Here is a 56,360-nt window from a genome sequence, read left to right as displayed (position 1 = left end):
CTCGGCGACACCATCGGCGTCGGCACGCCGGGCAAGGCGCGGGCGATGTTCAAGGCGGTGGCCTCGGAGGTGCCGACCGCGGCCTTGGCCGTGCACTTCCACGACACCTATGGCCAGGCCCTGTCGAACATCCTGGCCTGCCTGGAAGAAGGCGTGGCCGTGGTCGACTCGGCGGTCTCCGGCACCGGCGGCTGCCCCTACGCCAAGGGCGCCAGCGGCAACGTCGCCAGCGAAGACGTGGTCTACATGCTGCACGGGCTCGGCATCGAGACCGGCGTCGATCTCGACGCACTGGCCGAAACCGGGCGCTGGTTGGCCGGCCTGCTCGGCCGCGAAACCGGCAGCAAGGTCGGCAAGGCCCTCGCCGCGTGAAGCCCGGCGCGCCCGCGGACGCTCCGCTTCCATCGGCGCAAGCCTCGGTGGCGGACACGCTGGCGGCGCTCGAACGCGCCTTGGACGACCCCGCCCTCGACCAGGGCTTGCGCCGCGTGCTCGGCGATGCCGCCGAGGCTTTGCGCCGTGGCGGCAGCGGACACGAGGCCGCCGGGGCCGATCACGCCTGCCTGTACCGCGCCGCCTTCGATGCGATTCCCGACCTGGTCACCGTGCTCGACGAAGAGGGCACGGTGATCGAGATCAATCGCCACGGCACCCAGGAACACCGGCGCATCCGCGACGAGATCCTCGGCCAGCCGATCCATATCCTCAATCCGGAACTGCCGCGCGATCACCTGATCCCGGTGTGGGAAACGCTCAACCGCGGCCAGAGCTACATCATCGAGGTCACCAACAAACGCGGCGACGGCACCCGCTTTCCGGTGGAGGTGCATTCGGCCGGCTTCATCCACCAGGGCCAGCGCCGCATCATCGCCATCGCCCGCGACCTCAGCAATCGCCAGGAAGCCGAGCTGCGTTTCCGCGAGTTGGTCGAGCTGATCGATCGCGGCGTGATCGTGCAGGACGACAATCTGCGCATCGTCTATGCCAACAGCGCGGCGATGCGCCTGCTGTCGCTGCACAGCGGCGAAAGCATCGCCGACGAACTGCGCTCCGGGCAGTGGATGGTGATCGACGAGCGCGGCCACGAACTCAGCCGGGACCAGTATCCGTCCACTGTCGCCCTGTCGACCGGCCGCATCGTCGAAAGCACCGTGCTCGGCCTGTATCACCGCGACCGCCGCGAACTGATCTGGCTGTCGGTGACCGCGGTGCCGCGCTTCCCGGCCGGCGGCGACCGCCCGCACCAGGTGTTCGCGCTGTTCTCCAACGTCACCGCGCTCAAGCGCGACAGCGCCCTGTTCGACCGCGCCCAGGCGCTGGCGCACATCGGCGGCTGGGAATGGGACTCGGGCCGCGACCGTCTGTACCTGACCGACGAGGCCACCCACATCCTCGGTTACGACACGCCGCTGATCTCGATCGAGGAACTGCTCAACTGCCTGCGCCCGCTCGACCGCCACCGCCTGCGCAACGGACTCGAACGCAGCCTCGGCAACGGCCGCGGCCTGGACCTGGAAGTGCAAGGCCTGCGCCCGGACGGCAGCAGCTTCTGGGTGCGCGTGATCGGCGATGCCGGCACCGGCGAGCCGATCGGCCAGGTCATCACCGGCACCCTGCAGGACATCACCGAACGCAAGCTCGAAGAGGAGCACTTGCGCATCCAGGCGCGCAGCGATCCGCTGACCGGCCTGCTCAACCGCGACGCCGTGCAGGCCGAACTCGAACAACGTCTCGATACCTTCCCGCAGTCGCCGATCGCCGTGCTCTACATCGATCTGGACCGCTTCAAGGTCGTCAACGACGTGCTCGGCCATGCCGCCGGCGACCGCCTGCTGGCCTCGGCGGCGCGACGCATCCGCCAGGCCGTGGGCGAGCGCGCACAGATCGCCCGCTTCGGCGGCGACGAATTCCTGGTGGTCTGCTCGCTCGACGGCGAACCGCAGCGCGCCGAGCGCATCGCCGATTCGATCCTGGAAACCTTCGGCGACAGCTTCCGCGTCGACGGCGAAGAATTCAGCATCACCGCGAGCATCGGCATCGCCCAGTCGCCGCTCGACGGCCGTACCGCCCAGCAGCTGATCCAGAGCGCCGACGTCGCCATGTACGACAGCAAGCGCCGCGGCCGCAACAGCTGGCAGGCCTTCACCCCGGAACTGGCCGAACAACAACTGCACCGCCTGCAACTGGAAACCCATCTGCGGCGCGCCGTGCACAACGACGAATTGCACCTGGTCTATCAACCGCAGGTCGATCTCAGCGACGGCAGCGTGATCGCGGTCGAAGCCCTGATCCGCTGGCGCAACCGCTCGCTCGGCGAGATGCGCCCGGACCGTTTCATCGGCCACGCCGAAACCACCGGCGACATCGTCGGCATCGGCGGCTGGGTGCTGCACGAGGCCTGCCGGCAACTGCGCGAGTGGCGCGACCAGGGCCTGCGCATCGAGCGCGTCGCGGTCAACGTGTCCTATCGCCAGTTCCTCGGCGACGACCTCGCCAACAGCGTCACCGAGGCCCTGTCCGAGTACGGCCTGTCCGGCAGCGCGCTGGAACTGGAATTCACCGAGCGCGTACTGATCGAGGACGCGCCCGACACCGTGCGCACCTTCGCCCGCCTGCGCGAACTCGGCGTGAGCCTGTCGATCGACGATTTCGGCGAAGGCTACAGCGCCCTCAACTACCTGCGCCGGCTGCCGATCCACGGCCTCAAGCTGAGCCAGTTGTTCGTCCAGGGCGTGCCCGACAACCAGTCCGACGTCGCCGTGTGCCAGGCCGTCACCGGCATCGCCCGCAGCCTCGGCCTCGGCCTGGTCGCCGAAGGCATCGAAACCGAACGCCAGCGCGCCTTCCTGCGCGAGCTCGGGGTCGCCATCGGCCAAGGCTTTTTGTTCGCCCCGGGGCTGGCCCCGAACGACCTGCGCGATTACTGCCTCGGCCGGATGCGGAGTTGAGGCGCGACGGAGCGACGCTCAAGGCCTCGCCTCAGCGTCCTCCTCGCAGGGATCATAGATATCCAAAGACAGTTCGATGCCTCTTTGGCATAGCGCAAGCAATGCCTTGGGCGACAGACAGAGGCCGTCGTTGCTGCTGCGCATGAATATGCCGCAAAACAAATCAGGCTCGTAGCGCGCCAGCGATCGCCAGACGCTCGGATCGGCGGACAATTGGTCGAGAATTTCGAACACTTGCGCCTCCAGGTCCTCCGGCTCCCGCTCTGTAGCCCTGAGTCTCCAACTGCCGGTCTTGGCGATCCGCACGCCGCCGGTCACGCGACCCACCAAGGTTTCCCCTTTGCGCTCTGCGGCAGTCGCTTCCGCTCCGAGCAGTGCGCTGATCTGCTCTGGAACCAGATCGTCGCCGAACAGGCGCAACGTCGCGAACGAGTGATCCAAAGCGCCCACCGACTCTCCTTTAATCCGTATCTCGATATGTTCGTGCACGACTAAGACCGCCCAGCGCCACGGCTGCACTGGCCGAGCATCGCTCGCCGCGGCTATTCAACCGAGCCAGCCTTCCTCGGTGAGCAATGCCATGATTTGCGGCAACGTGTACTTTTGCCAGGGGATGGTTCCTTCGGCGTCCTGCGGGCGAAGATACTCGCCACTGTCGAAGGCGTGATACACCCGGAGCACCACGCCGTGCATGTCGGGGCCGACGCAAGCGGCCAGATCATTGATGACACAGTCGGCGTCGGCATAGGACAGCTCGCCTTTGGCGAACTCGCAAGCGACGAAGCGCGCAAAACGATCATGAAACTCTTCCGGCGGCACACCGTGCTGGGTGCAGAACTCGGATACGACCGCCGGAGTGAGCGTGTTATAGGGCGCGCGGGCCACACTCAACGATACCAATGCCCTCAAGCCTTCTTCCATGAAACAGGCCTCTGCCTTTAGCCGCGCACTGCGGCCTCTGGGCAAGCCCCGATGCTTCGGCCGGCGCGGCGGATGAAGCCAATATGTTGCCAGACAGCGGCGACCGTGGCCTATCCAACCTGTGCGGGGTAAATCGAAATGGTTCACCCGGCAGACAAGGCCCGCCGAGCCAGCGCGCATAAACGCAATCCCTGCAGCAACACGGACAAGGGGGCTGTGCCCGCCGCGGGCTCCGCCGCTTCCCTGAGCCCCTCGGCTAGCAGCTCCGCCCGCCGACATCTTCGCAAGCGCCCCGACTTGAGCGAGGATGCAGCCAATCCCGTCGAGAGCTCTACCCGCATGACCTTGCCGCCTGGTGTCGTAGTGCGTCCGATCCTGCCCCGCGACGATGCCGCGCTGGCGGCGATCGCCCGCCAGGTGCAGGCGGAGTTCGGCGCCGGCTCGGTCAGCGACCCGGAAGTGGACGCCATGCAGCGGGTCTACAGCCGGCCGCGCAGCGCGTATTTCGTGGTCGAACGCGACGGCAAACTCGGCGGCGGCGCCGGCATCGCGCCCTTGCTCGGCGGCGACGACGGGGTCTGCGAGTTGCGCAAGTTCTACCTGCTGCCGTCGGTGCGCGGGCTGGGCCTGGGCCAGGCGCTGCTGGACAAATGCCTGCTGACCGCCCGCGGCTTCGGCTACGGCCAGTGCTATGCCGAGATGCTGGACCGGATGAGCGAGGCCCAGCGGTTGCTGCAGGGCAACAGTTTCCAGCTGCTGGAAGCACCGATGGGCTATGGCGAACTGCCCGGCAGCCATACCTGGTATCTGCGCTCGGTTTAGGCCTGCTGCGGCGACGGTAGCCCGCCTTCGCGGGAACGACTTCAAATGGATGGGGGCCAGCCCCTCCAGTTGTCATCCCCGCGAAGGCGGGGATCCAGAGGCTTCAGAGCGACACCTAGGTAAAGCCCTGAGTATTCGGCTCCGCCGAAGTAAAGCCGAGCCCGCCTTCGCGGGAACGACGATAGATGGGCCGCGAGACGCCCCTGCCAGCCGTCGTTCCAGAGAAGCAGGGTGAATGGATGCACCCATCCCTCAACGCCAAGGCGTCTTGTACCCCGCGAGGCCACAGGGACTGCAGCGCCCTGCCCCGACGCCGGCCCGGTTGGTCCTTTAGAATGGCGCCCTTTCCGCCTTCAGGACCGCTCATGCAACTCGACAACGTCCGCGCCGTGATTACCGGCGGCGTTTCCGGCCTCGGCCTGGCCGTGGCCCAGCACCTGGTCGCCCGCGGCGGCAAGGTCGCCCTGTTCGACGTCAACGACGACAAGGGCGCGCAGGCCGTCGCCGAACTGGGCGCCGACAAGGCCCGCTATTTCCGCACCGACGTCACCGACGAAGCCGGCGTGGCCGCCAACCTCGGCGCCGCCAAGGAGTTTCTCGGCGGCCTGAACGCGACGATCAACTGCGCCGGCATCCTCGGCGCCGGCCGCGTGCTCGGCAAGGACGCGCCGATGGCGCTGTCGCAGTTCCAGACCACGGTCATGGTCAACCTGGTGGGCAGCTTCAACGTCGCCAAGGCCGCGGCCAATCTGATGCAGCACAACGAAGCCGGCGACGACGGCGAGCGCGGCGTGATCGTCAACACCGCTTCGGTGGCCGCCTACGAGGGCCAGATCGGCCAGGCCGCGTACTCGGCCTCGAAGGCCGGCGTGGTCGGCATGACCCTGCCGATGGCGCGCGAGTTCTCGCGCTTCGGCATCCGCGTCATGACCGTCGCCCCAGGCATCTTCTGGACGCCGATGGTCGACGGCATGCCCGACTCGGTGCAGCAGTCGCTCAGCGCTTCGATCCCGTTCCCCTCGCGCCTGGGCCGTCCGGAGGAGTTCGCCGACCTGGTTGCCTACATTCTCGGCAACCGCTATCTCAACGGCGAAACCATCCGCCTCGACGGCGCGACACGGTTGGCGCCGAAGTAAGCCGGGAATCGGGAATGGAGAATCGGGAATCGCAAAGCGGTTCCCTCTCTAGTTTCCGTTCGCTGGCTTCCGCTCTCACGATTCCCCATTCCCCATTCCCGATTCCCGATTCCCCATTCCCCATTCCCCATTCCCCATTCCCCATTCCCGGCCCAAAACCATGAAAGCCTACGACGTAAAAAAAGGTAACGTAATCGAGCACAACAACACCGTGTACCAGGTGCGCGACATCGAACGCAGCTCGCCGCAGGGCCGCGGCGGCAACGTCAAGTTCCGCTTCACCATGTACTCGGTTCCGGGCGGCACCAAGTTCGACCTGAGCGTCGGCGGCGACGACGAGCTCAAGGAAGTCGAACTGACCCGCCGCCAGGTCACCTATTCGTACAAGGACGGCGACGCCTTCGTGTTCCTCGACGACGAGGACTACACGCCGTACACGCTCGATGCCGACGTGGTCGGCGACGACGCCGGCTACATCGTCGACGACCTCAGCGGCTGCTACGTGCAGATCATCGACGATCAGCCGGTGGCGCTGCAGTTGCCCGCCAGCGTTGCTCTGGAAGTGATCGAGACCCCGCCGGAACTCAAGGGCGGCACCGCGACCAAGCGTCCGAAGCCGGCCAAGCTGCAGACCGGCATCGAGATCATGGTTCCGGAATACATCGGCAACGGCGAACGCGTGCTGGTCAACACCGCCACTGGCGAGTTCGCCGGCCGCGCCGACTGATCGTGGCGCAAGCGTCCGACTATCGTTTCGCAGCGGCGACCGACGCGGATCTTCCGCGTCTGTTGCCGGTGCTGCGCGAGTTTTACGAAGTCGAACACCTGCCCTGGAACGAGGCCGCGCTGCGTCGCGCACTCGCGACGCTGGTGGCCGATGCGAGCGCCGGCCACCTGCGTTTGATCCAATGCGATGGCGAAATCGCCGGCTATTTCGTCTTGGGTTTCTGTTTCAGCCTCGAATTCGGCGGCCGCTACGGCCTGCTCGACGAGTTGTTCGTGCTGCCCGCGCACCGCGGCGGCGGCCTGGCCAAGCGGGCGTTGGCCGAGATCGAAGCGCTATGCCGGGCCGAGGGCCTCGACGCGTTGCGGCTCGAGGTCAACGACGACAATGCCCATGCGCGCGGCATTTACGAACGCGCCGGCTACGCGGCGCATCCGCGCCGACTGATGACCAAGTGGTTGCACGACTGAACAGTCCCTAGCGCAGATCCGGTGCAGGAAGCCAAAGGCTCTACGGAGTAGGAGCGGCGCGAGCCGCGACCGCGACAACGCAACTGCGACGAAACATCCCTTGAGACGTGGGTCGCGACTTACCTCGCTCCTACAGGAAGCCACCGACTTCAACGGGTAGGAGCGGCGCGAGCCGCGACCGCGAAACCCCGGCCGCGACGAAACCCTCCACGCACCGTGGGTCGCGGCTTATGACCGAAAGAAGTCCAGCAGGACATCGCTCCCACCCTTGGATCGCCGGCTTTTGCAAATGCGGCGCGAACCGCGAAAGCGAAAGCAAGCCTCAACGAATCTTTCGGTTGATGCGATCTCTGCCCGCGCTCACATAAATCGCCGCCCGATCGCAGGCCCGCGCTTGCGAAAACGTGACCCCGCCCGCTGGCGCGACGCTGCCACGAACCTGCAATCTGTAGCGCTCAGGCTTATCTTTTCCTGCGGCTATACGCCGCCACGCCCAGCACCGGAGCCAGGCCTTGACCGCATCCACCCGTCGCGACTTCCTCAAACTCGCCGGCGCCTCCGCCGCGCTGGGCCTGCTGCCTCCCTCGATCCGCGCCGCCCTGGCCACGCCGGCCGCGCGCGTCAGCGGCACGATCCAGGACGTGCAGCACGTGGTGATCCTGATGCAGGAAAACCGCTCCTTCGATCACTACCTCGGCGCGCTGCGCGGGGTGCGCGGCTTCGACGATCCGCGCCCGATTCCGCTGCCCGGCGGCAAGACGGTCTGGCAGCAGCCGAAGTCGACGACCAACGCGCAGGCAGTGCTGCCGTTCCATCTCGACACCCGCAACACCGCCGCGCATTGCATGGCCGACATCGACCACAGTTGGAAGGGCTCGCACACGCGCTGGAAGGACTACAACGCCTGGGTCGCGACCAAGGGCCCGATGTGCATGGGCCACTTCACCCGCGAGGACCTGCCGTTCTACTACGCGCTGGCCGATGCGTTCACGGTGTGCGACGCCTATTACTGCTCGCACCACGGCCCGACCAATCCGAACCGCATGCATCTGTTCGCCGGCACCAGCGGCATGACCGTCGGCGATTTCGGCCCGCAAGCGGTCAACAACGCCGACGACGGCAACTGGACCGCCGACATGGCGCTGGACAAACCGACCTTCGTCGGCCATCGCTGGACGACGTATGCCGAGCGCCTGCAGAACGCCGGCATCGCCTGGCGCGTGTACCAGGAACACGACAACTACGGCGACAACTCGCTCCCCTACTTCGCCAACTTCCGCAAGCTCGATCGCCAGTCCGAACTGTACAAGCGCGGCCGCGCCTGGGCGCCGGGTTCGACCGCCGAGAACGCCAAGGCCTCGCGCGGCGAATACCTGATCGCCGATTTCGCCAAGGACGTGCGCGAAGGCACCTTGCCGGCGGTGTCGTGGATCGTGCCGCCATACATCATGAGCGAGCACCCGGAAGCCACCCCGGCCTACGGCGAGTCGCTGACCGCGCGCCTGCTCGAAGCCCTGGTCGCCAATCCCGAGGTCTGGTCCAAGACCGTCTTCATCATCAACTACGACGAGAACGGCGGCTTCTTCGACCACGTGCCGCCGCCGCTGCCGGCGATCACCTCCAGCCTCGGCAAGAGCACCGTCGACACCGCAACCGAGAACTACAACGGCGTGCCGGTCGGCCTGGGCGTGCGCGTGCCGATGTTCGTGATCTCGCCGTGGAGCAAGGGCGGCTGGGTCAATTCGCAGGTGTTCGACCACACCTCGGTGCTGCGCTTCCTGGAGGCGCGCTTCGGCATCGCCGAGCCGAACATCAGCGCCTGGCGGCGCACGGTGGCCGGCGACCTCAGTACCGCCTTCGACTTCGCCAATCCGAATGCGCAGTGGCCGGCCCTGCCCGACACCGACGGCGCCATGTCCGGCGCCGATGCCAGTTGCAAACTGGCGACGCCTAAGCCGCCCGCGCAAGCGCGGATGCCGCGCCAGGAGCGCGGCCAGCGGCCCGCGCGCGCGCTGCCGTACGAGTTACGCGTCGACGGCCGCATCGAAGCGAGCAGCGGACGTTACTGGCTGGACTTCGGCAACGACGGCGTCGCCGGCGCTTGCTACAACGTGTACGCCGGCAATCGCAGCGACGGCCCGTGGTATTACACGCTCGACCCGGGCACGCAGTTGTCGGACTACTGGAGCGCCAAGCAGTACACCAAGGGCATCTACGACCTTTCGGCCTATGGCCCGAACGGTTTCCTGCGCGTGTTCCGCGGCGACCTGCTCAAGGCGACTGCGGCGCAGGGCGCGGACCCGGAAGTTTCGGTCCGCCACGACGCGATCGGCGAGATGCTGACGCTCGAATTCGTCAATCGCGGCCGCGCCGCCTGCCGTCTGAGCCTGCGCGCGAACCGTTACAGCGACGCACCGGCGCGCCATTACGATCTGGCGCCGGGTGCGACCCTGCGCGACCACTGGCCGCTCGCCACGAGCAAGCGCTGGTACGACTTCAGCATCACCTCCGATTCGGATGCCGGTTGGCTGCGCCGCATCGCCGGGCATGCCGAAAACGGCACGGCAGGCGTGAGCGATCCGGCGATCGGGGTTTGAGTCTGCGTTTCGCGTCCTGAGGCCGCTGTCCTTAGAGGCGCGGGGGCGAGACCGGCTGCAATTCCCAGTTACGGCGCTACCCGACCCTCACGGTCGCGGCTTGCGCCGCTCCTACCCGGTGGAGCGGCGCTGTTTCTGGGTAGGAGCGACGCAAGTCGCGACCGCGGGACGCGCAGAGGTAACAAGGCCGTCGTCATTCGTCGAAGCGACGTGCTTTCGCCAGGGTAGGAGCGGCGCAAGCCGCGACATCGTTGTGACGGTCTTGCGGCGCATCGCTTAAACGAGCCAGATCAAGATGAAGATCAAACCCAAAGCTTCCGCCACTAAAGCGGCGGGTTACTTTCTTTTGTCATAAGCAACAAAAGAAAGGTAACCAAAGAAGAATGCTTTTTCTTTGAATCACAAGCCCGCACGAGCGATGCATTCGCAGGGATCTACATACGGGACATCCCTGTCCCGATGAAAAACGGCGCGCATCCCTGCGCGCCGCCCTGCGGGTCTTCGGTTACCTTCGCGAGTGCGCGGCGGCGCACAGCCAATGCCAATGCCGAAGCCGAAGCCGAAGCCGAAGCCGAAGGCAGCAATAGGGACCAGAGTACGGCGCCGTCATCCTCTGTAGGAGCGGCGTGAGCCGCGACCGCGGGACGCGCGGAAACAACAATGCCGATGCCATCCGTCGAAGCGGCGTGCTTTCGCCGGGGTAGGAGCGGCGCAAGCCGCGACCGCGAATCTGCGGGTGCCGGCGCGGGTGATCGAGTGCTACGCGGTCGCGACTTGCGTCGCTCCTACCCCGCGAGATTTCACGGCTTCGATCGGGGACGTCGGCAATGCAACCTCTACCCGTCCCTTGGTCGCGGCTTACGCCGCTCCTACAGCGGCGGGTACGGTCAAAGGCGACGCCTCGCGGATGCGGCCGCCCAGTTCTGTATCGGCCGGCGCCGCCGGGGGGGGGGCCATGGCGGCGACGATCTCAGCCACGCTCCAACCACTTGCGCGCCATGCGCCGCATCGACTCGTCGCTGCCCGGGTCGTCGAGCAATTCGGCGATCTCGCGCCAGGCCAGGTCCAGCGATTCCTCGCTGATCACGTAGTCCTCGTTGTCGCTCGCGCGCACGACGTAACGCAGGTCGTAGTGCCAATGCCCCGGCACGTCGCGGCGTTCCGGGATCCAATGCCGGTCCAGATCGAACAGCCCGGGCTCGAGGCTGAGCCCGGTCAGGCCGGACTCCTCCTCGGCTTCGCGCAGGGCCACCTGGGCCAGGTCGCGGTCGCCGTCGGCATGGCCGCCGAGCTGCAGCCAGCGCTCCAGCTTGCGGTGGTGGGTCAGCAAAACCCGGCGCCCGGGGCGGTCGATCAGCCACGCACCGCCGGTGAAATGGCCGGCCAGGCGCTCGCGCTCGAAGGGGTCGCCCGGCGCCAGGGCGCCGTCCGGGGCGGTGCCGCGGCCCTGGGCCTCGTCGAGCAAGGCTAGAAACGCCAGCGTATGTTCGGCTTCCTGCGGCCAACGTCGGCCATATTCGATGAGATTGGAACGCAGATCTTCGATGGCGTCGGAATGTTTCGCAGGCATGCGGAGTGGACACTGGGCGCGCGACCGGGGGCGCGATTATGCGGGCAAAGGCCGTGACCGTGTGCGCTTGCCGCCCATTTCCACCCTGGGTTAAGGTGGCCCGCCGCTCCACTGAGGGAGGCGGTCATCGTCGTCGCCAGAACGACGGGTAGAGATCACTTCTTACGAGAGAGAGGGGAGTTCGATGTCGAGAGGCCTGTTCATCACCAAACCGGTGGCGCCGTCCGGCCACGTGGATGCCGGCGAGCCCGTAGAGGGCAGCCTCGAAGGCGAGGCAACGCTGAAGCGATCGTTGACCGCCACCCAACTGGTGATGCTAGGCATCGGCGCCGTGATCGGCGCCGGCATCTTCGTCCTCTCCGGTCACGCCGCGGCCGAACACGCCGGCCCGGCCATCGTGCTCAGCTTCATCGTCGCCGGATTCGCCTGCGCCCTCGCCGGCCTGTGCTACGCCGAGTTCTCGGCGATGATGCCGGTCTCCGGCAGCGCCTATTCGTATTCCTACGCCACCCTGGGCGAATTCGTCGCCTGGTTCATCGGCTGGAACCTGGTCCTCGAATACCTGTTCGCAGCCTCGACCGTCGCGGTCGGCTGGTCGGGCTATCTCAACAGCCTGCTGACCACCTTCGGCATGGGCCTGCCGGCCTCGCTCGCGGCCGCGCCGCTCAACGTCGTCGACGGCAGCATCGTCTACACCGGCGGCCTGATCAATCTGCCGGCAGTGGCGATCGTCGCCGCGCTCAGCGGCCTGTGCTACGTCGGCATCACCCAGTCGGCCTTCATCAACTCGATCATCGTCGCGATCAAGGTCGTGGTGATCACCCTGTTCGTGGTCTTCGCCGCCAAGTACATCAATCCCGACAACTGGGTGCCGTTCATCCCGGAAAGCCAGGGCCCCGGCAAGTACGGCTACGACGGCATCATCCGCGGCGCCTCGGTGGTGTTCTTCGCCTATATCGGTTTCGACGCGGTCTCCACCGCCGCCGGCGAAGCCAAGAACCCGCAGCGCGACATGCCGATCGGCATCCTCGGCTCGCTGGTCATCTGCACCATCATCTACATCATCGTGTCCGGCGTGCTGACCGGCCTGCTGCCCTACCACATGCTGAGCACCCCCAAGCCGGTCGCGACCGCGCTGGAAGCCTACCCGGCACTGGGCTGGCTCAAGCTCGCCGTCGAGATCGGCGCCATCGCCGGCCTGAGCTCGGTGATCCTGGTCATGCTGATGGGCCAGCCGCGCATCTTCTACTCGATGGCGAAGGACGGCCTGCTGCCGAAGTTCTTCGCCAAGGTGCATCCGAAGTTCCAGACACCCTACGTCGGCACCATCATCGTCGGCGCGTTCGCCTGTCTGCTGGCCGGCTTCCTGCCGATCGGCCTGCTCGGCGAGCTGGTGTCGATGGGCACCCTGCTGGCCTTCGCGACCGTCTGCGTCGGCGTGCTGATCCTGCGCAGCACCCGCCCGGACCTGCCGCGCCCGTTCCGGGTGCCGCTGGCCGTGGTGGTCTGCCCGCTCGGCGCGGTCGCCTGCCTGTACCTGTTCTGGAAGCCGTTCTCCGAGCATTGGCACCTGATGACCGGCTGGACCGCGATCGGCATGCTGATCTACTTCGGCTACGGCTACCGCAACAGCAAGCTGCGCAAGGCCGCCAACGCCGCCTGACCCGCACGCAGTCATCGAGGCCGGCGGAACTTCCGCCGGCCTTTTTCCTTTCACGTAACGCGCATCGCACCAGCGATCGGATTCGAGTCACCAGGCCCGGCGGCGTTTGATCGCCATCCCCGCGAAGGCGGGGATCCAGCGACTTCAAAGGTTCTCGCAGACAAGGCCCTGGATTCCCGCGTGCGCGGGAACGACGAGCGGAAGGTCGCTGCACGGCCGCAAGCAGCACCAGGAAGAAACACATGCTGGGACAACTCTGGGCGACCAAACATCCGCATGCCGCCCATACCGACGCCGAAGGCCTGAGCCTGCATCGCACGCTCGGGCCCTGGGGCCTGACCGCGCTCGGCATCGGCGCGGTGATCGGCGGCGGCATCTTCGTGATCACCGGCAAGGCCGCGGCCGAACACGCCGGCCCGGCGATCATGCTGTCGTTCGTGCTCGCCGCGATCTGCTGCACCTTCTGCGCCCTGGCCTATGCCGAGTTCGCGGCGATGGTGCCGGTCTCGGGCAGCGCCTACACCTACACCTACGCCACCCTGGGCGAGCTCGCGGCCTGGTTCATCGGCTGGATGCTGATATTGGAATACGGTGTGTCCGCGTCGGCGGTCGCGGTCAGTTGGACCGGCTATTTCCTCAGTCTATTGGAACATTTCGACATCACCCTGCCCGCCGCGCTGGTGCAGGCGCCGCTCGACGCCAAGCTGCGTCCGACCGGCGCGATCGCCAACCTGCCGGCGGCGGCGATCGTGCTGCTGCTGACCTGGCTGTGCTACGTCGGCATCCGCAAATCCTCGGCCATGAACATGGCGATGGTGTTGCTGAAGTCGGGCCTGATCATCCTGGTGATCGTGGTCGGCTGGAAGTACGTCGACCCGACCCTGTGGCAGCCGTTCATTCCCGAATCGCAGGGGCCCGGCAAATACGGCTGGGAAGGCGTGCTGCGCGGCGCCTCCATGGTCTTCTTCGCCTACATCGGCTTCGAGGCGGTGTCGGTGGCCGCGCAGGAATCGCACAAGCCGCAGAAGGACATGCCGATCGGCATGCTGGCCTCGCTGGCGATCTGCACCGTGCTCTACATCGGCATGGCCGCGGTCATGACCGGCCTGGCGCCGTACAACCTGCTCGGCACCGACGAGCCGGTGGTCACCGCCATCGCCGGCCATCCGGAGCTGAACTGGCTGCGCCTGGTGGTCGAGATCGGCGCCCTGGTCGGCCTGTCCTCGGTGGTGCTGGTGATGATCATCGGCCAGCCGCGCATCTTCATGATCATGGCCCGCGACGGCCTGCTGCCGCCGGTGTTCACCAAGATCCACCCCAAGTACCGCACCCCGCACGTCAACACGGTGATTACCGGTATCGGCATCGCCCTGCTCGCCGCGCTGTTCCCGCTCGACATCCTCGGCGACATGACCTCGATGGGCACCCTGATCGCCTTCGCCTCGGTCTGCGCCGGCGTGCTGATCCTGCGCCGCACCCAGCCGGATCTGCCGCGCCCGTTCCGGATCCCGTTCGCCTGGGCGATCTGCCTGGCCGGCATCATCAGCTGCCTGGTGCTGCTGTCGACCATGACCGCGCATAACTGGATGCTGATGGGGGTCTGGACCGGCATCGGTTTCGCCATCTACTTCGCCTACAGCTTCCGCCACAGCCGGATGCGCAAGAGCAGCTGAACGGCCGACCCAGAGACCCATCGCGGCCCCGCGGCAACGCTGTGTTGCCGCCAGGGCCGGCAATCCCACGGCGACCGGAGCGATCCGGTCGCCGTTTGTTTGTAAACTGCGACCATGAACAGCTCTCTGCCCTACGACCCCCAACGCCTGTCGCACTGTGCCGGCGAGATCATCGTCAACGTGCGCGAACTGGCGCTGCGCGGCTGGACCCCGGCCACGAGCAGCAACTTTTCCAGCCGCATCGACGCCCAGCACGTCGCCATCACCGTCTCCGGCCGCGACAAGGGCCGCCTGACCGAAGGCGACATCATGGTGGTCGACCTCGATGGCCAGCCGGTCGCGACCAGCCACCGTCCCTCGGCCGAGACCCTGCTGCACACCCAGTTGTACAAGCGCTATCCGCAGGTCGGCTGCGTCCTGCACACGCATTCGCAGACCCAGACCGTGGCCTCGCGCCTGTACGCCGGCATCGGCCACGTCCACCTGGAAGGCTACGAGCTGCTCAAGGCCTTTTCCGGCACCACCACCCACGAAACCGCCCTGGACCTGCCGGTGTATCCGAACACCCAGGACATGCCGACCCTGGCCGCCCAGGTCGACGCCACCCTCGACAGCCAGCCAATGTGGGGCTATCTGATCGACGGCCACGGCCTGTATGCCTGGGGCCGCGACATGGCCGAAGCCCGGCGCCATCTGGAGGCGTTCGAATTCCTGCTGGGATGCGAACTGGAACTGAGGAGGCTGCAGCGATGAGTCGCCTGCGCATTTTCGTCGAGGACCAACCCGACACCCCGCAACTGAGCACCTCCGACCAGGGCGAGATCGCGCGCGAGCTCGCCAAAATCGGCGTCGGCTTCGAGCAATGGCAGGCCGCGCAGCCGGTCAAGCCGGGCGATTCGCCCGAGACCATCATGGCCGCCTACCGCAGCGACATCGACCGCATCGTCGCCGAGCGCGGCTTCAAGACCGTCGACGTGGTCAGCATCGCCCCGGACAACCCGCAGCGCGACACCATGCGCAGCAAGTTCCTCGACGAGCATTACCACAAGGAAGACGAAGTGCGTTTCTTCGTCGCCGGCTCGGGCTTGTTCACTCTGCATGTCGAGCCGAAGGTCTACGAGATCAAGTGCGAACAGGGCGACCTGATCTCGGTGCCCGACAGCACCCTGCACTGGTTCGACATGGGCCCGCAGCCGAGCTTCGTCGCGATCCGCTTCTTCACCGAGCCGGACGGCTGGGTCGGCTATTTCACCGGCACTGATCTGGCGCAGCAGTTTCCGCGCTACGAGAAGGGCCAGGCGGGTTGAGACGAGGAGTGAGCGCAGAGGAGTGAGGAGTGAGCGGGTTGCGCTCGGACCTGATTCGCCTCGCTCGTTCGTCGCCGCCCGCTGGCGCTCATGCCGCGCCGTAATTCTCAACACCCCTTATTCACTTCTCTCCGCTCACGACTAGCCCTATGCCCATCCGCGCCATCCTCACCGACATCGAAGGCACCACCAGCAGCATTTCCTTCGTCAAGGACGTGCTGTTCCCGTACGCGCGCCGCGCCCTGCCGGGCTTCGTCGCCGCACGCGGGCGCGAGCCGGCGGTGCGCAAATGGCTGGATGCGGTCGCGCTGGAAAACGGCGGCGTGTGCCAGGACTCGGTCGTGGTCGAAGTGCTGCAGGGCTGGATCGACCAGGACCGCAAGCACACCGCGCTCAAGGCCCTGCAGGGCATGATCTGGGCCGACGGCTACAAGAGCGCCGACTTCACCTCGCACATGTACCCGGACGCCGCACCGGCGCTGCGCCAGTGGAAGGACCAGGGCCAACGCCTGTACGTCTATTCCTCCGGCAGCGTGCCGGCGCAGCGTCTGTTGTTCGGCCACAGCGACGCCGGCGACCTGACCGAGTTGTTCTCGGGCTGGTTCGACACCGAAGTCGGCGGCAAGCGCGAGCGCGACAGTTATGCGCGCATCGCCGAATCGATCGGGCTGCCCGCGCGCGAGATCCTGTTCCTGTCCGACGTGGTCGAAGAACTCGACGCCGCGCGCGAGGCCGGCCTGGCCACGGTGCTGATCGACCGCCTCGACGACTATCCGCAACCGCGCGAAGGCGAAGCCACCCACGGCCACACCCGCGCGGTGTCGTTCGCGCAGGTCGAGGTCTGACGACAGGTGACGGTTTCGCCGTCGCTTGAATCGCGGGTCGCGGCTCGCGCCGCTCCTACCCCTTGCGATGCCGCTCCTGGGTAAGAGCGCCGCAAGCCGCGACCGCAAACCGACCACAACGGTCGAATCCACGGCCGCTCGCCACAGCGACACGCTGCGATGACCGCAATTCCCGATCGCTACAACCGGCTCAGATGCCGGATCCGCACTTCATCGCGCTCCACGCCGCGTTCGCTGGCGACCTGGCTGCGGATACGCTCGACCAATTCGGCCGGGTCGAAACCTTCCGCATCCGGCGGCGCGTAATCCAGGGTGGTCTCGCCGCGGATGCAGAAACGGCCGCCGACCAGGATCTCGTAATCGGCGAAATAGAAATGATGCTCCGACGCTGAGCTCATGAGCGTGGCTCAGGTGCCGACGTGAATGTCGTTGCCGCTTTCGGCGCAGCCCAGGTGCTCCAGGGCGATCGACAGGGCCAAGGTATAGCTTTGCGCGGCGTAACCGTGGACCAGGCGCAGACGCGGACCGCATTGCGGCACGATCGACGGCTCCAGGGCGTGCATGTCATCGTCGTGGACCTCGATGTACGGCATCGGCAACCGCGCCAGCGCGTCGCGCAAGGCCCCGCTCGCCGGCAGGCAGGCGCCGGGGTCGAGCAACAGCAGCTCGGTATTCGCTGCGCGCATCGCCTGCAGGCATTCGACCAACTCGTCTTCGCTGCGGCAGCTGCGCAGCGCGAGCGCCTTGCCGGCGATGGCGGCGCGCTCGACCAGGGTCGCGCGCACCGCGCCGGCCAGAGCCGGAGCCATCGGATCAACCTCGGACACACCGCCTTGCGGGCCGCGCAGGATCAGGATCGACACGTCGGTACTCACGGCGCACTCGGAGCGGCGCGCCTGCGAAGCACTGTAGAAACGACAGGCGTAAAGACGCCATTCGCTGCGCGGGGTGGAGCGTAAAACCGGCGTCAATTCGCGACGGGCTCGCGGCGTACGGATCGGTGGTTCATAGGTCGGCGAAGCTTGCGTCGCAGCGGATGGTTCGCGGTCGCGGCTCGCGCCGCTCCTACCCCTTTGCTGCGCTGCTCTTGGGTAGGAGCGGCGCGAGCCGCGACCACGCAGCTGCAAGATCGCGGCGAAACGCATGCGCAGATGCGCTCCATGCGCGAACACCATCGCCAACGGCGCGACGCGCGCGCCCATCACCCGTGAATCTTTTCCCCGCGCGCCAGCATCGCCACCAACTTCTCGATCCGGCTCGCGCGCGTCTCCGGCTTCTTCGCCGTCTGCACGCGCCACAGCACCGCGTAGCGATTGGTCTTGTCGAGCTGCTCGAAGAACGTGCCCGCCTTGGGCTGCCTGGCCAGCGCCTTGGCCAGGTCCTCGGGCACCTCGATCTTGCTGGCCGAATCGTAGGCCGCGTCCCAGCGGCCGTCGGCCTTGGCCGCCTCGACCTCGCGCAACCCGCCGGCCGCCATGCGCCCTTCGGCGATCAGGCGCTCGGCCTTGCCGATGTTGATCTTCGACCACAGGCCTTTGGGCCGGCGCGGGCTGAAGCGCTGCAGGAAGAAGCAGGCGTCGAAGCTGCGCTTGAGCCCGTCGATCCAGCCGTGGCACAGGGCCACGTCGAGCGCCTGTTCGTAGTTCACCGTGACCACGTCCTGGCCTTTCTTGGCGATCTTCAGCCAGACGCCGGTCGCCTCGGGATGGGCGAGCAACCATTGCTCGAAGGCGGCAGCGTCGTCGAAGACGATGATGGGCGATTCGTCGAGTGCGGCCATGGCCTCAGTCCTGTGCGGTGTCGAGCAAACGATAGGAGGCGGACAGGCGCTGCTCGCCCTGCCAGGGGTCGAACACGCGTACGTCGACCTGGTGCTCGCCGGCGGCGGCATCGGTCGGCAGCGGCGCGTTCCACAAATGCGCCGACGGGGTCGCGATGGCGGCGCGGTCGTAGCCGCGCAGGCGACCGGCCTCGTCGTCGCGCGCGTTCTCGGCCAGCAGCGTCGGGTCGGGCTGTTCGACGCGGCGCATCGGCTTCCACTCGCCTTCGTCGATGCGGTACTCGACCCGGCTGTCCGCGCGGCCCATGTAGACGTTGGCGAACACTCCGCGGATCGGATACGAACCGCGCCGCAACACCTTCGGCAGGTACAGGCGCAGGTAGGGGTTCGCGGCCTTGTCGCCGCCGCTCTGCCGCGCCGGGAACCAGCGCAGGCCATAGCCGGCGTCGGCGCGCACCGACAAGCGCGCATAACCGTTCGGGGTGCCGTCGCTCATGGTCGTGTCGGGGATGCCTTGGGCATCCTTGACGCCGGACCAGAACGCGCCGCAGGCGGCGCCGACGTTGTATTCGTGCAGCGGTTTCGCACCCTGCCAACCGTCGGTTGCATCGTGGAAGACATGGCGCTGGGTGTGGCTGTGGCCGCTGAGCACCAGCACGTTCGGGAAATCCTTCAGCAGCGCGAACAAACGCTCGCGATCGGCCGAGCGAAAAGTCTCGCGGCCCGGCGCGGCATCGAACAAGGGGATGTGCATGGCGAGCACCAGCAGGCGCTGCTTAGACGCGCTGGCCAGATAACTTTCGAGAAAGGCGAACTGGTCCGGACGCAGGCCGCCGATGTAGTCGGTTTTACCGCCCGGCTGATAGACCACGTCGTCGAACACGACGAAATTCGCCTGCGCTTCTTCCCAGGCGAAAGTGTCCGGCCCGTAGACGTGGCGGAAACTCAGCAGCGAGTCCTCGTCGCGGGTCGCGTCGAAATCCAGGTCGTGGTTGCCCGGCGCGTGCAGCCACGGCACCTCGAGGCTGGCGGTGACCGCATTGAGCTGCGGATACAGCGACAGATCGTCGTGAGTGATGTCGCCCAGGCTCAGGCCAAGGTCGGCGACGCGCGAACCGGCGCGACCGGCAAGCAGGGGCTCGACGATGTCGCGGCGGTAGTAATCGACGTCGGTCGCGGTCTTGGTCTGCGGATCGGCGAAGACCAGTACATCGAGATCGCCGGACGCTTTGCGACGCTCAGGGATCAGGCCGTAGTCGCGGCAGTTCGCCGTCGCGGGCATACCGCCGTATTTGAGCGCCGGCCCCGCTTGCAGCCGCACATTGAGCCAATAATCCGGTAGGCCGCTGGAGCGGTTCGCCAGCCGATAACCGGCCGGCTTGATCAGGAACTGACTGCGGTTGTCGCGCAACGGCAGCCGGTAGCGGCCCTGCGCATCGCTGACGACGATGCGCTCGCCGTCGGAGACGCGCTGCCCTTGCAGCCCGCGCTCGCCGGCATCGCGACGACCGTTGCCGTTGCGGTCCTCGAACACGCTGCCGCCGTCGCAGGGCGCCGCCTGGGCCAACGCCGCGGCGGGAACGGTCAAGGCGAACAGCAAGGCAACGACGGACGCGGATGGACGCATGGAGGGCTCCGGTATGAGCGCTCATTATGCGTCGATCCCCGCCCCGGACCGAGGCAGGCGGCACGGTGTGGGATGGGGGCGAGAACCGCATGGCATCCGCCGATACGGTGCGGCGCGGCTTGCGCCGCTCTTACATGGGGCTGCGGCCGGATACGGCGCGAGATTGAGACCACGCGGCCGCGGCTTGCGCCGCTCCTACCCAAGAGCGGGTGCGAAACCACCAACCGTTGCCGTTGCCGTTGCCGTTGCCGTTGCCGTTGCCGTTGCCGTTGCCGAGATTTTGATCTGCTTTGCCGCTTTACCGGTCAAGTGGAGACCCGGAGGGTGGCGCACAGGACGTGCGCCGTTTTTCGATAGGACAAGGATGTCCTATCGAAAAATCCCGACGCGAGCATCGCACTCGTGGCCTGTGCCCTTGCAAGGAGAGCCCTTTTCTTTGGTTACCTTTGACCGAAGGGAATCCAGACGGACTTTTGGGCTTAGCAAAAGAAAGTAACCCGCACCCTTTAGGGGGCGGAAGCTCCGCACTTGCTTTTGGCTTTCATACAAACAAGATCAAACGCCAAGAGCTTCCGCCACTAAAGCGGCGGGTTACTTTCTTTTGTCTAAAGCAACAAAAGAAAGGTAACCAAAGAAAAATGCTTTGTTTTGAATCACCAGCCCGCACGAGCGGTGCCTCCGCAGGGATTTTTCATACGGGACATCCTTGTCCCGATGAAAAACGGCCCGCATCCCTGCGGGCCGCCCTCCGGGTCTTCCATTGCCTTCGCGAGTGCAAAGCTACGCACAGCAACAGCAACAGCGGCAACGGCTTCGCAGCGCCGCGGGCTCCGGGGTAGGAGCGGCGCAAGCCGCGACCACGACAATGATGAGTCTGCGCCGGCGCATGAAAGAGGTCGCGGCTTACGCCGCTCCTACAGGGACTATGCCAATAACGCCGCGAGATTAAGGAGGCGCGGTCGCGGCTTGTGACCGAAGGAAATCCAGCAGGACGCCGCTCCTACCCTGGGAACAGATCGTGCGAGGCCGACAGCAACAGCCTAATCGCCCTGCGAACCCCGATGCGGTTTACCGTGCCTCTCGCGCAACACCGCCACCGCATCGCTCAGCGACAGCCCACGCGCACGCAACAGCACCTGCAGGTGGAACAGCAGGTCGGCGGCTTCGCCGCATAACGCGGCATCGTCCTGAACCACCGCGGCCAGCGCGGTCTCGACGCCTTCTTCGCCGACTTTCTGGGCGATCGAGCGCACGCCCTTCTCGAACAGCTTGGTGGTGTAGCTGCCGGCGGGGCGCTCGCGCGCGCGCTCGGCGATCAGCCCATCGAGCTCGCCGAGAAAGGCCGCGGCGTCGCCGGGCGCGCTCGGGAAGCAGCTGTCGCGGCCGAGGTGACAGGTCGGGCCGTGCGGACGCGCGCGCACCAGCAAGGTGTCGCGGTCGCAATCGGTTTCGATCGAGACCAGGTCGAGGTAATGCCCTGAGCTTTCGCCCTTGGTCCACAGCCGCTGCTTGCTGCGGCTGAAGAAGGTCACATGGCCGCTGTCGAGGGTGGCCTGCAGGGCGGCGCGATCCATGTAGCCGAGCATCAGCACGCGCAGGTTGGCCGCGTCCTGGATCACCGCCGGCAGCAGGCCGTCCTGCTTGTCCCAGGCCAGGGCGTCGATCTGCTCCGTGCTCAGCGTCGCGGACGCCGTGGTGGAGGAATTAGTGGAGCTGTCTGACTGGGACACCCTGCTCTCGCAATGCTGCTTTCAAGGCCGGAATGCGGATGCTGCCGGAATGGAACACGCTCGCGGCCAGGGCCGCGTCGACGTCGGCCTGCAGGAACACCGCGCCGAAATGCTCGATCGCGCCGGCGCCGCCGGAAGCCACCAGCGGCACCTCGCAGATCGCCCGCACCGCGGCGAGCTGTTCCAGATCGTAACCGCTGCGCACGCCGTCGCTGCCCATGCAATTGAGCACGATCTCGCCGGCGCCCCGCTGCTGGGCCTCGACCACCCAGTCCAGGGTGCGCCGGGCCAGGGCCTGGGTGCGCGAGGGGTCGCCGGTGTACTGGCGCACGCGCCATTCGCCGTCGGGGTCGCGCAGGCTGTCGATGCCGACCACCACGCATTGCACGCCGAACTCCTCGGCGATCTCGCCGATCAGCTCGGGACGCTCCAGCGCCGGGGTGTTGATCGAGATCTTGTCGGCGCCGGCGTTGAGCACGCCGCGCGCGTCGGCGACCGAGCGGATGCCGCCGGCGACGCAGAACGGAATGTCGATGGCGCGCGAGACGCGTTCGACCCAGTCGCGGTCGACGCTGCGGCCCTGCGGGCTGGCGGTGATGTCGTAGAACACCAACTCGTCGGCGCCCTCGTCGCGATAGCGCAAGGCCAGCTCGACGATGTCGCCCATGTCGACGTGGTCGCGGAAACGCACGCCCTTGACCACGCGCCCGTCGCGCACGTCCAGGCAGGGCACGATGCGCCGGCTCAGCCCGTTCAGCATCGGCGCACCTGGCGCAGAGCATCCGTCAACTCGAAACGGCCTTCGATCAGGGCTTTGCCGAGCACCGCGCCGGCGCAGCCGACGCCGTCGGCGGCGACGATGTCGGCGATGTCGCGGATGCCGCCCGAGGCCTGCAATTGCACGTACGGAGCGACCTCGTGGATGTGCCGGTACAGGTCGAGGTTGGGCCCGGCCAGGGTGCCGTCGCGGGAGACGTCGGTGCACAGCAGGTGGCGCAGGCCGGCTTGGGCGTAGCGCTCGAGCAGAGGTTCCAGGCGCATGCCGCTGTCCTCGGTCCAGCCGGCCACCGGCAGTTCCCAGTCGCCTGCGCTGTTCTGGCGCACGTCCAGGGCGATGGTGATGCGGTCGGCGCCGAAGCGCTTGAGCCAGCCGATCACCAGCTCGGGCTCCTTGATCGCCAGCGAACCGACCACGACGCGGTCGGCGCCGGCGTCGAGGATGGCCTCGACATCGGCCTCGCTGCGCACCCCGCCGCCGGTCTGCACGCGCATCCAGCTGGAGGTGGTGATCGCGCGCAACAACGGCGCCAGGGTGTAGCCGCCGTAGCGGGCAGCGTCGAGGTCGATCAGGTGCAGCCACTTGGCGCCGGCCTCGGCGTAACGCGTGGCCAGGGCCAGGGGCTCGGTTTCGTAACGGGTTTCCTGGGCGTAATCGCCCTGGTGCAGGCGGACGACCCGACCGTCGCGAACGTCGATCGCGGGATAAAGCGTGCTGTTGCCCATGTTCACGCCTCCAGCGCCAGGAAATTAGCGAGCAGGCGCGAGCCGACGGCGGCCGAGCGCTCGGGGTGGAACTGGGCGCCGTAACAGCGCCCGCGCCCGGCGACCGCGGTGAAGCTGCGGCCGTAACTGGTGCTGGCCAAGGTGTCCGAGGTCAGCGGCGCGGCGTAGCTGTGAACGAAATAGGCTTGGTCGCGCTCGCCGATGCCGGTCAACAATCCCGGGGCGCCGGTGGGCGTTTCGCATTTGTCGAGGAAATTCCAGCCCATATGAGGCACACGTACTCCTGGTCCTGGTTGCAGCCTGGTGATCCGGCCCGGAAGGAGTCCGAGGCACTCGACCTCGCCCTCCTCCGAGGACTCGTACAGCAGCTGCATGCCCAGGCAGATCCCGAGCAACGGCTGCTGCAAGCGGCGGATCGGATCGACCAGGCCCCGTTCCCGCAACCGCGCCATCGCGGGGGCTGCTGCGCCCACGCCCGGCAGGATCACGCGATCGGCGGAGGCGATCGTTGCGGGGTCGGCGCTCAGGATCGAACGCGCACCCAGCCGCTCCAATGCATAACGCACCGAGCCGATGTTCCCCCCACCCGAATCGACGACTACAACCCAAGACATCACAAGACCCCTTTGGTACTCGGCAGTTCGCGACCTTCGCGACGGATCGCCTGGCGCAGCGCGCGCGCCACGGATTTGAAGCAGGCCTCAACTTTGTGGTGATCGTTATCACCTTCTACGTTCAGATTCAGGTTCAGCCCGGCGGTTTCGCACAGCGAACGGAAGAAATGCGCGACCAGTTCGGTCGGGAAATCGCCCACCCGCTCGCGCGCGAAGCTGCCGGAGAAGACGAAATACGGGCGGCCGGAGAAATCCAGCGCCGCACGCGCCAGAGTTTCGTCCATCGGCAAGACGACGGTGTGTCGGCCTAATGTGCTTTCTTGAAGTGTGCTTTCTTGAAGCGCGCTTTCTGCAAATGTGCTTTTTTCGGATACAGCTTCCTGAAGCGCGCCCTCTTCGACCGAGCCCTCCGTGCCGCCGCCCGCCGCAGTATCGAAGCCATAGCGGCCGATGCCGCGCTTGTCGCCGAGCGCTTCGCGCAGCGCCTGTCCCAGCGCCAGCGCACTATCTTCGATGGTGTGGTGCTCGTCGATGTGCAGGTCGCCTTCGCAGCGCAGTTCCAGGGCGAAACCGCCGTGCTTGCCGATCTGTTCGAGCATGTGGTCGAAGAAGCCCAGGCCGGTGCCGACCTTGGGCTCGGCGACGCGGTCCAGGTCGACCGCGACCGAGATCCGGGTCTCGCGGGTATTGCGCTGCACCCGCGCGGTGCGCGGGCAGTCGGCCAGGGTGTGGGCGATGCCGGCCCAATCCCACTCGCCGCCGAACTGCTCGGTGCGCAACTGGAACGCGCGGATGCCGAGGTTGGCGGCGAAGCCGTTGTCGGTTTCGCGGTCGCCGACCATCGCCGAGCGCGACCAGTCGATACTGCGATCCTTCAGCAACGGCAGGGCCAGGCCGATGCCGGGCTTGCGGGTGGGCAGGTTCTCGGCCGGAAAACTGGTATCGATGAGCACCTCGCGGAAGACGATGCCCTGGCTCTCGAACACCTGCATCATCAGCTGGTGCGGGCCGTCGAAACTCCAGCGCGGATACGCCTCGGTGCCGAGGCCGTCCTGGTTGGTGACCATGACGAACTGATAGCCGGCGTCGCGCAGCTTCAGCATCGCCGGGATCACCCCGCGCACGAAACGCAGCTTGGCATAGCTGTCGATCTGGAAATCGGCCGGCTCCTCGATCAAGGTGCCGTCGCGATCGACGAACAGGATCGGCGTCAGCGCGCTCATGCCGCCACTCCGCGCATCTGCGCATTACGCGTCAGCACTTCGATCACCGCCGCGTTCTGCTCCGGCGTGCCCAGGCTGATGCGCAGGGCGTTGCCGAGCTGCGGCGCGGCGCGCATGTCGCGCACCACCACGCCGGCATCGAGCAGGCCGTCGAACGCGGCCTGCGCGTCATCGAAACGGACGAGCAGGAAATTGGCCTGCGAGGGATAGACCTGGAGCACGCCGGGCAAGGCCTGCAGGGCCGCGAACAGGCGTTCGCGCTCGCCGATCGCGGTGACCACGCGGGCCTTGGTGGTGTTGCGCGGCACCTCGGCCAGCGCGCGCAGGGCCAGGTTCACGCACGGCGTGGGCAGCGGATACGGCGCCTGGCAACGCTGCAGCGCGGCGATCAGCTCGGCGTCGGCGATCACGCTGCCGATGCGCGCCGCGGCCAGGGCATGCGCCTTCGACAAGGTCCGCAGCACCGCGATATTGCGGCGCGCAGCGAGCAGGCTCACCGCCGAAGCGCCGTCGGCGAATTCGAGATAAGCCTCGTCGACCACGACCAGGGCGCGGCCGCGCAAACGCAAGGCCAGCGCATCGATCTCGGCCAACGGCAACAAAGTGCCGGAGGGGTTGCCGGGCGAGCACAGGAACACCAGTTTGGCGTTGTCGCGTTCGGCCGCTTCGGCGACCGCGGCGAAATCGCAGGCGAAACCGGCCGGCGTGTCGCGCAAGGCGACTTCGACCGTACGCGTGCCGTGCAGGCGCGCGTTGACCGCGTACATGCCGAAGGTCGGCGGGGTGAGCACGATGGCGTCGCCGCCGGGGCGGCACAGCGCGCGCACCAGCAGATCGATCGCCTCGTCGCTGCCGCGGCCGGCCAGCAGTTGCTGCGGCTCGCAGCCGTACAGCCCGGCCAGCGTCTCGCGCAGGCGCTGCGGCTGCGGGTCCGGATAACGGCGCACCGAGCCTTCACCATCGGCCACGCTCGGCCAGGCTGCTTCGTTGGCGTTGAGCCAGACCCGGCCGCTGCGCTTCTCGCTGCGCGCCGAGCTGTAGCCGGCGAAATCGCGCAGGTCCTCGCGCAACAGGTTCAGGGGGTTGTCGTCGTTCATGTCGATCGGACTCGATTCGTTCTTGGCGTTCATGCCGCTGCCGCCCGCAAACGCAAGGCCACCGCCTCGCGGTGCGCGTCCAACCCTTCGGCCGAAGCCAGCTCGACCGCGCAGGGGCCGATCGCCAGCAGGCCGCGCGGCTGCACTTCCTGCACGGTGATCGCGACCTGGAAACTGGCGACGCTGACGCCGCTGGCATAACGCGCGGCCCCGCTGGTCGGCAGGACGTGGTTGGTGCCGCTGCAGTAGTCGCCCAGCGCTTCCGGCGCCCAGTCGCCGAGGAACACCGAACCGGCCGCCTCGACTTCGGGCAGCCACTCGCGCGCATCGCGCAGGGCCAGGATCAAATGTTCGGGCGCATAACGATTGCTGACTTCGAGCGCGCGCTCGATCGAATCGACCCGGATCGAACGCGAGGACTGCAGCGCGGCGCGAGCGGTGTCGGCGCGCGACAGCTTGGCCAGCTGCGTTTCGAGTTCGAGGTCGACCGCATCGAGCAAGGCCTCGTCGTCGCTCACCAGCAGCACCTGCGAGTCCGGGCCGTGTTCGGCTTGCGACAACAGATCGGCGGCGACGAAATCGGCGCGCGCGCCGGCATCGGCGATCACCAGCACTTCCGAGGGCCCGGCCGGCAGGTCGATCGCCGCCCCGCCCTCGATCAGCGCGACCTGGCGCTTGGCTTCGGTGACGTAGGCGTTGCCGGGGCCGAACAGCTTGTCGCACTTGCCGATGCTCTCGGTGCCGAAGGCCATCGCCGCGATCGCCTGGGCGCCGCCGACCTTGAACACCCGGGTTACCCCGCATCGGCGCGCGGCGTACAGCACCGCCGGGTCGGCGCTGCCGTCGCGGCGCGGCGGCGTGCACAGGGCGATCTCGCGGCAACCGGCCAGGTCCGCCGGCACCGCCAACATCAGTGCGGTGGACGGCAGCGGCGCCGAGCCGGCCGGCACGTACAGGCCGACCCGGCGGATCGGCCGCAGGATGCGTTCGCAGCGCACGCCCTCGGCGGTGTCGATCGCGTACGGCTCGGTCATGCCGGCGTCGTGGAAGATCGCGATGCGTTCGGCGGCCTCGTCGATCGCCGTGCGCAAGGCCGGGCTCAACGAGGCTTCGGCGGCGTCGAACTCGGCGGCACCGACGGCGAAGCGCTCGGGTGCGCCGCCGTCGAAACGTTCGCCATACAGGCGCAGAGCGGCATCGCCGTCGCGCCGTACCGCTTCGACGATCTCGGCCACCGCGGCCGCGGTCGAGGCCCGGGTCTGTTGCGCCGGACGGCGCAGCGCCTGTTCGCGCGCGGCTTCGTCGAGCGCGTTCCAGTCGAGGCGTTGCATCTTCGCGCTCATGCCAGCATGCCCTCGACCGGTACCACCATCAGGCCGCGCGCACCGGCGCGCTTGAGTTCTTCCAGCCGCTGCCAGGTCACCGCGCCGTGGCACAGCGCCTGCAGGGCCACGCCGTCGCCGTTGTCCAGGCTCATCACCGTCGGCGGCTCGGCATCGGGCAACAGCGGCAGCAATTCGTCGAGCAGATTGCGCGGCGCCTGGAACATCAGCAGCTTGCTGTTGCGCACGCGCAGCGCGCCGTCGAGACGGCGCAGCAGCAGATCGGCCAGTTCGCCGCGCACGTCGTCGAAGCCGCCGGCCGGGCCGGCCAGCACCGCCTCGCTTTCGATCAGGGTCTGCACCGGCTTGAGCTGGTTGGCCGACAAGGTGGCGCCGCTCGAGACCAGATCGCAGATCGCCTCGGCCTGGCCCAGGCGCGGGGCGATTTCGACCGAGCCCGACAGCAACACGACCTGGGCGTCGACGCCCTCGCCGGCCAGCCACTGCGACAGCAGCGCCGGATAGCTGGTGGCGATGCGCTTGCCCGCCAGTTGCTGCGGGCCTTCCCAGTGCCAGGCCTCGGGCACGGCGAGCGCCAGACGGCAGCCGCCGAAACCGAGCGCGCGCCATTCGCGGAACGCCGATTCGCGGCCGTTGCTGCGGCGGTCGCCGTCCTGTTCGAGCAGGACGTTGCGGCCGACCACGCCGAGGTCGCAGACGCCGTCGGCGATCAGGCCGGGGATGTCGTCGTCGCGCACCAGCAACAGGTCGACCGGCAGGGTTTCGCCGTAGCAGAACAGGCGGTCGCGGCTCTCGCGCCAGCTCAGCCCGCAGGCGGCCAGCAGCGCGCGCGCCGGCTCGGCGAGACGGCCGGATTTCTGGATCGCGATGCGCAAGCGGTCACGCGCGGCGGCGCTGGCGGGAGGGCTCATGAACGGGTCTCGGAAGGGGGACGGTCGATGCGGGAACGAAGCGGCAGGCCGAGGGCGGCGCATGCCGGAAGGGATGGCGAAGATCAGCGATGTCGCGCCGCGCGCCGGTGCAGGGCCGCGCCGTAACCGCCGGTGCCGCGTTCGAGCACGCGGGCGACGCGCCCGATGGTGGTCACGCTGACCTGGGTGCGGTCGTGGATCTCGCGATACGGCACGCCTTCGTTGAGCAAGGGCACCACCCGCCAGCGGTCGCTCATCGCCTCCAGCTCGGCCGGCGTGCACAGGTCCTCAAGGAAGGCGCGCACCTGTTCGGCGCTGCGCAGACCGGCCAGGGCCACCGCCAGGTCGGCGATCGCGTCTTCGGTCTGCTCGGTGTCGTTGGCGCGGCGTTTCATTGCGGAGAACTCATTGGGCGGCCGGATCGCCGTGGGGCGGACGGTCGGGACGATGGCCGGAGATTGAACGCATTAATGTACTAACGCGTTAATACATTATCGATCGAACCGGCCGTCGTCAAGCCGGCCTGTCGCGGCAACGGATTGCGTTAAGACTCAGATGCGCCCGATCCCACGCCCCCGCCCGGGTGGGCCGCCGCGAAGATCGCTGTCCCCCGACGCCCCGCCACCGCGACGCAAAGGCCTGTGTCCGCCACCGCCACGGAAGATGAATACGAACCCTGCCCTCGCTGCCGTACCGAGTCGCCCCGCCTCGCCCCAGCGCCACTGGGCCGGGTGGGCCCTGCTCTGCCTGCTCGCCGCGGCGCTGCTCGCGCCGGCCTCGGCGCACACCGTGCTGAACCTCGAACGCAGCACCCGCGAGGTCGAACTCGCGCCGTTCACCGCCTACTATCACGACACCGACGGCCGCCTCGATCTCGACGGCGCGCGACGCGCGCTCGCCGACAAACGCTATAAGCCATTGCCGAACGGCAACGGCTCGTTCGGCTTCCAGCCCGGCGCCTACTGGTTCCACATCGCCGCGGTGAACCGCAACGCCGAGGTGCCGCGCTGGCTGCTGGTGCAGCAGTTCGCGCTCAGCGACCGCCTCGACGTCTACACCCGCGCGCGCGACGGCGCCTCGACCCACCAAGTCGGCGGCGACAGCCAGTTGTTCGCCTCGCGCGCGATCCGCTACCGCCATCCGAATTTCTGGATCGATCTGCCGGCCGACCAACCCGTCGACATCTTCGTGCGCGTACGCAGCGACAGCTCGATGCAAGTGCCGCTGACCCTGTACACGCCGAACGCCTTCACCGAACTCGCGCGCGACGCCCAGTTCGGCATCGGCATCTACTACGGCATCCTGGTCGCGTTGTTCTTCTACAACCTGGTGCTGTGGCTGAGCCTGCGCGACTCCAGCTACTTCTGGTACCTGTTCCATATCTGCGCGTTCGGTCTGGTGCTGCTGACCCTCAACGGCCTCGGCTTCGAGTACCTGTGGCCGCGTTCGCCCTGGCTCGCCGACCACTCGGTGCCCTTGTCGATCTGCCTGGCGCAGATCGGCATGCAGCAATTCGCCCGCAACTTCCTCAGCCTGCACCGGCGCTGGCGCCTGGGCGATTACGTCGGCCTGGGCATGATCGCGTTCTTCGTCCTGCTCGGCATCGCCGCGACCCAGCTGCCCTATCGCATCGCCACCCCGATCGCTTCGGCGGCGGTGTTCGTCAGCATCGCCTGGATCGCGGTCGAAGGCATCGTGGTGATGCGCCGCGGCTACAAGCCGGCGCGGCTGTTCCTGCTGGCGTGGTCGGCGTTCCTGTTCGGCACCGGCATGTTCGCGGCGATCGCCTTCGACCTGTTGCCGAAGATGTTCATCACCGAGTACGGCGTGCAGATCGGCTCAGCCCTGGAAATGCTGCTGTTGTCGGTCGCCCTGGGCTATCGCTACGCCTCGCTGCGCAACGAGAACGAACGCATCGTGCGCGAGGCCAAGGAGCAGCTCGAACACAAGGTCGAACAGCGCACCACCGAGCTGCGCAGCACCCTGGCCCTGCTCGAGGATGCCCATGCGCGCCTGCGCGAAACCAGCCAACGCGACGGCCTGACCGGCCTGCACAATCGCAGTCATTTCCGCGAGGCCTTCGAGGCCTTGCTGCACCGCTCGCGGCGCCAGCACCGGCCGCTGGTGCTGATGATGATCGACCTCGATCACTTCAAGCAGATCAACGACCACCACGGCCATCTGGTCGGCGACGAGTGCCTGCGTTGGGCGGCGGGCTTGATCGCGCAGATTCTGATCCCGCACCACGCCCTGCTCGCCCGTTTCGGCGGCGAGGAATTCGTCGCCGTGCTGCCCGACCACGACCTCGACGCCGGCGCGCGCGTCGCCGAGGCGTTGCGCCTGCGCCTGAGCTCGCAGCCCTGCCCCAGCCGCAGCCACGACATCCCGGTCACCGCCAGCATCGGCGTGTACGAGATCACCCCGGACTCGGACATGGGCGTGGAAGCGGCGCTGCAGTTCGCCGACCAGGCCTTGTACCTGGCCAAGGCCGAGGGCCGCGATTGCGTGCGGGTGTGGGGGGCGGCGGTGCAGGCTTGATGCAGGCCGTCGCTGCGCGTTGGAGAGGCGGGCTCAGCCGATCGGGCGGTACATCACGTCCGAACGCAAAGCGTATTTGACGCCTTCGAGCACCGCGGCGCCTTCGTGCCAGGTGTCGTGCACGAACAGCAGGCCGGCACCGGTCTTCGGCACCACCTTGAACTGGCGGAAGTCGGTGTCGCCGCCGACGAAATCGTCGTTGAGATAGACCAGCAAGGTGAGCTTGCTCGACAGGCCGTCCTCGCCCCAGGGGCCGTCCTTGTGCATGCGGAAACGCTGGCCCGGCGAATATTTGTAGAAGCGTAACGCCCGCGGCAAACCGACGGCACGTTCGCCGTCGAGCATGGGCAGGTCGAGCGCGGACAGCCGCTGCCATAGCCGTTCGACCCAGGCCGGCGACTCGAACACCACGCGCTCGTTATTGCGCACGTGCTGCAGGCTTTTCTGTTCGCCCGACGGGGTGCGCACGCCGGCGGATTCGAAGCCGCGGTCTTCGGCGAGTGCGACCAGTTGCTCGCACTCGGACGGAATAAGCAAATCTTCGACGCTGAAGACGCGGTCGTTGTGGAAGATCGTCTGCATCCTGGGCTCCTGCCGGGGAACAACGATGCGGTGAGCGATTCGGTGAGCGGGCGGAGCGCCCCCGCCTCAACCCCTCTCCCGCTGGCGGGAGAGGGGCTTTGACGCAGGTGTCGCTTAGCTTTGCACCGCAGCGCGCGCCGCGGCGATCAGGGTGCCTTCGTGGACCAGTTGCACCGCGGTGGCGACTTCGCCGTCGAGCGCGCGGTCGCGGTCGAGGAAGGCGATGGCTTCGCGCAGCTTGGCGTGCGCCGCGGCGACCGCCTTGCCCGGCCGGAACTCCTCGGCGGCGGCCAGCTCGGCGCGCAGGCCTTCGACCTCGGCGAGGAAGCCGGGGTGATCGGCGCTGTCGCCGACCGGGCCGCCGGACACCTTGGCCGCGAGGGTCTTGGCGTCGGCGCGGTCGGCCAAATCGCGGGCGGCGTTGATCATGTCGCGACGCAGGTCCAGCGCCTGGGCGGCGGTGTACAGCTCCAGCGCGAGCACCTTGCCGAGGTCTTCGGTCATCGACAGCACGTGACGGGCTTCGTTGGCGCCCATCGACACATGGTCCTCGGCGTTGGCGCTGGTCGGGATCGAATACACCGAGGCCGGATGCGCGCGGCTGGCGAGATCGTTGACGATGGCCGCGGCGGTGTACTGCACGATCATGTGGCCCGATTCGGTCGCGTCCTCGTTGCCGATCAAAAAGCCCGGCAGGCCGTCGTTGGTGGCCGGGTCGACCAGTTTGTTGAGGCGGCGCTCGGAAATGCTGGCGAGCACCGGGATCGCGGCCTTGACGTAGCTCATCACCAGGGCCAACGGCATGCCGTGGAAATGGCCGGCCGAGATCACCTGCTGCTCGACGTGCTCGGCCTGCGCATCCGGGAACACGATCGGGTTGTCGGTCAGCGAATTGAGCTCGACTTCGAGCACACGCGCGGCCTGGGCGATGGCGTCGCGCACCGCGCCGTGCACCTGCGGGATGCAGCGCAGCGAATAGCTGTCCTGCGGCTGATGTTTCTTGCCGCCGCGGAACGGACGGAAGCGGGTGTAGAACTTCTCGCGGCCGTGGCGCTGGCTGAAAGGCACCCAATCCCAACCGATGTCGAAGCTGAGCTGCTGCGCCTGTTCGGTATCCCAGCTTTGCGGCAGCCAGGGACGGAAGCGCGGCACCAGGTGATACGGAATGTCGGCGAGGGTCGAGCCTTCGAGCAAGCGGCGCAGGTTGGCCGCGACTTCGACCTGGCCCGGGTGCGGGCGCAGGTCGTGCACGGCCTCGGCGAACGCGCCGAGACGGCCGGCGAAGGCGTCGATGGTCATCGCCGCGGCGAGGTCGGCGGTGTCGAGCAGGTCTTCGAGGCGGGCCAGCGCCAGCACGCCGCAGGCGAGCATCTGCGCGGTGCCGTTGTTGAGCGCCAGGCCTTCCTTGTAGGACAGCTTGACCGGGGTCAGGCCGGCGAGCTGCAGCGCTTCTGCGCCCGGCATGCGCCGGCCGTCGTAGAAGGCTTCGCCGCCGCCGAGCAAGACGATGGCCAGATGCGACAACGGCGCCAGATCGCCGCTGGCGCCGACCGAGCCGAGCTGCGGCACCACCGGCACGATGCCGGCGTTGAGCATCGCCGCGAGCGCCTGCAGGGTCTGCACGCGGATGCCGGAGTGGCCGCGCATCAGGGTGTTGATGCGGATGCACAGCATCGCGCGCACGATCTCCGGCGCGAACGGGTCGCCCACGCAGACCGCATGGGTGACGATCAGGTTGCGCTGCAGCTCTTCGTGCAGGGTCTCTTCGTTGCGCTTGGCGCCCGGCAACTGGTCGCGCAGATGGTGCGCACCGAGCAGACGGTCGGCGTTGCTGCCGAAACCGGTGGAAACGCCGTAGATCGGTTCTTCGCGGCGCACCTGTTCGGCCAGGAAGTCGGCCGCGCGGGCCACCGCCGGCAACTGCGCCGCGGCCAGTTCGACCTGGGCGCCGTAAGCCACGGCCACGAGTTGCGAACGCGTCAGCGAACGGCCATCGAGTTGGATCTTGTTCAAGTTGTAACCTCGCCTCGCACCCTGGCGATCATCTGAACGGCTTGGTTTACGCCGCGAGCGGCGCAGCCCGGCCGAGCGTACTCGGGAGTCGGTGCGTCAATGAAACGATGGGAACCGCGACCGCATCATTGCGTCGCGGCATGGAATCGGCCCGCATCCGCGCCGGATCGCGATCCGGTGCGGGACGAACCAGAGAATCGGCCGCGAACGCGAACCCACGCGCCCGCCGCCGCAGACCCGCCGTGCAGACGGCCGCCGCGCGGATCGTTCGATCCGCCACGCCGGCACGGCCTGCACGGGCCGGGATCACTTCATGACCCGCGACTGCTCCAGTTCGACCCGCAGCGTGCGCGCCAGCTCGGCGCGCGACACCTCGAACTGGTCTTCGCGGCGCAGGTCCTTCACCGTCGCCGTGCCCTTGGCGATTTCGTCCTCGCCCAGCACCACCACGAAACGGATGCCGGCGCGGTCGGCGTACTTGAACTGCTTGCCGAGCTTGGAGGTTTCCATCACCACTTCGGTGTTGAGGCCGCCGTGGCGCAACTCGTTGGCCACTGCCAGACAATGCGGCAGGTGCGCGTCGTCCATTTGCGTCACCAGCACCTGCACGCTGCTGTCGGCGGTGCTGACCAGGCCGGCTTCCTGCAACTGCCAGAACAAGCGGGTCAGGCCGATCGAAATGCCGACGCCGGGCAGCTTGGACTTGGTGTAGTGGCTGGCCAGGTCCTCATAGCGCCCACCCGAACAAATCGAGCCGATCTGCGGGAAGTCGTCGAGCGTGGTCTCGTAGACGGTGCCGGTGTAGTAGTCCAGGCCGCGCGCGATCGAGAAGTTGAGGGCGTAGTTCTTTTCCGGCACGCCCAGCGCGCGGATCAGTTCCAGCACCTCGCGCAACTCGGCCACGCCTTCGCGCAGGGCCTCGTTGCCCTCGCCCAGCGCGGCCAGCTTGGCCAGCGCGTCGGCGTGCGAGCTCGAACGCACCGCGACGAAGTCGAGGATGGTGGCGACCGCGTCCGCGGCCAGGCCGAACTCCGGCCCGGTCAGGGTTTCGCGCACGTAATCGGGGCCGCGCTTGTCGAGCTTGTCGACCTCGCGCAGCACCAGCGCCTGCAGGCCGCCGTCGGCGACGCCCTGGGCCTCGAAGAAGCCGCGCAGCAGCTTGCGGTTGTTGAGCTGGATCGTGAACGGACCGATGTCGAGCTCGGAGAACACCGCATAGATGGCCGCCGGCAGCTCGGCGTCGTAGCGCACGCTGAGGCTGTCTTTGCCGATCACGTCGATATCGCACTGGTAGAACTCGCGGAACCGGCCGCGCTGCTGGCGCTCGCCGCGGTATACGCGCTGCATCTGGTAGCGGCGGAACGGAAACGCCAGCTCGTGCTCGTGCTCGGCCACGTAACGCGCCAGCGGCACGGTCAGGTCGAAGCGCAGCGCCATCTCCGGCACCCCGCGCTCGCCCGATTGCGCGCTTTTCTCCAGCGAGCCGGTGGACTGGGCGAAATAGACCTGGCGCTCGGTTTCGCCGCCGGACTTGGTCAGCAGCACCTCCGACAGCTCCATGACCGGGGTTTCCACGGGCAGGAAGCCGAAGCGCTCGAAATTGCGCCGGATCGTGTCCAGCATGCGCTGGAAGGCGATCTGGTCGCGGGGCAGCAGCTCCATGACTCCCGGCGGGGTACGAGGCTTGATCAAGCGGAACTCCAATACGTCGGCCGCGCCGACAACGAGCGGGGGGTTGGAAAGCGCCACAGTTTAACGGCCGCCCCCGCTCCCTGCTCGTCCGATCAACAGACCCCTTGCGCCGGCCGGGGGTGAGTCGCTAGAATTTGCGGCTCAGCAGTCGGGGTGTAGCTCAGTCTGGTAGAGCGCTACGTTCGGGACGTAGAGGTCGCAGGTTCGAATCCTGTCTCCCCGACCAATGCTGAGAGTGTTTCTGACGAAGCCGGCCTTGCGCCGGCTTTTTCGTGTCTGCGTATCCGCGAATCGCGCCGGAACGCAGCCCCGGGCGAGGCCCTGCGCCGATCAGGTCCGGCCATGCCGCGATCCCTTCCCTCCCGCAGCTGCGCACTCGACGGGATCTCGGCGCTGGGCCCGGCCCTCGCGACTGCGCTCAGCGATCCTGCCGAGAGGCCGCAGGCAGGCTCGACCGACAAGCAAGTCGCGGCCGCGGCAAACGGCCACCGGCCTGCGGGCCCAGGCCCTAGCCCTGCGGCACCCCGGTCATGTCCGGCAACCGGTGCGCCACGCCCTTATGGCAGTCGATGCAGGTCTTCTGGCCGGTGCCCAGCCACAGTTTGTGCACCTGCGCCGCCCGCGAGCCCTGACGGGTCAGGTCCATCGAGTCGTAGTCGTGGCAATTGCGGCATTCCAGCGAGTCGTTGGCCTTGAGCCGGGTCCACTCGTGTATCGCCAACTGCAGGCGGTGGTCGAGGAACTTCTCGCGGGTGTCGATGCTGCCGAACAACTTGCCCCAGACTTCCTTGGACGCCTGCATCTTGCGCGCGATCTTGTCGGTCCACTGGTGCGGGACGTGGCAGTCGGGACAGGTCGCACGGACGCCGGAACGGTTGCTGTAGTGAATGGTGCCCTTGAGCTCCTCGAACACGTTGTCGCGCATCTCGTGGCAGCTCGTGCAGAACTTTTCGGTGTTGGTCGCCTCCAGCGCGGTATTGAACCCGCCCCAGAACACGATGCCGGCGACGAAACCGGCCACGGTCAACAAGCCCAGGCTGTAATGCACGCTCGGCGAACGCAACGTGCGCCATAGCGATATCGCGAGCGCCTTGAGTCGGGTCCACATGGCCTAGTTCCTCGCCGGCGGATTCAACAGGCGGTCGATGTCTTCGAAGGTATTGGCGACCAGCGGCCGCGCATCGGTCTGGACGACGTGGCATTGGTTGCAGAAATAGCGCCTGGGCGACACCGCGGCCAGGAACTGGTCGTCGCGGTCCATGTAGTGGGTGACGCTGACCGGAGGCGCCTGGAACGTCGCCGCGTTGGCGCGCGCATGGCAGAGCAAGCAGCGATTGCTGTTCTTGTCGACCTGATAACTGTCGATGGTGTGCGGGATCGTGGGCGGCTGCATCGGATAAGCACGCTCGCGCTTGAGGTCGGTGTTTTCCACTCGCGCCAACGGCGGCGGCACCGCCTCGCCGCCGATCGGCACGCCGCGACGAAGCGCATCGAGTTGCATTCCGGTCGGGCCGACATCGTCGGCCGCCACGATAGGCAAGCCCGGCCCTGCGGGCGCCGGGGCGGGCGCTCTGCCGGCAGAGCCGAACAGCCAACCGGCGCCGAAGGCCATGGCGGCGAGCGCGACCACCAAGGCCGAGGCGATCAACAGGTATCGGTTACGCATGCCGTCCTCCCCCTAGGCCGCCTGCACCCTGACCGCGCATTTCTTGTAGTCGGTCTGCTTGGAAATCGGGTCGGTGGCGTCGAGCGTCACCTTGTTGATCAGTTGCCCGGCGTCGAACCAGGGCACGAAGATCACCCCGCGCGGCATCCGGTTGCGGCCGCGCGTCTCCAGGCGCGACAGCATCTCGCCGCGACGCGAGGCCACCCGCACGGGATCGCCGCGCTTGAGCCCGCGCGCCTTGGCGTCGTCGGGGTTCATGAACACCACCGCGGCCGGGAAGCTGCGATACAGCTCCGGCACCCGCATCGTCATCGAACCGGAGTGCCAATGCTCCAGCACCCGCCCGGTGACCAACCACAGGTCGAACTCTTCGTCGGGCGACTCCGGCGGCGGTTCGTACGGCAAGGCCCAGATCACCGCGCGACCGTCGGGGTTGCCGTAGAACTGGAAGCCGCTGCCGGCCTTGACGTAGGGGTCGGCGCCCTCGCGGTAACGCCAGCGTGTTTCCTTGCCGTCGACCACCGGCCAGCGCAGCCCGCGGGCGCGGTGGTAGTCGTCGAACGGCGCCAGGTCGTGGCCGTGACCGCGGCCGAAGGCGGCGTATTCCTCGAACAGGCCTTTCTGCACGTAGTAGCCGAACGCGGCCGACTCGTCGTTGTCGTAACCGGCCTCGATCTCGCTCGACGGATAACGATCGACGTTGCCGTTGCGGAACAACACCTCGTACAAGCTCTTGCCCTTGAACTGCGGGTTCGCCGCCAGCAACGTCGCCGGCCAGCACTCCTCGATGCGAAAACGCTTGGAAAACTCCATCAGTTGCCACAGGTCGGAGCGCGCCTGCCCGGGCGCCTTCACCAACTGGTGCCAGAACTGGGTCCGCCGCTCGGCGTTACCGTAGGCCCCTTCCTTTTCCACCCACATCGCCGCGGGCAGGATCAGGTCGGCGGCCTGCGCGGTTACGGTCGGATAGGCATCGGACACGACGATGAAATTGGCCGGATTGCGGTAACCCGGCAGGGTCTCCTGCATCAGGTTGGCCGCGGCCTGCACATTGTTGTTGACCATCACCCAGTAGGCGTTGAGCTTGCCGTCGCGCAAGGCGCGGTTCTGCTCCACCGCGTGATAGCCGGGCTTGTCGTGGATGGTGCCGTGCGGAATCTTCCAGATGTCCTCGGCCTTGCGCCGATGCTCGGGATTGGTAACCACCATGTCCGCGGGCAGGCGATGACTGAAGGTGCCGACTTCGCGCGCCGTGCCGCAGGCCGACGGCTGTCCGGTCAGGGAGAACGGGCTGTTGCCGGGCGTGGCGATCTTGCCGGTCAGCAGATGCAGGTTGTAGACCATGTTGTTGGCCCACACGCCGCGGGTGTGCTGGTTGAAGCCCATGGTCCAGAACGAGGTCACCTTGATCTTTGGGTCGGCATACAGGTCGGCCAGCTTCTCCAGCCAACCGCGCTCGGCCCCGGTCATTTCCACGGCCTTGTCGAGCGTGTACGGCGCGACGAAAGCCGCGAACGCGGCGAAATCGATGTCCTGGCCGCCGTTGGGATCCTTGGCATTGCTGGCGCTTTGCTCCAGCGGATGCTCGGGACGCAGCCCGTAGCCGATGTCCTGGTTTCCCTGCTTGAAACGGGTGTGGCGGTCGACGAACTCGCGGTTGACCCGGCCGCTGCGGATGATGTGATTGGCGATGTAGTTGAGGATGACCAAGTCGGTCTGCGGCTTGAACACGATCGGGATGTCGGCGAGCTCGAAGCTGCGGTGCTCGAAGGTCGAAAGCACCGCGACTCGGACATCCGGCTTGGACAGGCGCCGATCGGTCACCCGCGTCCACAGGATTGGATGCATTTCGGCCATGTTCGAGCCCCACAGCACGAAGGCGTCGGCCGCCTCGATGTCGTCGTAGCAGCCCATCGGCTCGTCCATGCCGAACGTACGCATGAAGCCCATGACCGCCGAGGCCATGCAATGGCGCGCGTTGGGATCGATGTGGTTGCTGCGGAAGCCCGCCTTCCACAGTTTGTTGGCCGCATAGCCCTCGAAGATGGTCCACTGCCCCGAGCCGAACATGCCGACCGCGCCCGGCCCCTTGTCCTTGAGCACTTTCTTGAACTGTTCGGCCATCACGTCGAAGGCCTCGTCCCAGTCGACCGGCTCGAACTCGCCGTCCTTGGCGTAGGCGCCGCTCTTCTTGCGCAGCAGCGGCCGCATCAGGCGATCGTGGCCGTACAGCACCTTCGACAGGAAATAGCCCTTGACGCAATTCAAGCCGCGGTTGACCTCGGCGTGGACATCGCCATGGGTGGCCACGACGCGACCGGATTTCACCGCGACGTTGACCCCGCAGCCGGTGCCGCAGAAACGGCACGGCGCCTTGCTCCACTTCAGCCCGGTCAGATCGCCCTCGGTGACCAGGTTGCTGCCGCCGCCGCTCAGAGGAATGCCGGCGGCGGCCGCGGCGGTCGCGATGGCGGTACTGCGGATGAAGTCGCGTCGGGTGACGGCCATGGCCCTTACTCCGCCTGCAAGGAAGATCCGATGAGTTGATCGAGCGCGGTACGCGGCTCGGCGTGGTGGTAGACCAACAACACGTTGAGCACGCCCGGCGTGTTGCGCAGCGTGTCGATCCGCTCGGTCAGGACCAAGCGCTCTTCCGATTCGCACACCACGACACTGCCGGTCGCGCCGACCAGCGCGAGTTCCAGGTCCGGACAGGCGGAGACAGCCGCGGCCACCGCGTCGGCGGCGCCGGCCCGGTGTTGCACGATGAAACTGGCGATATGGACGTCGTCTTCGCGATTCGCGCTCGGACTCATCGCGGCGCCTCCTGCGCGGCCTGGCGCTGCCATGCGCCGCAGCCGATCCAGCCACCGCCGTCGCTCCGGCGAGTCGCGTCGCCCGCGACGGCGCACTGCGCCCCTCGGGCGCGGACGACCGACCGTCGCGGGCAGGCTTGCTGAGAAATGCAGATGATTTCCAGCCGCGGGGATGGCTTCGGCTTCGGCCTCGGCGCGGGGCCGGATCGCAATGCCCGCCTGGACAGTCGCTTCGCCGACATGGCCTCAGTGCCCCGTCGGCGGGCCGGTGAAGATCTGCCAGATCCACACCGCGAAGCCGTAACCGGCAACCAGAAAAACCGTGAGCAGCGGAAAAATCACGCCGGTCAGCAGCAGGAACGCCACGCGTTCACGCCATTTGCTGCTGCTCCTGGACTCCGTGAGCTGCTTCATCCGTCATCACCTGAAGCTGAGTTCGGCGATACGGACCAGACGCTAGCACAGCCCCCCGCCCTGCACTGCGACGAACGCCGCAAGCGCGGTGGCCGACACCATGCTCGACTCGACGGACGCGGCCAGATGCAGCTCAAACTGCAGTCAATACCCGACAAGGACCGACGGCGGGCGCCGTGCCTGTCTATGCTGTGCCGCAACATCCCCGGCTCCGGTCGAGCGGCCCGTCCACGTCCTTGGCTCGTCTGCACCTCTTGGCTATCGCCTACCGCGCAGGGCCGGGGTAAGTCGCTAGAATGCGTGCCTCGGCGCGGGGTGTAGCTCAGTCTGGTAGAGCGCTACGTTCGGGACGTAGAGGTCGCAGGTTCGAATCCTGTCTCCCCGACCAATGCTGAGAGTGTTTCTGACGAAGCCGGCCTTGCGCCGGCTTTTTCGCGTCTACAAAAAGCCTGCAAAATCAGCTGCGATGACTTGGCCCGACGAGGATGCCATCGACAGCCTGGGTCACCACATAGGGGATGACTGCGTAGGCGCAGGCGCACGCCATGCCAGCTCCAGCAGCCTGTGCGAGCGCCGCTCAGGCTTGGAAGGCGAAGTTGAGCAGGTACGCACCGACGGCGGTGCCGACAAGGGTTACGAGCCAGAGCAACACCAGCACGATACGGGACAGCAGTTCCATGACCTACTCCGTTAGAGTGAGAAAGGTTGAAGCGGCGGGATCCGGATCAATCTCGCCAACGGACTTTCGGGCCTTCCGCGGCCGACTGTCCGACCGATTGCGATCGCGCCACTCGACGACCTCCCCAGCCTTCCAGGTCGCGGGCTTCCGGGTCAGCCGGACCGGGAAGCCCGGCCGGCCGGCAGGCAGGCAATCGTCACCAGGAAGTGTTCCGGGGTGATCCCCAGAGCTCGCCGCACTCCGCCGCGGTGAAGGCCAGTTCCAGCCACGGGATTTTCTCTGAGATCGACATGGCGCGAGGCTATGTCGCTGCTGTCGCAAGAGCAGAGACTCTGGCAGACGATAGCCTGCGATTCCGTTCCCCCCTTGAACCACAGGAGGATTGAAAGATGGCCGGTGCGCCGAAGTTGCAGATCTACCGAGAAGGGCTCAAGGCTGTTCAGAATTCGACAATCCTTACTGAAGCGCTACACGAATCACCCACCCACGGTGAGTGGCGCTGGCGAATCATCGGAGGAAACGGTGAGCCGCTTGCATTCGGTGGCGAATCTTACAAGCGCCGAATCGACATGATGAGCGCCATTGAGACGGTACTGACCCTCACGCCCTTGAACGCGCAGGAAGTCGACGGCTGAGCAGTAGCCGGAAAACCGGCTATCCCGATTACAGGATAGCCCCACATTAGAACTCCGGATGGCGATGCGCGCTTGGGAAGTTGAAGAAAGCAATCTCGGGGAAATCATGAAGAACAAGATAGAAGATCTAAGAAATCACTTGTTCGCAGTCATAGAGGCGCTCTCAGACCCCGACAATTCGATGGAGCTAGATCGCGCAATTGCGATCGCTAACGTCGCCCAGGTACTCATCAATTCAGCAAAGGTCGAGGTTGAGTTCATTCGCGTGACCGATAGCGTACGAAGGTCGGGATTCATCCTTCTGACGTCGACCTTCATGCAACTCGGCCTGCACTTGAGGCTATTCCCAACGATCAAGGCGGCTGGAGTCATGGCAAGGCGAGCTGATGCAATACAAGCCTCGGCCTATCGTCACCTCGTAATTGATCATTACCGCCAACAAAAAGCCCCGCAGTGCGGGGCTTCTCAATACTGCCAAAGTAGGGACAGCGTGCTTACGCACACTCTTCCAGTTCGTGCTCTACAGCTTCTTCAATCAAATTGTTGAGGCTCACGCCGCGCGCCGCCGCCGCAATTGTGGCGCGTTCATGCGTAGCCTTTTTCAGTCGCAGTTGAAGCTTCCCTGAGAAGGCTTTGTGTGGGGAGATTTTACGCTCTTTACAGATGGCCAGGAACGCATCCAGAGACGCCTGACCCTCGGCGCGAAGTTCACGAACGGAAGCCGCATAGAAATCAGCACCTCCGTTCAAGCTAACGAACTCCCCGCGGAACATCTCGATTTCTGGATCGTACGAGACCGTTGCGAAGTAGTTTCCGAACTTCATTACATTGGTTTTGGTCATGGGGACACCCCAAGGTCTTCGAGAATTTTCTTCACTCTGGCCACTGCGCCTTTGTCAGTGTCAGGGCTCGGGTGAGGTCTGTGAAATAAGTGCACTTGGCCATTCAAGATGAATGCAACGCGAGAGCCTTCGCGCTCTTCCTTTTCTGCGCCTAGGTAGCTGACAAAAAGCGACTCGATGTCGGCCCACTTGATGGACCCAGACATGGGCCTGGCGAAGATCTTTGTGATCGTCTTCTTGTGCTTTTTAGACACGTCGCCGCCTCCCTGGCCCGGTACCATATTTTGGTACCGAGACTATTTTGCCCTATCCGCTCCCAGTTGACGAGTCCGTCAATAGCATCAGCCTGAAAGCATTCAGGCCCGCTGACTTGGTCGCCGGCAATTATTTAAAATCAAATACTTATCTATCAAAGACCCTCTGAGTAGTGTCAACAATCTTCTTCGCGCCCCCTAAGAACGGCTGAAGGGCTTGGTCGTAAACGATCTTTGGAGCTGGCCGAAAGGCACCCGCCCCAGCCGATCTGCGGTCAAGTCGCGCCAGTGGCCCCCTCTTCGTGAATTCTCACCTCGCCAGTCTGTTCAAAATGGCCTCAATGCCTGTGGCGATCGAGCAGGGTTTCGTCATGGGCTTCGGCTTCGGGGGCAATGGCGGGGCCGTATCGCCGCACCCAACCGAGCACGTAGTCGACACCCCGCCCGAAGGCCCTGGTCCAGATGGGGTACCGGCCTTCCATTTCTTCCCGATGGCAGCCGATCTGAGCCAGCCAGCCCTCGCGGGTTGCCATGGGGACAACTGAGCCTCCCCTCTGATCCGGGGCCCGGATCTCGACATAGTCGTCGGTCGGGATGTTGTTGCCGAAGTTGGGCCGCGCCCACGCGAAGCCGGCCGGCAGCGCCGGCGGGCGACACGATGCACGATGCATGCGCGGGCCGCGCACTTTCCGGAAGAGAAACCCGGGCGCCTGCCCCACTGTCGCAGGGGGAGCGGGACGACATCTTGGGTCGGCCCGAATCTCTCCGGGCTCCGCACCGTCGGCGACTCCAGCCCTGCCCCGGCCTGGCTTGCGGGTTCGGCTTGCAGGGTCGAGCCCAACCCGGTGCCAGCCGATGCGCGCGACCTGGCTACGTCTCCCCTCTTGGCTACAGTTCCTGCCCGAACATGATCCGATGACCGTCGATCGTGCGCACACCGAACTCACGCATGCCCCAAGGCTTGTCCGAGAGCGTTTGAGTGAACACTGCGCCGGCAGCCCGATACTCGGCGAATAAAGCGCTGGCGTCCGACACCGTCGCGTAGCCGTACCAGGAGTGGTCGCCGAGCTCCGCGGGCGCAAGCGCGTCCGTGCACTCGCCTAACATCACCCGGAAGCTTCCGCGAGACAGAAAGGTCCAGCCGGGCGCGGTGAAGTCGATGCCCAGGCCGAGAACGGACACGTAGTAATCCGTGGACTTGGCCAAGTCGAGTACGGCCAACGTGTATCGAACCTTGGTGAAATCGGACATCTGCGTCTCCTCGCCGTGAACTGGGCCGCTGTCGCCCTACGCCGGAATCGAGCGGGCCGCGAAGCAGCTTCGCTTTGAACGAATCGTCAATCGTCGCTCGCGACATTGAAGCGAGCCAGCTCACCCAGCGACCGGCACACCATCCTTACCTGTGAACTCGACCCGAGCGGCTGATGGGCCACGGCGCCGTCCGCAAGCAGAACATAGACGCCTTTGCCCTGGTCCGAAGCGATGGGGACGTTCTTGGTGCCGTGAACCTTGCGATTTTCGCGGACATGCCGAGGGACGAGCGGGTAGAACCTGCCGATCCTCCAGCGCCGGCCGGATGGAGCCACCAGAACGAACTCAAGCCGCTGCAGAAACGGCGCGGAGCGGTAGAAGTCGCCGGCCTCGATCGGCAGCGGAAACCCCACCACTCTTGCGCTGCCTTCGATGTCGGGCCGTTTGAGCGCGGCCGAGGCACCGCGGGTAATCCAAGGGGAAATGACCGCATAGCGCAGAATGCCCCAGAGCAGGAAAACCTGCGCGAACACGATCACTGCGCAAAGCGCATACCCCAGGAAACTCAAGACTACGTCCATGTAGCGCTCGCCCCCGATAAACCGATCTGATGGCGGGGTTATACACCAGCGGCGCCGAGGCACGATAACCAAGCGAGCTATCGCCCAAGCCGTGAACCACCCGCACCGTCTGTGGCAACGTTTGCGGCACCCTCGAAGGTCGTGGCGCCTGGCGCAGTGCCGCTTGCTGTCTCGCCACGCTCAAGGCATATCGCGTTGCCCTACAGCTGACGGACATACATCACCGAATCGGGGGACGGAGCAGCGCCGCAGCATCCCTTCCGTCACCAAGCGCCGCTCGCCCGTTCCACGATGCGCATCACAGGCAACGTGCGGCCTGAGCCGTCACAGCCGCACAGCGCTTCGCATCGGCATACCGTCCAGCCGTCCGACCGAGGTTCGCAGGCCCGGCCAGCAGCGAAGCCCGACCAGAGCGCTGCGACGGCCAGGAGGGCGTGGCTCCGTGGCCGGTCCATCCTGATGGTCCCGTTTGCCAATGAGGCAACCCTCAACACAGCCAAGCACAGACTCATGAGCGACATTCAAAACAACCCGACGGCCGGCGCGGCCGAACTCCGCGACCAGATCAAGACGATCACCGACGCCGCCGAGCAGGCGCTCGCTTCGCTGCACCAAGTGTCCGGCGACGCCGCCGGCCTGGTCGCGCAATCGGCCGCGGCGTATTTCGACGGCGTGAGCAAGATCGCATTGGCCAGCCAGGGCGTCCTGATGAAGCAAACGACCCAGGGCCTGGTCGAGCAATCGATAGAGCAATCGGCCGAAGACGCCCTGGGTCTGTTGGCCACCGACCTGCTGATGGGCGCGGCCGCCGCGGTGGCCGCTGCGGCCGGGGCGATGGAGGCCGAGTCGGCGCGCTTCGCCATCGACCGGATCGACCAGAGCATCGCTAGGTACTCGACGATGATCCGGGACCGCAGCCCCTGAGTGTGGCATCCGCGGGCCTGTCCTATCCTGTCGCCAGCCGCGCACGACGCGCGACCCCATGCCATGCAAGGATCTGCAAGCCGATGGGTCGTTATCTCAAAATCTGGAACTGGATCGCGATCTGCGCGGTCTTCGCCTCGCCGCTGTTCGGCGGGCGTCTGTCGCCGAGCGGCCTGCTGATGGGCCTGGCCCCATTCGTGTTCGCCCTGCTCTCGGCCTCGCTGCTGCGCGCGCCGTTGTTCGCGCTGTTGGTGCGGCTGGGTTCGGGCCTGTTCGCCTTGTTGGCCGCCGGCGTGGTGCTCCGCTACGGCGTCGTCACCCCACGCACGGTGCGAGCACTGTTGCTGTTTTCGGCCGTGCCGATGTTCAACGCGATCTATCTGGTGCCCTGCCCGCCGGAGCTGCCGACCCTGCGCCCGCACCGCAGCCCGTTGCCGCCGCGTCCGGCGCCGAGCCAAGACCCGGATCGTCCCGCGCCCTGAGCTACGGCCCCGCAGCTCCGACGACGCGGCCTCAGCTGTGGGTTCGCCGCGACGTCGCATCCGCGGACAGGAACTCGCCGACCCGCGCGAATCCGTAGCCTTGTTCGCGCAGCGCCGGCACCAGGCGACGCACGATCTCGACGATGCCGTGACGGGCGCGGCCGTGTTCGTCGTCGCCGTCGTGCAGCAGCACGATCGCACCGGGGTGGATGCGCGCCAGCACCGACTCGACCACGCAGGACAGGTAACCGGGCGCATCGGGTTCGAGCCAGTCGCGCGGGTCGACCGACCAGCCGACCACCGTATAGCCAAGACGCCCGAGCGCATCGACCTGCCCCGGCGCGATTTCGCCGTAGGCCGGACGGAACAATCGCGGCGCTTCGCTCAGCCCGGCTTCGCACAAGGCCGCCGCGGCGGGATGGATTTCGCGCACGATCCAGTCCTCGATGCCGAAACTGCGCGCATCGGCATGGCTCAGCGAGTGGTTGCCGATCTCATGGCCTTCGCGAAGGATGCGTTCGATCAAGGCGGGCTGCGCGCGAGCGGCTTCGCCGGTGCAGAAGAAGGTCGCGGCGACCTCGAGTTCGGCCAGCGCCGACAACAGGGCCGGCGTGGCCCGGCCGGGGCCATCGTCGAAGGTCAGCGCCAGCCGGCGTTTATCCGGCGACCCGCGGCCGAGGTAGGTGCGGGGGTAGTCGGCGAGAAAATCGTGATAGTCCATGCCCTGCTCCGCCGTCAGCGTGTCAGCCAGGTTTTGCGATGGCCGCGCAGTTCGTCGATCAGGCCGATCACGTTGGCCGGCAGCAACAGCACGTCGATCACCGTATTGCAGATCGACACCAGCACCAGGTCGAGCGGCCCGAGCTGCAGGCGTGTGCGTGCCTGCATCACCGCGATGAAATTGAGCAAGGCCATCAGCCACCAGTTCAAGGCGGCGATGCCGAGCAAGGTGGGGCTGCGGTAGATCGAGGCGCCGGCGATCAGCAGCAACAGGGTCGGCACCAGCGCCGACTGCGCCCACAGCAGCCACCACGGCAGCATCTTCATGGTCCGCGGCCAGGAGATGCGCCAGGCCACGCGGAACGATTCCAGGCGTCCGCGCGCCCAGCGCCGGCGTTGGCGGAACAAGCCGAAGAAGGTCGAGGGGCAAATGGTGTAGGCGATCGCGTCGGGGGCGTAGGCGATCGAATAGCCGTGGGCGAGCGCGCGCCAGGTCCAGGCGATGTCCTCGACCAACCATTCGCCCCAACCGCCGAGCTCGCGGATCACTTCGGTGCGATGCAGCGAGAACGCGCCGGCCACCACGTTGACCACGCCGATCTTGCTCTGCACGTAACGGATCGCCGCAAGCGCGCCGACATGTTCGTAGAACTGCAGGCGGTGCAGCCAGGAGTTGTGGCGGCCGGCCGGCACGATCAACCCGCAGGCGGCGGCGTGACGCGGCGAGCTGTACAAGGCCTCGACCGCCCGGCGTAGCGAGCACGGCATGATCACGGTGTCGCTGTCGATCACGGTGACGACGTCCGAATCGGCCGACAACTGCGGCAGGGCCGCATCGAGCGCCAAACCCTTGGCGCCGCCGTTGCGTTCCAGCGAGATCAATCGATAGGTCTTGTCGCGCGGCTGCGCCAGCCAGGTCGCGACCGTGGCCGGCGTGGAATTGGTCGAACCGTCGTCGACCAACAACACTTCGATGCGGCCCGGATAGTCGGCGTGCTCGATCGCATCGAGGGTCATCAGGAACGACGCCTCGGGCTCGTTGTAGAACGGCACCAGGATCGACACGAACGGATAGTGGGCGAGCGTCGGCGCGGTCGGCCGCCGCACGGCCTTGAACAAGGCCCACCCGGCCAGGAACACCAGGCAGCACAACAGCACCAAAGTGGAGAAACCGACGAGGCCGGTCAGGACGAACTGGCTGAACATGAGGCGATGCATCCGGCAGCGCGATACGCCGCCGCGGCATCGTCGATGCGCAGTGCGTTCGCAGGGTCTGATTGGCAGACCGGACGCGTCGATACGGGTCGCCGCGCGTGTGCGCGGCCCCGCACGCCTGGTGCTTGTGGGGGAACTGCTTCTTACGAACTGCAGGTAGGACGTGGTGGGGTTAAAGCTTGCTCGTGAAACGGTGGCGCATCTTTCCATCGATCGAAACGCAATGCGTTGTCGCGTTTTCTCAAGAGAGAATGAAAGCAGAAAGCGTTTTATTCTGTGACGACGGCAAGCAGTTCGACGATCGTTGTAGCCGACCTCGCTCGACATGCGATCGATGATCGATGAAGAATCGAAACCGTTCTGTCTTATCTCTTGGCCATGATGAACAATCCCCCGACGATCGCCCCCACGCAGGCCGCCCCGATGTTCCGTCCGCGCTTCGATATCGGCGCCCAGCGCATCGATTGCGGCCGCGAGCCCGACGTCGCCACCCACGACGCCGCCGACCAGTTCGCGTCATGGCCGCTGCTCGACTACTCCGCGTGCGAACCGACCGAAGACCAGGCCGCGATCAACCGCTGGCTGGCCGCCGCCGACCTGCGCGATCGCGACATCCTGCACGTCGGCACCGGCAACTCGTCGGTGGCGCGTCTGCTCGCCGGCAAGGTGCGCGGCATCGTCTCGGTAACGGTGGCCCACAACGAATGGCAGCACGGCAACGCGCTCGGGCTGCCGCAGTACTCGGTGCATCTGCTGAACAAGCACAGCGACGACTTCGCCCGCCGGTTCGAGCCGGCCAGCTTCGATTGCATCCTCGACAACAACCTCGCCAGCTTCGCCTGTTGCCAGCGCCACCTCGAACGCTATTTCGAGACCTTGGTGAGCCTGCTGCGGCCGGAAGGTTTCATCCTCACCCACTGGCTCGGCATGCAGTGGACCCTCGACGTCGGGGTCGACGACGTCGAACCGGTCTGGCAGCTCGATGCCGGCAAGCTGCGCGCCATCGCCAGCGCCTACGGCCTGGCGGTCGAACGCCAGGACGAGTTGTTCTTCCTGCGTCGCGCACGCATGCCGAACGCCGGCGCGGCCAAGCCCTGACCCGCCGCTCGCCGCGCCGTCGCCTGCGACCGCCGTGAGCGAACGCCCCGCACCACTGCCTGGTCCGCCGCCGCATCGGCCACGCAGCCGCTTCGCCACGGCCGCGCGGCTGTGGCGCATCGGCCGGCGCGAGCCGCGTTTCGGTTGGCTGTTGCTCGACAATCTGATCACCACCTTCGGCGCCAGCTTCACCCTGATCGCGCTGCCGTTCCTGGTGATGCGCCTCACCGGCAGCGCCTTCGACCTCGGCCTGACCGCGGCGATCGAAGCCTTGCCGAGCGTGCTGTTCCTGTTCTTCTTCGGCGGTTTCCTCGACCGCGCCAACCCGATCCGGGTGTTGTGGATCTGCCGCGCGCTGTATGTCGTCATCAACGCCAGCATGGGCCTGCTGACCTGGTTCGGGCTGATGACCATCGAGATCATCTATGCGCTGGCCTTGTTCGGCGGCCTGGTCTGGGCGGTCGCGTACCCGGCCGGGCGCGCGAGCTTCGGTCTGTATATCCGCAAGGGGCTGCTGCCGGCCGGCAATGCCGTGTTCGCGGTGGCCTCGAGCCTGGCGATGATGCTGCTGCCGATGCTCGCCGGCAGTCTGATCCTGGCTTCCAGCGACGGTCATGGCCTGGCCGTCGCGTTCTGGATCGACGCGCTCAGCGTCGCCGCCTCGCTGTGGCTGCTCGCGGCGGTGCGCCGACGCGGGCCGGTGCGGCGGCCTGCCCAGACAGGCGACGCGGCCGATGCCTCACTCGCGAACGCCACGGCAGCGGCGTCGACCCAGGCCATCCCGCGCAGCTATTACCTGTATCTGTTGGTCAGCACGGTGCTGGTGTTCGGCCCGGTGCAGATCCTGCTGCCGGTGTTGCTGGTCGAACACGGCGACGCGCGTTACTTCCTGGTCTATGTCGCCCAGTTCGCCGGCATCGCCGCCGCGGCGTCGTTCGCCGGCCGCGCCTCGACCGGCTTGGGCGAGGTGATCGTCAAGTTGCTCGCGTGTTGGGCGGTCGCCGCGATGGCCTACGGCCTGCTCGCCTGGAACGCGGGCCTGGCGACGGTGTTGGCCGCATTCTGTTTGCTCGCCGGCGCCTCCAATTTCTACGGCATCCAATCGCTGTCGTGGCTGCAGCGCAGCGCCGCCGCGCAACGCATGGGCCGCGAGATGACCTGGTTTTCGGCCGCGACCATGGGTGCGATGCCGCTGGCCACCTTGTCGACGGGGTTGTTGCTCGAACGCCTGCGCCTCGCCGCGACCAGCCAATGGCTGATGACGCTGATCGCGCTGTGCTTGCTGGCCGGCATCGTCCATCTGCGTCTGCGGCTCGTACGCGTGCCGGCCCTGCAAACGCTCCGAGGGCCGACGGCCCCCGGAGCTTGACGCCTTTGTCGCTTTCGACGCTCAGTTCGTCTTCAAGCCGTACATGAAGGTCGCCGGCACGCCGTTGATCGCGCCTGCGGTGCCCGGGTTCGGGCTGGTGTTGCCGGCGCCGCCGATGCCGTCCCAATTGGTCTGGCCCAGCGAGTACAGCCCCGCGCCGACGATCGACAACGCATTGAGCGCCGCGGTCTGGGTCGGCGCCGCACCGTAGTAGGTGACGAAGCTGCGCGCCGCGCCCGGTGCGAGCGAACCGAAGCGGAAGTCCATGTGCGCCCCCAGATCGCCGGGGCCGTTATCGGTCATCGGTCCGGACAGGCCGGAGTTGGCGACCAGCGGGTCGAGCGAATTGAAGCCGTTGTTGTTCCAGGCCAGCAGGAACGGCGAGGCGCCTGCCAGGGTGATGTACTCCGAGAACGTATTCGGCGGCACGTCGTAGTCGATGCCGCGGGTGTAACGCAGGTCCTTGACCGTGATGCGGCCGATGTTCTCGATCTTGACGTCGACCCGGTACAGGAAGCTCGTCGCCGCGATCGGCGTGTACTGATGGGTCACCCGGAAGGTGCTGCCCACCGTCACCACCGAAGTCGCGGTGCTGGGGGTCGGAGTGAAGCTGACCAAGGTGACGTTGCTGGTGCCGGCGCAACGCGAGGTCCGCCCGGTCACCAGCGCGGCCGGATCGGCATTGGCCACGCCCCAACCTTCGCAGGGCGCGCCCGGCGCCGAGGCTTCGCCATTGGTCGGCATGTAGCGCAGGCCGACCAGACGCGTGCCGTAGCGACCGCTCGACTGATCGATATTCGGGCATTCGATGTTGAGATAGCCGGTCGGCGACACGCCGAGCTGGATGATGCCGTTGTTGATCAGGCCCGGGCAGCCTTCCGGCGGATCGACCGCACAGACATAGCCCCAGTCCCTGGCCTCCTGGCTCGGTGTGTCGACGCGCTGGAACTTGGGAATGCGCTCGAGGTGCGGCAGGAACTCCTTGTACGGCAGGTCCGGGTTGAATGCGCCCGGGTCCCACAGATCGGCGCAACCGGTGTTGAGGCCCGGGTCGACCTGGACGAAATAGAAGTCCTGGATATCGCCGACGCCCTGCCAGTCGCTGAAGGTGTTGCCGGCGAGGATGAAGCGGTCGCTCTTGCGATCGATCGCGTACAGGCTTTCGCGGAACTTGTCGCCGAAACGACGCGGGCCGAGGCCGCCATAGCGCAACAGGTCGCGGGTGTTGGCCGCGAACAGAAAGCCCTGGGTACCGGCGATGGTGCCGACCACCGCGACCGCGCCTTCGCGGCCGTCGAGGCCACGCGCCTCGACCACGTCGAACGCGGTGAAGCTGGCCTTGTCGCGATCCACCCAGGTCGCCTGCACCACGGGTTTGCAACTGTAGCGGTCGTAACGGGCCAGATAGGCCTGCGAGGCGCTGCCCTCGTCGAGCCCGGTCGAGGCGCCGACCGAGACCGTTTCGCCGGTGTAGTTCGCGTTCAACAACGCGGTCAGGCCGTGGAAGTCGCGATGGTCCTGGCCGTCGATCAGCACGCTGCTGCACACCGGCGCGCCGTTGGCGTCGGTACGGAACATCAGGCCGCCGCGTTTGGCGTCGGTGGTCAGCGCGGTGCCGGCGACGACGATGTCGGTGAAGCCGCCGCTGCTGGCGAGGTTCTCGGTGACCGCGCGGAAACGCAGGCCCGGCCAATCGCCGCTGCCGTCGTAACGGTGATCCCACAACACGTTGCCGACCGCATCCAGGCGGGCGATGCGGCCGAGGGTGCGGCCGTCCTTGTCGTTCTCCTCGCCGACCACCACCAGATCGCCCTGCGCCGGCGCCTTGCTCGGCATCACCGAGCCGGTTTCGATCAGGTCATAACCGGTCGCGCGATGGCTGGTATCGACGTTGTCGAGCAACGTGGTCCAGATCTGCCGACCGCGGCAATCGATCTGCAGCACGTAGATGAAACTGCCTTCGCCGAGCTGCACCGCGCCGGTCACGGCGAAACCGCGCTCGCCGCTCAACTCGACGATGCCGAAAGCGTCGGAGCGTTTGCTGCCGGCGATCATGTAGGCGTTTTGCCAAGTGTTGATGCTGCTGTCGTCGGTGACGCCGAGGTCGTTGGCGCGGGTCACCAACACCTGGGTATTGCCGTCGCTGGAGCGACGTGTGCCGACGGTGACCGAGCCGCGGCCCGGACAGTAGTTCACGGCCTTGACGTCTTCGCCGCCGTCGCGCCAAGGTTGGTTGCCGTAGTGAGTTTCGAAGTTCTGGGCTTGCGCCAAGGGCGCGGCGAGCATCAAGCCCGTAGCCAGCGCCGCGGCGTGAAGCCGCAGCCTGGGGCCGGTACGTCCCATGAGTTCCATATGAGCCTCGTTGCGGAATCGTTCCGCGTGGATGGGTCGATCGCACTGCATCGCCGAACTTAGCCCTCCTCAGCGCGCGTTCCGAGGAAGAACACGGGGCGATATCGGGACATAACGGGAACGATTCGCGCGATCGGACCGCTGCGTTCGAGACGCACGCATGAGGTTTCCGTTAAAGCACGCAGCGCGTCACAGCGCCAATGCGAGCGCCGGCGGATTAACGTGGCGCACGCCGACCAACGGCGCGATGAAATACCTGCGTCGACCGACGCCGCGTGCTGCATGCAGCACGGCCGCAACCTTGCGCTGCGGCCCGGATATCTGAACGTATCGTCGAAACACGCTGCGACAACGGTGGCCGCAGCGGCCGCCGCGCCACGCATTCGACGTTGCGGCGGCGGCCTCGTTCGAGCAGGCGCTCGCGCCGGCCCTATTTCGCCTCGCCGAGCAACTCCACTTCGGCCAGCTCGATGCCGCCCTGGCCGGCGCCGTCGGCGAGCAGGCGCAAGCGATAACGCGAATACGCCGCCGCTTCGGCGATGGCGAACGCGCGCGTCTGCTTGCGCCAGGCGAACACTTGGCCGCTGCGTTCGTCGAGCGTGGTCCACTGCGCGCCATCGTTGGAACCCTGCAAGGCCCAGGCCTGCGGATCGCCGCGGCGCGCCGACGAGGTCAGGGTGTACAAGCGCACCGTCGCCGGCGCCTTGAAGTTCCAACTCAGCAACGGCATCGGGCCGCTCAAGCGCGTCGAGGTGGTCGCGTCATTGTCGAACAACGCCGCGGCCTGCTTGGCCGCGACACCGGCGACCGTCGCATTGTCGCGCCGGCCCAGGTCGCGCAGAGGCTTGGGCTGTTCGCCATCGGCGCTGAGCGATTCCGGCAAGGCCTGCGGGTTGCTCGCCCAGTTCGACGGCGACGGCCCCATGCGGAAATCCAGCACCGCGCCTTGCGCCAACAATTCGTGCGGCAGGGTCAGCCGGTCCCAGGCTTCGCCGTTGACCCGCAGCGACTGCACGTAGCGATTGCGCGCGCTGACCTTGGGCGCGTTGATCTGCAGCTCGCGGCCGTTCTCCAGGCGGATGCTCATGCGCTCGAACCGCGGCGCGCCGATCACGTACTCGGGCGAGCCCATCCGCAGCGGATAGAAACCGGCGGCGCTGAACAACCACCACGCCGACATCTCGCCGTTGTCTTCGTCGCCGGCATAGCCCTGGCCGATCTCGCCGCCGACGTACAGGCGGTCGAGAATGTCGCGCACTTTCTCCTGGATACGCCAGGGCTGGCCGGCGGCGGCATACATATAGGGAATATGGTGCGAGGGCTGGTTGCTGTGACCGTACTGGCCCATGCGCACGTCGCGCGCTTCGAGCATTTCGTGGATGACATCGCCGTAGCTGCCCACTTCGAAGGTGCCCGGCGTGGCGAAGAACAGGTCGAGCTTGTTGCCCAAGGCGGTGCGCCCGCCGTGCAACGCGGCCAGGCCGGCGCCGTCTTGCGGCGCGTGGAAGGCCATGTTCCAGGCATTGGTCTCGGTGTAATCGCCGCCCCAGCGGGTCGGGTCGAACTCGGTCGCGGTGTAGCGCCAGCGGCCGTCGCGATGGCGGCCGACGAAGAAGCCCAGCTGCGGATTGAACAGGTTGGCGTAGCCGAGCGCGCGATTGCGGTAGTACGCGGCATCGTCGCGATAGCTCGCCCGGTAGGGATCGCCGGCATCGGCCTGCTGCGCCAGCGCGCCGGCCAGGCGGCCGATGGCGAAGTCGTTGATGTAGCCGTCCATCGACCACGACAGGCCTTCGCCGACGGTGGTGTCGGTGTAGCCGGCGAAGATCGCGCGCTCGATGCCCTTGCGGCCCGCGCCCGGCACGCTGCTGACGCTGGAGGCGTTGCGGATCGCCGACTGATAGAACGAGCGCACGTCGAAATTGCGCACACCCTTGAGCCAGGCGTCGGCGAAGGCGACGTCGGAACTGGTGCCGACCATCAAATCGGCATAGCCCGGCGAGGACCAGCGCGCGATCCAGCCGCCGTCGCGGTACTGCTGGACGAAGCCGTCGATCATCTCGCCGGCATGCGTCGGGGTCAGCAATACATAGGCCGGCCAACTGGTGCGGTAGGTGTCCCAGAAGCCGTTATTGACGTAGACCTTGCCGTCCACGACGGCCGCGCCGGTGCTGTCCGCGCGGTCCTTGCCGGCCGGCGCCGAGAACGGGCTCGCGTATTTGTACAACGGCCGCTCGGCGGTGCCGGTGTTCTCGTAGCCGCTGTTGGGGTACAGGAACAAGCGATAGAGATTGGAATACAGCACCGCTTGTTCGTGCGCCGGTGCGCCCTCGGCGCGGACGATGCCGAGCTTGGCGTCCCAGGCCGCGCGGGCGCGTTCGCGCACCGCATCGAAACCTTCGGCGGCGCCGATCTCCAGTTCCAGATTGCGCTGCGCCTGCTCGACGCTGATCAGCGAGGTGGCGATGCGCATCGTCACCTGGCGGCTCGGATCGCCGCTGAGGTCGAAGCCGTACCAGGCCGAGACGCGGTCGCGCCCGGCCTTGTCGCGCTCAAGCCGGGCGCCGTCGCGGATCGGCCGGTCGAAACGGGCGTAGAAAAACAGGCGCGAGGCGCCGGTCGAGAGCTTGCTCATGCTCTCGCTCCAGCCGCTGAGCGCGCGGCCGTCGCGGTCCAGGCGGATGTCACCGTGTTCGTCACGATGATCGAACAACAGCTGCGCGCGGGTCTCGCCGGGCTCGGCCGGGAAGGTGAAGCGCATCACCGCGGCGTGGTCGGTCGGGGTCATTTCGGCGATCAGGCCGTTGTCGAAGCGCACCCGGTAGTAGTCGGCGCGCGCGGTTTCCTCGTCGTGGCCGAAACTCAGCGCGCGCTTGCTGCGGTCGAACTCGGGCCGGCCCTCGCCGATCGCCGGCATCACGTGGAAGGTCTGGCGGTCGCCCATCCACGGGCTGGGCTCGTGCGACAGCGCGAAGGCTTCGATGCGCGGGCGGTTGTCCTCGCCGTTGCGCTCCTGGTACTGGTAGATCCAGTGCGAACCGGCGTTTGTGGTCGGGGTCCAGAAGTTGAAACCGTGCGGCACCGCCACCGCGGGAAAGGTATTGCCGCGCGAGAAGCGGCTGTTGGAATTGCTGCCGCGGCGGGTGTCGACGTAATCGCTCGGGCGCAGCGCCGCGCGCTTGCCCTTGGCGAGCGCCGGCGCCGGGGCGATGCGCAGGTCGTCGAGATACCCTTGATACGGCAGCGCCGTGTCGCCGTCGTGGACCAACAGGATCTGGCGCACGCGGCGACCGGCGGCGACCTCGCCGATGCGGCTGCTGACCGCATTCCACTGGTCGGGATAGAGCAGCCGCGCCATGCCCTGCTCGCGCGCGGTCAGCGGGTTGCCGTACAGATCCAGCGGCTTGCGTTGCGACAAACGGCTGCCGTCGTCGAGCACCAGGTCGATGGCGACATAGGTCGAGCCGTTGCGCAGCGCATCGAGCTTGGACGGCGCGGGCTGGCCGGCGATGTGCGCGCTGGACAGCGGGAACAGGCGATAGGAGAGCTGCGTGTCCTTGCCGACCGCGATGTCGACCTCGAAGGCCTGCACGCTTTGCGCGGCGCCAGTGCCGACGCCCTCATAACGCAGCGAGCGCACCCCGCTGAAGCCCATGCCGGGCTTGGCGGTCAGCGCGGCGGCCGCGGACGGACCGCCGTCGGCGCTCAGGCGCGGTGCCGCCCCTGCGCTCGT

General features: G+C 66.8%; 51 protein-coding genes and 2 tRNA genes (1 of these 53 cut by a window edge). 20 read left to right on the top strand and 33 right to left on the bottom strand.

Annotation, left to right across the window (positions count from 1 at the left end; genetic code table 11):
- A protein-coding gene (locus tag GLA29479_RS16260; protein WP_031373344.1) for a hydroxymethylglutaryl-CoA lyase crosses the window boundary here: on the top strand, positions 1–372 show its 3' end. 525 nt of this gene lie to the left of the window's left edge; only the last 372 of its 897 coding nucleotides appear in the window; its start codon lies off the left edge, out of view; the stop codon is at positions 370–372.
- A gap of 80 nt (positions 373–452) precedes the next feature.
- The gene (locus tag GLA29479_RS16255; protein ID WP_248842744.1) at positions 453–2,948 is read left to right on the top strand and encodes a sensor domain-containing protein; all 2,496 of its coding nucleotides are present in this window, start codon (positions 453–455) and stop codon (positions 2,946–2,948) included.
- Positions 2,949–2,966: 18 nt separating this feature from the next.
- On the opposite strand, the gene GLA29479_RS16250 is transcribed toward GLA29479_RS16255, so the two are convergent.
- Positions 2,967–3,437: a DUF4279 domain-containing protein gene (locus GLA29479_RS16250; protein WP_345775644.1), complete on the bottom strand. Its 471-nt coding sequence runs from the start codon at positions 3,435–3,437 to the stop codon at positions 2,967–2,969.
- Between the two features lie 57 nt (positions 3,438–3,494).
- Complete coding sequence (locus GLA29479_RS16245; RefSeq protein WP_144436557.1) at positions 3,495–3,869, bottom strand: hypothetical protein; 375 nt, start codon at positions 3,867–3,869, stop codon at positions 3,495–3,497.
- Between the two features lie 297 nt (positions 3,870–4,166).
- Here GLA29479_RS16245 and GLA29479_RS16240 point away from each other — a divergent pair, with 297 nt between their 5' ends.
- The 5 genes from GLA29479_RS16240 (at position 4,167) to GLA29479_RS16220 (ending at position 9,618) form a co-directional block, all read left to right on the top strand.
- Positions 4,167–4,691 carry a GNAT family N-acetyltransferase gene (locus GLA29479_RS16240; RefSeq protein WP_248842743.1) on the top strand — a complete coding sequence of 175 codons (525 nt, stop codon included), beginning with the start codon at positions 4,167–4,169 and terminating at the stop codon, positions 4,689–4,691.
- A 365-nt stretch (positions 4,692–5,056) separates the two neighbouring features.
- Positions 5,057–5,827: an SDR family NAD(P)-dependent oxidoreductase gene (locus tag GLA29479_RS16235; RefSeq protein WP_057918414.1), complete on the top strand. Its 771-nt coding sequence runs from the start codon at positions 5,057–5,059 to the stop codon at positions 5,825–5,827.
- A 160-nt stretch (positions 5,828–5,987) separates the two neighbouring features.
- Positions 5,988–6,554, top strand: coding sequence for an elongation factor P-like protein YeiP (gene yeiP / locus GLA29479_RS16230; protein ID WP_057918415.1), 567 nt, complete (start codon positions 5,988–5,990; stop codon positions 6,552–6,554).
- A 2-nt stretch (positions 6,555–6,556) separates the two neighbouring features.
- Positions 6,557–7,021 (top strand): GNAT family N-acetyltransferase, encoded by a 465-nt coding sequence (locus GLA29479_RS16225; RefSeq protein WP_057972195.1) that lies wholly within the window; start codon positions 6,557–6,559, stop codon positions 7,019–7,021.
- A gap of 512 nt (positions 7,022–7,533) precedes the next feature.
- The gene (locus GLA29479_RS16220; RefSeq protein ID WP_057972194.1) at positions 7,534–9,618 is read left to right on the top strand and encodes a phosphocholine-specific phospholipase C; all 2,085 of its coding nucleotides are present in this window, start codon (positions 7,534–7,536) and stop codon (positions 9,616–9,618) included.
- Positions 9,619–10,588: 970 nt separating this feature from the next.
- Here GLA29479_RS16220 and GLA29479_RS16215 read toward each other — a convergent pair.
- Complete coding sequence (locus GLA29479_RS16215; RefSeq protein ID WP_144436556.1) at positions 10,589–11,188, bottom strand: NUDIX hydrolase; 600 nt, start codon at positions 11,186–11,188, stop codon at positions 10,589–10,591.
- A gap of 184 nt (positions 11,189–11,372) precedes the next feature.
- Between GLA29479_RS16215 and GLA29479_RS16210 the strand changes: the two genes are divergently transcribed.
- The 5 genes from GLA29479_RS16210 (at position 11,373) to mtnC (ending at position 16,676) form a co-directional block, all read left to right on the top strand.
- Positions 11,373–12,851 carry an amino acid permease gene (locus GLA29479_RS16210; RefSeq protein ID WP_057918418.1) on the top strand — a complete coding sequence of 493 codons (1,479 nt, stop codon included), beginning with the start codon at positions 11,373–11,375 and terminating at the stop codon, positions 12,849–12,851.
- 242 nt (positions 12,852–13,093) lie between these two features.
- Entirely contained in the window at positions 13,094–14,524 is a 1,431-nt protein-coding gene (locus GLA29479_RS16205) for an amino acid permease (RefSeq protein ID WP_057972193.1), read from the top strand.
- 114 nt (positions 14,525–14,638) lie between these two features.
- Positions 14,639–15,277: a methylthioribulose 1-phosphate dehydratase gene (locus GLA29479_RS16200; protein WP_057918420.1), complete on the top strand. Its 639-nt coding sequence runs from the start codon at positions 14,639–14,641 to the stop codon at positions 15,275–15,277.
- The gene (locus GLA29479_RS16195; RefSeq protein ID WP_057972192.1) at positions 15,274–15,831 is read left to right on the top strand and encodes a 1,2-dihydroxy-3-keto-5-methylthiopentene dioxygenase; all 558 of its coding nucleotides are present in this window, start codon (positions 15,274–15,276) and stop codon (positions 15,829–15,831) included. Before GLA29479_RS16200 ends, GLA29479_RS16195 begins: the two co-directional genes overlap by 4 nt.
- Positions 15,832–15,980: 149 nt before the next feature.
- Positions 15,981–16,676: an acireductone synthase gene (mtnC, locus tag GLA29479_RS16190; RefSeq protein ID WP_057972191.1), complete on the top strand. Its 696-nt coding sequence runs from the start codon at positions 15,981–15,983 to the stop codon at positions 16,674–16,676.
- 179 nt (positions 16,677–16,855) lie between these two features.
- Here mtnC and GLA29479_RS16185 read toward each other — a convergent pair whose 3' ends face one another.
- The 13 genes from GLA29479_RS16185 to GLA29479_RS16125 form a co-directional block, all read right to left on the bottom strand.
- Entirely contained in the window at positions 16,856–17,074 is a 219-nt protein-coding gene (locus tag GLA29479_RS16185) for a hypothetical protein (RefSeq protein ID WP_057972190.1), read from the bottom strand.
- Positions 17,075–17,083: 9 nt separating this feature from the next.
- Positions 17,084–17,551 carry a type II 3-dehydroquinate dehydratase gene (locus GLA29479_RS25375; protein WP_057972189.1) on the bottom strand — a complete coding sequence of 156 codons (468 nt, stop codon included), beginning with the start codon at positions 17,549–17,551 and terminating at the stop codon, positions 17,084–17,086.
- Between the two features lie 326 nt (positions 17,552–17,877).
- Positions 17,878–18,456, bottom strand: coding sequence for a YdeI/OmpD-associated family protein (locus tag GLA29479_RS16175; protein ID WP_057972188.1), 579 nt, complete (start codon positions 18,454–18,456; stop codon positions 17,878–17,880).
- A gap of 4 nt (positions 18,457–18,460) precedes the next feature.
- On the bottom strand, positions 18,461–20,083 hold the full coding sequence (locus GLA29479_RS16170) for a calcineurin-like phosphoesterase C-terminal domain-containing protein (protein ID WP_057972187.1): 1,623 nt from the start codon (positions 20,081–20,083) through the stop codon (positions 18,461–18,463).
- Between the two features lie 1,040 nt (positions 20,084–21,123).
- Positions 21,124–21,762, bottom strand: coding sequence for a bifunctional phosphoribosyl-AMP cyclohydrolase/phosphoribosyl-ATP diphosphatase HisIE (gene hisIE, locus GLA29479_RS16165; RefSeq protein ID WP_082639030.1), 639 nt, complete (start codon positions 21,760–21,762; stop codon positions 21,124–21,126).
- Between the two features lie 25 nt (positions 21,763–21,787).
- Positions 21,788–22,573, bottom strand: a complete 786-nt coding sequence (gene hisF / locus GLA29479_RS16160) for an imidazole glycerol phosphate synthase subunit HisF (RefSeq protein WP_031370484.1) — start codon at positions 22,571–22,573, stop codon at positions 21,788–21,790.
- Positions 22,567–23,316, bottom strand: a complete 750-nt coding sequence (hisA, locus tag GLA29479_RS16155; protein WP_057918428.1) for a 1-(5-phosphoribosyl)-5-[(5-phosphoribosylamino)methylideneamino]imidazole-4-carboxamide isomerase — start codon at positions 23,314–23,316, stop codon at positions 22,567–22,569. The genes hisF and hisA overlap by 7 nt, the downstream gene beginning before the upstream one ends.
- Before the next feature lie 2 nt (positions 23,317–23,318).
- A complete protein-coding gene (hisH, locus tag GLA29479_RS16150; RefSeq protein WP_031370486.1) occupies positions 23,319–23,930 on the bottom strand; it encodes an imidazole glycerol phosphate synthase subunit HisH in 612 nt (203 codons plus the stop codon).
- Positions 23,930–25,144 (bottom strand): bifunctional histidinol-phosphatase/imidazoleglycerol-phosphate dehydratase, encoded by a 1,215-nt coding sequence (locus GLA29479_RS16145; RefSeq protein ID WP_057973231.1) that lies wholly within the window; start codon positions 25,142–25,144, stop codon positions 23,930–23,932. Before GLA29479_RS16145 ends, hisH begins: the two co-directional genes overlap by 1 nt.
- A gap of 5 nt (positions 25,145–25,149) precedes the next feature.
- Entirely contained in the window at positions 25,150–26,256 is a 1,107-nt protein-coding gene (gene hisC, locus GLA29479_RS16140; RefSeq protein WP_187308524.1) for a histidinol-phosphate transaminase, read from the bottom strand.
- A gap of 23 nt (positions 26,257–26,279) precedes the next feature.
- Positions 26,280–27,581, bottom strand: coding sequence for a histidinol dehydrogenase (gene hisD, locus GLA29479_RS16135; RefSeq protein ID WP_057973230.1), 1,302 nt, complete (start codon positions 27,579–27,581; stop codon positions 26,280–26,282).
- An 8-nt stretch (positions 27,582–27,589) separates the two neighbouring features.
- Positions 27,590–28,504, bottom strand: a complete 915-nt coding sequence (gene hisG / locus GLA29479_RS16130; protein WP_031370490.1) for an ATP phosphoribosyltransferase — start codon at positions 28,502–28,504, stop codon at positions 27,590–27,592.
- Between the two features lie 83 nt (positions 28,505–28,587).
- Positions 28,588–28,899: a YerC/YecD family TrpR-related protein gene (locus GLA29479_RS16125; protein ID WP_031370491.1), complete on the bottom strand. Its 312-nt coding sequence runs from the start codon at positions 28,897–28,899 to the stop codon at positions 28,588–28,590.
- Between the two features lie 268 nt (positions 28,900–29,167).
- Here GLA29479_RS16125 and GLA29479_RS16120 point away from each other — a divergent pair, with 268 nt between their 5' ends.
- Positions 29,168–31,042: a sensor domain-containing diguanylate cyclase gene (locus GLA29479_RS16120; protein ID WP_057972184.1), complete on the top strand. Its 1,875-nt coding sequence runs from the start codon at positions 29,168–29,170 to the stop codon at positions 31,040–31,042.
- Positions 31,043–31,075: 33 nt separating this feature from the next.
- On the opposite strand, the gene GLA29479_RS16115 is transcribed toward GLA29479_RS16120, so the two are convergent.
- The 3 genes from GLA29479_RS16115 to hisS form a co-directional block, all read right to left on the bottom strand.
- Positions 31,076–31,624: a prolyl hydroxylase family protein gene (locus tag GLA29479_RS16115; RefSeq protein ID WP_082638744.1), complete on the bottom strand. Its 549-nt coding sequence runs from the start codon at positions 31,622–31,624 to the stop codon at positions 31,076–31,078.
- Between the two features lie 114 nt (positions 31,625–31,738).
- Complete coding sequence (locus GLA29479_RS16110) at positions 31,739–33,637, bottom strand: HAL/PAL/TAL family ammonia-lyase (protein WP_057972183.1); 1,899 nt, start codon at positions 33,635–33,637, stop codon at positions 31,739–31,741.
- A 306-nt stretch (positions 33,638–33,943) separates the two neighbouring features.
- Positions 33,944–35,329, bottom strand: a complete 1,386-nt coding sequence (gene hisS, locus GLA29479_RS16105; RefSeq protein ID WP_031370495.1) for a histidine--tRNA ligase — start codon at positions 35,327–35,329, stop codon at positions 33,944–33,946.
- 149 nt (positions 35,330–35,478) lie between these two features.
- Between hisS and GLA29479_RS16100 the strand changes: the two genes are divergently transcribed.
- A tRNA-Pro gene (locus GLA29479_RS16100) sits at positions 35,479–35,555 on the top strand.
- Positions 35,556–35,837: 282 nt separating this feature from the next.
- Here the strand turns inward: GLA29479_RS16100 and GLA29479_RS16095 are convergent.
- From GLA29479_RS16095 to GLA29479_RS23810, 5 genes are all read right to left on the bottom strand, one after another.
- Complete coding sequence (locus GLA29479_RS16095) at positions 35,838–36,437, bottom strand: cytochrome c3 family protein (protein WP_057972182.1); 600 nt, start codon at positions 36,435–36,437, stop codon at positions 35,838–35,840.
- Between the two features lie 3 nt (positions 36,438–36,440).
- Positions 36,441–36,995: a nitrate reductase cytochrome c-type subunit gene (locus GLA29479_RS16090; protein ID WP_057972181.1), complete on the bottom strand. Its 555-nt coding sequence runs from the start codon at positions 36,993–36,995 to the stop codon at positions 36,441–36,443.
- A 12-nt stretch (positions 36,996–37,007) separates the two neighbouring features.
- Positions 37,008–39,503: a periplasmic nitrate reductase subunit alpha gene (gene napA, locus GLA29479_RS16085; RefSeq protein WP_057972180.1), complete on the bottom strand. Its 2,496-nt coding sequence runs from the start codon at positions 39,501–39,503 to the stop codon at positions 37,008–37,010.
- A 5-nt stretch (positions 39,504–39,508) separates the two neighbouring features.
- On the bottom strand, positions 39,509–39,811 hold the full coding sequence (locus tag GLA29479_RS16080; protein ID WP_057972179.1) for a chaperone NapD: 303 nt from the start codon (positions 39,809–39,811) through the stop codon (positions 39,509–39,511).
- A gap of 246 nt (positions 39,812–40,057) precedes the next feature.
- A complete protein-coding gene (locus GLA29479_RS23810) occupies positions 40,058–40,225 on the bottom strand; it encodes a periplasmic nitrate reductase, NapE protein (RefSeq protein ID WP_082638743.1) in 168 nt (55 codons plus the stop codon).
- A gap of 311 nt (positions 40,226–40,536) precedes the next feature.
- On the opposite strand from GLA29479_RS23810, the gene GLA29479_RS16075 reads away from it, so the two are divergent.
- Both GLA29479_RS16075 and GLA29479_RS16070 read left to right on the top strand, forming a co-directional pair.
- A tRNA-Pro gene (locus GLA29479_RS16075) sits at positions 40,537–40,613 on the top strand.
- Positions 40,614–41,293: 680 nt separating this feature from the next.
- On the top strand, positions 41,294–41,539 hold the full coding sequence (locus GLA29479_RS16070; protein WP_057972178.1) for a DUF1508 domain-containing protein: 246 nt from the start codon (positions 41,294–41,296) through the stop codon (positions 41,537–41,539).
- Positions 41,540–42,033: 494 nt separating this feature from the next.
- Here GLA29479_RS16070 and GLA29479_RS16065 read toward each other — a convergent pair whose 3' ends face one another.
- The 5 genes from GLA29479_RS16065 to GLA29479_RS16050 all read right to left on the bottom strand — a co-directional run bounded on the left by GLA29479_RS16065 (position 42,034) and on the right by GLA29479_RS16050 (position 44,467).
- Complete coding sequence (locus tag GLA29479_RS16065; protein WP_057972177.1) at positions 42,034–42,381, bottom strand: type II toxin-antitoxin system HicB family antitoxin; 348 nt, start codon at positions 42,379–42,381, stop codon at positions 42,034–42,036.
- Entirely contained in the window at positions 42,378–42,587 is a 210-nt protein-coding gene (locus tag GLA29479_RS23800; RefSeq protein WP_248842864.1) for a type II toxin-antitoxin system HicA family toxin, read from the bottom strand. The genes GLA29479_RS16065 and GLA29479_RS23800 overlap by 4 nt, the downstream gene beginning before the upstream one ends.
- A gap of 386 nt (positions 42,588–42,973) precedes the next feature.
- Positions 42,974–43,306 (bottom strand): hypothetical protein, encoded by a 333-nt coding sequence (locus GLA29479_RS16060; RefSeq protein WP_057972176.1) that lies wholly within the window; start codon positions 43,304–43,306, stop codon positions 42,974–42,976.
- A gap of 217 nt (positions 43,307–43,523) precedes the next feature.
- Positions 43,524–43,886 (bottom strand): VOC family protein, encoded by a 363-nt coding sequence (locus GLA29479_RS16055; RefSeq protein ID WP_057972175.1) that lies wholly within the window; start codon positions 43,884–43,886, stop codon positions 43,524–43,526.
- Positions 43,887–43,972: 86 nt separating this feature from the next.
- Complete coding sequence (locus GLA29479_RS16050) at positions 43,973–44,467, bottom strand: hypothetical protein (protein ID WP_057972174.1); 495 nt, start codon at positions 44,465–44,467, stop codon at positions 43,973–43,975.
- 510 nt (positions 44,468–44,977) lie between these two features.
- Here GLA29479_RS16050 and GLA29479_RS25600 point away from each other — a divergent pair.
- A complete protein-coding gene (locus GLA29479_RS25600; RefSeq protein ID WP_057972173.1) occupies positions 44,978–45,391 on the top strand; it encodes a hypothetical protein in 414 nt (137 codons plus the stop codon).
- Positions 45,392–45,474: 83 nt separating this feature from the next.
- Positions 45,475–45,873 carry a hypothetical protein gene (locus GLA29479_RS16040; RefSeq protein WP_057972172.1) on the top strand — a complete coding sequence of 133 codons (399 nt, stop codon included), beginning with the start codon at positions 45,475–45,477 and terminating at the stop codon, positions 45,871–45,873.
- 31 nt (positions 45,874–45,904) lie between these two features.
- On the opposite strand, the gene GLA29479_RS16035 is transcribed toward GLA29479_RS16040, so the two are convergent.
- Together GLA29479_RS16035 and GLA29479_RS16030 are read right to left on the bottom strand one after the other, a co-directional pair.
- Positions 45,905–46,594 (bottom strand): polysaccharide deacetylase family protein, encoded by a 690-nt coding sequence (locus GLA29479_RS16035; protein ID WP_057972171.1) that lies wholly within the window; start codon positions 46,592–46,594, stop codon positions 45,905–45,907.
- Positions 46,595–46,608: 14 nt separating this feature from the next.
- Positions 46,609–47,799 carry a glycosyltransferase family 2 protein gene (locus tag GLA29479_RS16030; RefSeq protein ID WP_169795678.1) on the bottom strand — a complete coding sequence of 397 codons (1,191 nt, stop codon included), beginning with the start codon at positions 47,797–47,799 and terminating at the stop codon, positions 46,609–46,611.
- A gap of 432 nt (positions 47,800–48,231) precedes the next feature.
- Here GLA29479_RS16030 and GLA29479_RS16025 point away from each other — a divergent pair, with 432 nt between their 5' ends.
- On the top strand, positions 48,232–48,906 hold the full coding sequence (locus GLA29479_RS16025; protein ID WP_144436552.1) for a class I SAM-dependent methyltransferase: 675 nt from the start codon (positions 48,232–48,234) through the stop codon (positions 48,904–48,906).
- A 34-nt stretch (positions 48,907–48,940) separates the two neighbouring features.
- Complete coding sequence (locus GLA29479_RS16020) at positions 48,941–50,275, top strand: MFS transporter (protein WP_057972169.1); 1,335 nt, start codon at positions 48,941–48,943, stop codon at positions 50,273–50,275.
- A 21-nt stretch (positions 50,276–50,296) separates the two neighbouring features.
- Here GLA29479_RS16020 and GLA29479_RS16015 read toward each other — a convergent pair whose 3' ends face one another.
- On the bottom strand, positions 50,297–52,627 hold the full coding sequence (locus GLA29479_RS16015) for a hypothetical protein (protein WP_057918441.1): 2,331 nt from the start codon (positions 52,625–52,627) through the stop codon (positions 50,297–50,299).
- A 430-nt stretch (positions 52,628–53,057) separates the two neighbouring features.
- Entirely contained in the window at positions 53,058–55,985 is a 2,928-nt protein-coding gene (locus GLA29479_RS16010) for a GH92 family glycosyl hydrolase (RefSeq protein WP_425599985.1), read from the bottom strand.
- Positions 55,986–56,360 lie beyond the last annotated feature (375 nt).

Source organism: Lysobacter antibioticus (assembly GCF_001442535.1).
In the GTDB taxonomy this organism is placed as follows: domain Bacteria; phylum Pseudomonadota; class Gammaproteobacteria; order Xanthomonadales; family Xanthomonadaceae; genus Lysobacter; species Lysobacter antibioticus.
This window is presented reverse-complemented; position numbering and strand designations above follow the sequence as displayed.

Bases quoted from the DNA above. Each gene is read 5' to 3' on its own strand.
- GLA29479_RS16050 (WP_057972174.1), bottom strand. From the start codon at position 44,467: ATGGACGTAGTCTTGAGTTTCCTGGGGTATGCGCTTTGCGCAGTGATC.
- GLA29479_RS23810 (WP_082638743.1), bottom strand. From the start codon at position 40,225: ATGAAGCAGCTCACGGAGTCCAGGAGCAGCAGCAAATGGCGTGAACGC.
- GLA29479_RS16170 (WP_057972187.1), bottom strand. From the start codon at position 20,083: ATGCGTCCATCCGCGTCCGTCGTTGCCTTGCTGTTCGCCTTGACCGTT.
- GLA29479_RS16080 (WP_057972179.1), bottom strand. From the start codon at position 39,811: ATGAGTCCGAGCGCGAATCGCGAAGACGACGTCCATATCGCCAGTTTC.
- GLA29479_RS16245 (WP_144436557.1), bottom strand. From the start codon at position 3,869: ATGGAAGAAGGCTTGAGGGCATTGGTATCGTTGAGTGTGGCCCGCGCG.
- GLA29479_RS16175 (WP_057972188.1), bottom strand. From the start codon at position 18,456: ATGGCCGCACTCGACGAATCGCCCATCATCGTCTTCGACGACGCTGCC.
- yeiP (WP_057918415.1), top strand. From the start codon at position 5,988: ATGAAAGCCTACGACGTAAAAAAAGGTAACGTAATCGAGCACAACAAC.
- hisG (WP_031370490.1), bottom strand. From the start codon at position 28,504: ATGAGCCCTCCCGCCAGCGCCGCCGCGCGTGACCGCTTGCGCATCGCG.
- GLA29479_RS16030 (WP_169795678.1), bottom strand. From the start codon at position 47,799: ATGTTCAGCCAGTTCGTCCTGACCGGCCTCGTCGGTTTCTCCACTTTG.
- GLA29479_RS25600 (WP_057972173.1), top strand. From the start codon at position 44,978: ATGAGCGACATTCAAAACAACCCGACGGCCGGCGCGGCCGAACTCCGC.
- GLA29479_RS16055 (WP_057972175.1), bottom strand. From the start codon at position 43,886: ATGTCCGATTTCACCAAGGTTCGATACACGTTGGCCGTACTCGACTTG.
- GLA29479_RS16035 (WP_057972171.1), bottom strand. From the start codon at position 46,594: ATGGACTATCACGATTTTCTCGCCGACTACCCCCGCACCTACCTCGGC.
- GLA29479_RS16090 (WP_057972181.1), bottom strand. From the start codon at position 36,995: ATGCGTAACCGATACCTGTTGATCGCCTCGGCCTTGGTGGTCGCGCTC.
- hisH (WP_031370486.1), bottom strand. From the start codon at position 23,930: ATGTCTTGGGTTGTAGTCGTCGATTCGGGTGGGGGGAACATCGGCTCG.
- GLA29479_RS16200 (WP_057918420.1), top strand. From the start codon at position 14,639: ATGAACAGCTCTCTGCCCTACGACCCCCAACGCCTGTCGCACTGTGCC.
- hisF (WP_031370484.1), bottom strand. From the start codon at position 22,573: ATGCTGAACGGGCTGAGCCGGCGCATCGTGCCCTGCCTGGACGTGCGC.
- GLA29479_RS16065 (WP_057972177.1), bottom strand. From the start codon at position 42,381: ATGACCAAAACCAATGTAATGAAGTTCGGAAACTACTTCGCAACGGTC.
- GLA29479_RS16040 (WP_057972172.1), top strand. From the start codon at position 45,475: ATGGGTCGTTATCTCAAAATCTGGAACTGGATCGCGATCTGCGCGGTC.
- GLA29479_RS23800 (WP_248842864.1), bottom strand. From the start codon at position 42,587: ATGTCTGGGTCCATCAAGTGGGCCGACATCGAGTCGCTTTTTGTCAGC.
- GLA29479_RS16060 (WP_057972176.1), bottom strand. From the start codon at position 43,306: ATGCATCGTGCATCGTGTCGCCCGCCGGCGCTGCCGGCCGGCTTCGCG.
- GLA29479_RS16015 (WP_057918441.1), bottom strand. From the start codon at position 52,627: ATGGAACTCATGGGACGTACCGGCCCCAGGCTGCGGCTTCACGCCGCG.
- GLA29479_RS16070 (WP_057972178.1), top strand. From the start codon at position 41,294: ATGGCCGGTGCGCCGAAGTTGCAGATCTACCGAGAAGGGCTCAAGGCT.
- GLA29479_RS16010 (WP_425599985.1), bottom strand. From the start codon at position 55,985: ATGGCGCGGCTGCTCTATCCCGACCAGTGGAATGCGGTCAGCAGCCGC.
- GLA29479_RS16235 (WP_057918414.1), top strand. From the start codon at position 5,057: ATGCAACTCGACAACGTCCGCGCCGTGATTACCGGCGGCGTTTCCGGC.
- GLA29479_RS16185 (WP_057972190.1), bottom strand. From the start codon at position 17,074: ATGAGCTCAGCGTCGGAGCATCATTTCTATTTCGCCGATTACGAGATC.
- mtnC (WP_057972191.1), top strand. From the start codon at position 15,981: ATGCCCATCCGCGCCATCCTCACCGACATCGAAGGCACCACCAGCAGC.
- GLA29479_RS16205 (WP_057972193.1), top strand. From the start codon at position 13,094: ATGCTGGGACAACTCTGGGCGACCAAACATCCGCATGCCGCCCATACC.
- GLA29479_RS16195 (WP_057972192.1), top strand. From the start codon at position 15,274: ATGAGTCGCCTGCGCATTTTCGTCGAGGACCAACCCGACACCCCGCAA.
- GLA29479_RS16125 (WP_031370491.1), bottom strand. From the start codon at position 28,899: ATGAAACGCCGCGCCAACGACACCGAGCAGACCGAAGACGCGATCGCC.
- hisD (WP_057973230.1), bottom strand. From the start codon at position 27,581: ATGCAACGCCTCGACTGGAACGCGCTCGACGAAGCCGCGCGCGAACAG.
- hisA (WP_057918428.1), bottom strand. From the start codon at position 23,316: ATGGGCAACAGCACGCTTTATCCCGCGATCGACGTTCGCGACGGTCGG.
- GLA29479_RS16095 (WP_057972182.1), bottom strand. From the start codon at position 36,437: ATGTGGACCCGACTCAAGGCGCTCGCGATATCGCTATGGCGCACGTTG.
- napA (WP_057972180.1), bottom strand. From the start codon at position 39,503: ATGGCCGTCACCCGACGCGACTTCATCCGCAGTACCGCCATCGCGACC.
- GLA29479_RS16215 (WP_144436556.1), bottom strand. From the start codon at position 11,188: ATGCCTGCGAAACATTCCGACGCCATCGAAGATCTGCGTTCCAATCTC.
- GLA29479_RS16210 (WP_057918418.1), top strand. From the start codon at position 11,373: ATGTCGAGAGGCCTGTTCATCACCAAACCGGTGGCGCCGTCCGGCCAC.
- GLA29479_RS16120 (WP_057972184.1), top strand. From the start codon at position 29,168: ATGAATACGAACCCTGCCCTCGCTGCCGTACCGAGTCGCCCCGCCTCG.
- GLA29479_RS16025 (WP_144436552.1), top strand. From the start codon at position 48,232: ATGTTCCGTCCGCGCTTCGATATCGGCGCCCAGCGCATCGATTGCGGC.
- GLA29479_RS16115 (WP_082638744.1), bottom strand. From the start codon at position 31,624: ATGCAGACGATCTTCCACAACGACCGCGTCTTCAGCGTCGAAGATTTG.